The organism is Saccharopolyspora hattusasensis, from assembly GCF_050972075.1.
Lineage (GTDB): Bacteria > Actinomycetota > Actinomycetes > Mycobacteriales > Pseudonocardiaceae > Saccharopolyspora > Saccharopolyspora hattusasensis.
On the sequence record NZ_JBPCDC010000001.1, the window covers coordinates 1,075,990 to 1,133,660 of the forward strand.

45 protein-coding genes (2 of these 45 only partly in view) are annotated in these 57,671 nt (G+C 64.8%); 13 read left to right on the forward strand and 32 right to left on the reverse strand.

The features are described 5' to 3' along the window. Positions 1–622, reverse strand: partial view of a tyrosine-type recombinase/integrase gene (locus ACRXBZ_RS05050; RefSeq protein WP_433877550.1) — the beginning only. 623 nt of this gene lie to the left of the window's left edge; only the first 622 of its 1,245 coding nucleotides appear in the window; the start codon lies at positions 620–622; the stop codon falls past the left edge of the window. A 1,014-nt stretch (positions 623–1,636) separates the two neighbouring features. Here ACRXBZ_RS05050 and ACRXBZ_RS05055 point away from each other — a divergent pair. Further along, positions 1,637–2,164: a transposase gene (locus tag ACRXBZ_RS05055; RefSeq protein ID WP_433878013.1), complete on the forward strand. Its 528-nt coding sequence runs from the start codon at positions 1,637–1,639 to the stop codon at positions 2,162–2,164. A 641-nt stretch (positions 2,165–2,805) separates the two neighbouring features. Here ACRXBZ_RS05055 and ACRXBZ_RS05060 read toward each other — a convergent pair. From ACRXBZ_RS05060 to ACRXBZ_RS05085, 6 genes are all read right to left on the reverse strand, one after another. After that, complete coding sequence (locus ACRXBZ_RS05060; RefSeq protein WP_433878014.1) at positions 2,806–2,955, reverse strand: hypothetical protein; 150 nt, start codon at positions 2,953–2,955, stop codon at positions 2,806–2,808. A 14-nt stretch (positions 2,956–2,969) separates the two neighbouring features. Beyond that, positions 2,970–4,406 (reverse strand): GH1 family beta-glucosidase, encoded by a 1,437-nt coding sequence (locus ACRXBZ_RS05065; RefSeq protein WP_433878015.1) that lies wholly within the window; start codon positions 4,404–4,406, stop codon positions 2,970–2,972. A 7-nt stretch (positions 4,407–4,413) separates the two neighbouring features. Beyond that, complete coding sequence (locus tag ACRXBZ_RS05070) at positions 4,414–5,295, reverse strand: carbohydrate ABC transporter permease (protein ID WP_433878016.1); 882 nt, start codon at positions 5,293–5,295, stop codon at positions 4,414–4,416. A 3-nt stretch (positions 5,296–5,298) separates the two neighbouring features. Continuing rightward, positions 5,299–6,252: a carbohydrate ABC transporter permease gene (locus tag ACRXBZ_RS05075; protein WP_433878017.1), complete on the reverse strand. Its 954-nt coding sequence runs from the start codon at positions 6,250–6,252 to the stop codon at positions 5,299–5,301. 6 nt (positions 6,253–6,258) lie between these two features. Next, positions 6,259–7,536, reverse strand: coding sequence for an ABC transporter substrate-binding protein (locus tag ACRXBZ_RS05080; RefSeq protein ID WP_433878018.1), 1,278 nt, complete (start codon positions 7,534–7,536; stop codon positions 6,259–6,261). A gap of 469 nt (positions 7,537–8,005) precedes the next feature. Continuing rightward, complete coding sequence (locus tag ACRXBZ_RS05085) at positions 8,006–8,626, reverse strand: helix-turn-helix transcriptional regulator (RefSeq protein ID WP_433878019.1); 621 nt, start codon at positions 8,624–8,626, stop codon at positions 8,006–8,008. A 377-nt stretch (positions 8,627–9,003) separates the two neighbouring features. Between ACRXBZ_RS05085 and ACRXBZ_RS05090 the strand changes: the two genes are divergently transcribed. After that, positions 9,004–9,351, forward strand: a complete 348-nt coding sequence (locus ACRXBZ_RS05090; RefSeq protein WP_433878020.1) for a hypothetical protein — start codon at positions 9,004–9,006, stop codon at positions 9,349–9,351. A gap of 318 nt (positions 9,352–9,669) precedes the next feature. Next, a complete protein-coding gene (locus ACRXBZ_RS05095) occupies positions 9,670–10,650 on the forward strand; it encodes an IS66 family transposase (protein ID WP_433878021.1) in 981 nt (326 codons plus the stop codon). Positions 10,651–10,678: 28 nt separating this feature from the next. Here the strand turns inward: ACRXBZ_RS05095 and ACRXBZ_RS05100 are convergent, their stop codons facing one another. Further along, entirely contained in the window at positions 10,679–11,107 is a 429-nt protein-coding gene (locus ACRXBZ_RS05100) for an SsgA family sporulation/cell division regulator (RefSeq protein WP_433878022.1), read from the reverse strand. A gap of 375 nt (positions 11,108–11,482) precedes the next feature. Here ACRXBZ_RS05100 and ACRXBZ_RS05105 point away from each other — a divergent pair, with 375 nt between their 5' ends. Beyond that, entirely contained in the window at positions 11,483–15,202 is a 3,720-nt protein-coding gene (locus ACRXBZ_RS05105; RefSeq protein WP_433878023.1) for a BTAD domain-containing putative transcriptional regulator, read from the forward strand. Here the strand turns inward: ACRXBZ_RS05105 and ACRXBZ_RS05110 are convergent. From ACRXBZ_RS05110 to ACRXBZ_RS05125, 4 genes are all read right to left on the reverse strand, one after another. Then, positions 15,193–15,417, reverse strand: a complete 225-nt coding sequence (locus tag ACRXBZ_RS05110; RefSeq protein WP_168589661.1) for a hypothetical protein — start codon at positions 15,415–15,417, stop codon at positions 15,193–15,195. The two genes, ACRXBZ_RS05105 and ACRXBZ_RS05110, sit on opposite strands and share 10 nt — an antisense overlap. Positions 15,418–15,540: 123 nt before the next feature. Continuing rightward, entirely contained in the window at positions 15,541–16,158 is a 618-nt protein-coding gene (locus ACRXBZ_RS05115; protein WP_168589662.1) for a helix-turn-helix transcriptional regulator, read from the reverse strand. A 95-nt stretch (positions 16,159–16,253) separates the two neighbouring features. Beyond that, complete coding sequence (locus tag ACRXBZ_RS05120; protein ID WP_433878024.1) at positions 16,254–16,388, reverse strand: hypothetical protein; 135 nt, start codon at positions 16,386–16,388, stop codon at positions 16,254–16,256. A 414-nt stretch (positions 16,389–16,802) separates the two neighbouring features. Further along, positions 16,803–18,257 carry an amino acid permease gene (locus ACRXBZ_RS05125; RefSeq protein ID WP_433878025.1) on the reverse strand — a complete coding sequence of 485 codons (1,455 nt, stop codon included), beginning with the start codon at positions 18,255–18,257 and terminating at the stop codon, positions 16,803–16,805. A 425-nt stretch (positions 18,258–18,682) separates the two neighbouring features. Here ACRXBZ_RS05125 and ACRXBZ_RS05130 point away from each other — a divergent pair, with 425 nt between their 5' ends. Then, on the forward strand, positions 18,683–18,910 hold the full coding sequence (locus tag ACRXBZ_RS05130) for an HC3 family zinc finger protein (protein WP_433878026.1): 228 nt from the start codon (positions 18,683–18,685) through the stop codon (positions 18,908–18,910). 486 nt (positions 18,911–19,396) lie between these two features. Here the strand turns inward: ACRXBZ_RS05130 and ACRXBZ_RS05135 are convergent, their stop codons facing one another. Then, positions 19,397–20,668 (reverse strand): ISAs1 family transposase, encoded by a 1,272-nt coding sequence (locus ACRXBZ_RS05135; protein ID WP_433878027.1) that lies wholly within the window; start codon positions 20,666–20,668, stop codon positions 19,397–19,399. Between the two features lie 356 nt (positions 20,669–21,024). Between ACRXBZ_RS05135 and ACRXBZ_RS05140 the strand changes: the two genes are divergently transcribed. Continuing rightward, a complete protein-coding gene (locus ACRXBZ_RS05140; RefSeq protein WP_433878028.1) occupies positions 21,025–24,393 on the forward strand; it encodes an ATP-binding protein in 3,369 nt (1,122 codons plus the stop codon). A 362-nt stretch (positions 24,394–24,755) separates the two neighbouring features. On the opposite strand, the gene ACRXBZ_RS05145 is transcribed toward ACRXBZ_RS05140, so the two are convergent. Next, on the reverse strand, positions 24,756–25,682 hold the full coding sequence (locus tag ACRXBZ_RS05145; protein ID WP_433878029.1) for a helix-turn-helix transcriptional regulator: 927 nt from the start codon (positions 25,680–25,682) through the stop codon (positions 24,756–24,758). Between the two features lie 358 nt (positions 25,683–26,040). Between ACRXBZ_RS05145 and ACRXBZ_RS05150 the strand changes: the two genes are divergently transcribed. Beyond that, entirely contained in the window at positions 26,041–26,445 is a 405-nt protein-coding gene (locus ACRXBZ_RS05150; RefSeq protein WP_433878030.1) for a hypothetical protein, read from the forward strand. Positions 26,446–26,483: 38 nt separating this feature from the next. After that, positions 26,484–27,113: a helix-turn-helix transcriptional regulator gene (locus tag ACRXBZ_RS05155; RefSeq protein WP_433878031.1), complete on the forward strand. Its 630-nt coding sequence runs from the start codon at positions 26,484–26,486 to the stop codon at positions 27,111–27,113. Between the two features lie 116 nt (positions 27,114–27,229). Here ACRXBZ_RS05155 and ACRXBZ_RS05160 read toward each other — a convergent pair whose 3' ends face one another. Continuing rightward, entirely contained in the window at positions 27,230–27,673 is a 444-nt protein-coding gene (locus tag ACRXBZ_RS05160) for a cold-shock protein (RefSeq protein ID WP_433878032.1), read from the reverse strand. A gap of 506 nt (positions 27,674–28,179) precedes the next feature. On the opposite strand from ACRXBZ_RS05160, the gene ACRXBZ_RS05165 reads away from it, so the two are divergent. Beyond that, positions 28,180–29,328, forward strand: a complete 1,149-nt coding sequence (locus tag ACRXBZ_RS05165; protein ID WP_433878033.1) for an IS66 family transposase — start codon at positions 28,180–28,182, stop codon at positions 29,326–29,328. A 1,055-nt stretch (positions 29,329–30,383) separates the two neighbouring features. Then, positions 30,384–32,027 (forward strand): class I SAM-dependent methyltransferase, encoded by a 1,644-nt coding sequence (locus ACRXBZ_RS05170; RefSeq protein ID WP_433878034.1) that lies wholly within the window; start codon positions 30,384–30,386, stop codon positions 32,025–32,027. Between the two features lie 90 nt (positions 32,028–32,117). Here the strand turns inward: ACRXBZ_RS05170 and ACRXBZ_RS05175 are convergent, their stop codons facing one another. The 8 genes from ACRXBZ_RS05175 to ACRXBZ_RS05210 form a co-directional block, all read right to left on the reverse strand. Continuing rightward, positions 32,118–33,362 (reverse strand): 3-deoxy-7-phosphoheptulonate synthase class II, encoded by a 1,245-nt coding sequence (locus tag ACRXBZ_RS05175; protein WP_433878035.1) that lies wholly within the window; start codon positions 33,360–33,362, stop codon positions 32,118–32,120. Between the two features lie 5 nt (positions 33,363–33,367). Further along, positions 33,368–33,640 (reverse strand): chorismate mutase family protein, encoded by a 273-nt coding sequence (locus ACRXBZ_RS05180; protein ID WP_433878036.1) that lies wholly within the window; start codon positions 33,638–33,640, stop codon positions 33,368–33,370. A gap of 13 nt (positions 33,641–33,653) precedes the next feature. After that, on the reverse strand, positions 33,654–34,928 hold the full coding sequence (locus ACRXBZ_RS05185) for a dihydrolipoamide acetyltransferase family protein (protein WP_433883800.1): 1,275 nt from the start codon (positions 34,926–34,928) through the stop codon (positions 33,654–33,656). Position 34,929: 1 nt separating this feature from the next. Next, positions 34,930–35,922, reverse strand: a complete 993-nt coding sequence (locus ACRXBZ_RS05190; RefSeq protein WP_210435822.1) for an alpha-ketoacid dehydrogenase subunit beta — start codon at positions 35,920–35,922, stop codon at positions 34,930–34,932. Between the two features lie 68 nt (positions 35,923–35,990). Then, complete coding sequence (locus tag ACRXBZ_RS05195; RefSeq protein ID WP_433878037.1) at positions 35,991–37,127, reverse strand: thiamine pyrophosphate-dependent dehydrogenase E1 component subunit alpha; 1,137 nt, start codon at positions 37,125–37,127, stop codon at positions 35,991–35,993. After that, positions 37,124–39,343, reverse strand: a complete 2,220-nt coding sequence (gene panC / locus ACRXBZ_RS05200) for a pantoate--beta-alanine ligase (protein WP_433883801.1) — start codon at positions 39,341–39,343, stop codon at positions 37,124–37,126. Before panC ends, ACRXBZ_RS05195 begins: the two co-directional genes overlap by 4 nt. A gap of 293 nt (positions 39,344–39,636) precedes the next feature. Then, positions 39,637–39,834, reverse strand: a complete 198-nt coding sequence (locus tag ACRXBZ_RS05205) for a hypothetical protein (RefSeq protein ID WP_433878038.1) — start codon at positions 39,832–39,834, stop codon at positions 39,637–39,639. Between the two features lie 438 nt (positions 39,835–40,272). Continuing rightward, complete coding sequence (locus tag ACRXBZ_RS05210) at positions 40,273–40,611, reverse strand: hypothetical protein (RefSeq protein ID WP_433878039.1); 339 nt, start codon at positions 40,609–40,611, stop codon at positions 40,273–40,275. Here ACRXBZ_RS05210 and ACRXBZ_RS05215 point away from each other — a divergent pair. Then, entirely contained in the window at positions 40,592–41,365 is a 774-nt protein-coding gene (locus tag ACRXBZ_RS05215; RefSeq protein ID WP_433878040.1) for a cyclase family protein, read from the forward strand. The genes ACRXBZ_RS05210 and ACRXBZ_RS05215 overlap by 20 nt on opposite strands. A 78-nt stretch (positions 41,366–41,443) precedes the next feature. Further along, positions 41,444–41,572, forward strand: a complete 129-nt coding sequence (locus tag ACRXBZ_RS05220; protein ID WP_433878041.1) for a hypothetical protein — start codon at positions 41,444–41,446, stop codon at positions 41,570–41,572. A 433-nt stretch (positions 41,573–42,005) separates the two neighbouring features. Here ACRXBZ_RS05220 and ACRXBZ_RS05225 read toward each other — a convergent pair whose 3' ends face one another. The 4 genes from ACRXBZ_RS05225 to ACRXBZ_RS05240 all read right to left on the reverse strand — a co-directional run bounded on the left by ACRXBZ_RS05225 (position 42,006) and on the right by ACRXBZ_RS05240 (position 48,849). Continuing rightward, positions 42,006–42,464, reverse strand: coding sequence for a lipocalin-like domain-containing protein (locus tag ACRXBZ_RS05225; RefSeq protein ID WP_433878042.1), 459 nt, complete (start codon positions 42,462–42,464; stop codon positions 42,006–42,008). Then, a complete protein-coding gene (locus tag ACRXBZ_RS05230; RefSeq protein ID WP_433878043.1) occupies positions 42,461–42,871 on the reverse strand; it encodes a YybH family protein in 411 nt (136 codons plus the stop codon). The genes ACRXBZ_RS05225 and ACRXBZ_RS05230 overlap by 4 nt, the downstream gene beginning before the upstream one ends. Then, on the reverse strand, positions 42,868–47,997 hold the full coding sequence (locus ACRXBZ_RS05235; RefSeq protein ID WP_433878044.1) for a type I polyketide synthase: 5,130 nt from the start codon (positions 47,995–47,997) through the stop codon (positions 42,868–42,870). The genes ACRXBZ_RS05230 and ACRXBZ_RS05235 overlap by 4 nt, the downstream gene beginning before the upstream one ends. A 540-nt stretch (positions 47,998–48,537) precedes the next feature. Next, the gene (locus ACRXBZ_RS05240) at positions 48,538–48,849 is read right to left on the reverse strand and encodes a hypothetical protein (protein ID WP_433878045.1); all 312 of its coding nucleotides are present in this window, start codon (positions 48,847–48,849) and stop codon (positions 48,538–48,540) included. Positions 48,850–49,540: 691 nt separating this feature from the next. On the opposite strand from ACRXBZ_RS05240, the gene ACRXBZ_RS05245 reads away from it, so the two are divergent. Beyond that, entirely contained in the window at positions 49,541–50,329 is a 789-nt protein-coding gene (locus ACRXBZ_RS05245) for an IclR family transcriptional regulator (protein ID WP_433878046.1), read from the forward strand. A gap of 186 nt (positions 50,330–50,515) precedes the next feature. Here the strand turns inward: ACRXBZ_RS05245 and ACRXBZ_RS05250 are convergent, their stop codons facing one another. The 5 genes from ACRXBZ_RS05250 to ACRXBZ_RS05270 all read right to left on the reverse strand — a co-directional run. Next, on the reverse strand, positions 50,516–51,952 hold the full coding sequence (locus tag ACRXBZ_RS05250; RefSeq protein ID WP_433878047.1) for an acyl-CoA carboxylase subunit beta: 1,437 nt from the start codon (positions 51,950–51,952) through the stop codon (positions 50,516–50,518). Between the two features lie 390 nt (positions 51,953–52,342). Beyond that, positions 52,343–52,582: an acyl carrier protein gene (locus ACRXBZ_RS05255; protein ID WP_433878048.1), complete on the reverse strand. Its 240-nt coding sequence runs from the start codon at positions 52,580–52,582 to the stop codon at positions 52,343–52,345. 32 nt (positions 52,583–52,614) lie between these two features. Then, a complete protein-coding gene (locus ACRXBZ_RS05260; protein WP_433878049.1) occupies positions 52,615–53,637 on the reverse strand; it encodes a beta-ketoacyl-ACP synthase III in 1,023 nt (340 codons plus the stop codon). A 669-nt stretch (positions 53,638–54,306) separates the two neighbouring features. Next, the gene (locus ACRXBZ_RS05265) at positions 54,307–57,012 is read right to left on the reverse strand and encodes a DEAD/DEAH box helicase (RefSeq protein WP_433878050.1); all 2,706 of its coding nucleotides are present in this window, start codon (positions 57,010–57,012) and stop codon (positions 54,307–54,309) included. A gap of 327 nt (positions 57,013–57,339) precedes the next feature. Beyond that, a protein-coding gene (locus ACRXBZ_RS05270) for a type III polyketide synthase (RefSeq protein ID WP_433878051.1) crosses the window boundary here: on the reverse strand, positions 57,340–57,671 show its 3' end. Its footprint extends 814 nt past the window's final position; the window shows 332 of its 1,146 coding nt (coding positions 815–1,146); its start codon lies beyond the right edge, outside the window; it ends in the stop codon at positions 57,340–57,342.

Genomic DNA, 57,671 nt, shown 5'->3' on the forward strand with positions numbered 1-57,671 from the left:
CGTTCCACCGTTCGTCGGGCATCGCCCGAGGTTTCCGTTTGGGAACCCTGGGGTTGTAGCGCAGACGGCCCTCAGCCCGGAACGGCTCCAGAGGGTTGTGATGGGAGTTGGGCCGACGCCCCTTGACCCGCTCCTGCGGCACCGGGTTGATCAGCGGGCCCGCACCTATGTCCTCGATCCAGAACTGGTAGAAGCTCCGCAGCACCGCGTTCGAGTGCCGGATTGTTCGCGGCTCGTACTGGTCTCCCTGATGGCGCTTGCCAGTGATCGGGTTGACACAGCCCGCAGTGCCTGCCGATTTCGTCCGCGGCCTCTGTCCGGGCTTGGCAGCCTGCTTGAGCCACAGCACCAGATCCCGAACCTCAGCCGGGGTGGCCTTGTCCCAGTCCACCCCAACGGCCCGCAGCCACCGCCACCACCGCAGAAGATCATAGGCATAACTGCGCACCGAGCCCGGCCGGTTGTCCCGGGCCACGAACTCAACCAGGAACCGACGCACCGGTTCCACCGGCACACCATCGGGATCGACCACCAGCCACGGCACCGACCCCGCAGCCGACACAACTCGTCCCCACCGCGGAAGCCGGATCGAGCCGACATTACGTTCAACCTCGTCAAACACCCTCGTCCACCTCTCCGATCAAGGTGGACCAGATCTACCGACTACCCAGTGACAAGCAGCCCCATCTAGACGGCGTGTCGCCCAGTAATCCGGTCAACAGAACGGGTTTGCTGCGGTGCGATCCGTCGAGCCTCCTGCAAGGACCGCAAGGCGTTCTTGCGGTCTCCGTGCATGTGGTAGGCCCGTGCGAGGTCAATGAAGTGGTGGCTTTGCCGTTGCTTGGGCATGGCTCGTGACGGACGCCATCGCTGTGCCGCCTCCAATGCCGCTGTGGAGTCCTGGAACTCTACAAAAGCGGCTCTTCGCAGTGGAGCGGATCCTGTATCCGAGTGATCACTTGTGGTGATAGCTGATTGTTGCGTTCTGTAGCCGCGCCCGTGGCTTGTGTAGGGCGGGGACGAGGTGCGCCCACCGAACCTGTGATGATCTTTGTCGACCAAGAGCAAGGATCATCGGTAGAGGCGGGTGGGCGCGTGTCACAGACTACGGTGCCGGCGCAGTTGCTGGGACTGGACGGGGTCGAGATCGATGTGATCGAGCGGGAGGCGGATGGTTCCTGGACGGTGCATGTGACGACCGCGGCCCCGCGGGCGGCGTGCTGTCCGGGCTGTGGGCACGCCGCGGAGCGGGTCAGAGAGTCCACGGTGCATACCGTCAAGCACGTGACGATGGTCGCGATGCGGGTGAGCTGGCACAAGTCTCGATTCTGGTGTGGGAACGCCGAGTGCGGTAACGCGAGCTTCGTCGAGACGGGGCCGCTGGCCGATCGGCGAGCCGGGATCTCGTCGCACGCCAGGACGGTGACGGGGCATCTGGTCGGGGACTGGCTGGTGCCGGTGTCCCGGGTGGCCGCCGGGGTCGGGATGGCCTGGCACACCGTGCATGACGCGTTCGTCGGGGTGGCCGCCCAGGCGGGGATCGTGGTCACCGACACCACCACGACCACCGACCGTGGGGCCGGTGTGGCCTGCGACGCCGGGCCCGATCGTCAGGACGGGGAGACCGCCGGCGGCGGTGACCCGAGGGTGGCCGACGCGGATCCCGGTGCTGTCGGCACCGATCTGCACCAAGGAGAAGCTCTCCGAGCGGGCACGGAACAAGCTGTTGTGTGTCCTGGCCGATCTGGGCGGGTACGGCCGGCAGATCGGTGCGGCGTGGCGGGCCAAGGAACTGCTCCGCGCGGTGATCGGCCTCTCGCCCAACCAGACCGGCGTGGCAACCACCGGCCACCGGCTACGCCGGGCATTCCACGCGTTCTTCACCTTCTGCGGCACGATCGGCGCCAGCGTCCCGGAGATCGTGACCCTGGCCCAGACCATCTCCACCTGGCGTACCGAGATCGCCCGGGGCGTGCTCACCGGCCACAGCAACGCCGCCGCCGAGGGCGTCAACCGTCTGGTCAAGCTCGTCTACCGGGGTGCGTTCGGGTTCACCAACGTCACCCATCAACAACGCCGCTCCCGCTACACCGCGTCCCGGTCCACCCGCCCCGAATGGCTACACACCGTCAACACCTCTGCTGCACCATGCGTAGTCACATGATTACAAGATCCCGCCAGATGCGAAGAGCCGTGAAACATCACTGACACCACGACAGAAATACGCCAGCGACGCATGCCGGAAACGACACCACCGACGCACCCAACACAGCGACGGTCCAGGCTGATCCAGCGGCCCGATACGGCGGCCCCAAAAGCTCTCACAGCCCACACCACCAGGCCGCCGACCCGCCCAGCAGCGGAGCCACCACAACACACCGCCACCACGCCGCCCAGCGGCATCGACCACACAGCGTCACGAATCCGAGCAGGTGACGGCGATTTTTTCTGCGCATGTCCGGGTTGGGGAAATATGATCACCCTCTACGCCCTAACCAATTTCGCGAGAAATTGACCACCACCCGGGTGAACGCGGAAGGGCCCGATGTCGGCAGATCTCCAAGGCGGGCCGGGGGTGGTGGGCTGCGAGCGCATGGTGATCAATAGGACGATCAAGGTTCGTAGCCGCTGCACTGGCTCGCAGGGGTTGAGCTTCTCGAACGTCACCGGGTTCGTGATCGAGGACAGGGTCGTGGGTAATCAGGCTGCAGCTGCTCAGCAACAAATACGGCGACCTGGGCTCGGGAGGCGCCCCGAGCCTGGTGAAAAAAGCGCTGCGCATGGCTTTCGGCCATGCGCAGCATTTCACGAATCGGTCGCGATCTCCTCGTTGGTGCTGAACCGACCCGAGGTAAACATCGCCCTCGGCAACGAGCGGGCCAGCGCACGACCGTGCGCGGTGGTCAGCGTCTCCTTCGTCCCGCTGGAAGGCGGTAGCCGTCCAGCGAGGTGCACGGGTTATCTCGATGTCAGTCCGCAACTCGATCGACCGAGGCACCGTCCAGGATGGCGTTCGAGGCCCCGTCCGGGATGGCGTTGGCGGCCACGACGTGCGAATAGAACCGGGCGCTGTCTTTGATCGTGCGCTGCTGGGTGTCGAAGTCGACGTGAACGAGACCGAACCGCTGCGAATACCCCATCGCCCACTCGAAGTTGTCCAGCAACGACCAGGCGAGGTAGCCGCGAACGTCTGCGCCTTGCTCGATCGCCCGGTGGACGGCGCGGAGGTGCTCGGCGAAGTAGCGGATCCGTTCGCCGTCTCGGATCCGGCCGTCGAAGTCGACCGCGTCAGGGAAAGCAGCGCCGTTCTCCGCCACCACGAGCGGAAGGTCCGGGCAGTGCCGGTGCAGCCACAGCAACAGGTCAGTCAGCGACTCTGGTGTCTGCTCCCAACCGAACGAGGTGAGCGGGCCGCGCGGCGGAAGCACGTTGAAGCCCCGCAAACCTGGAAGGCCGCAGTTGCTCGGTGCGGTTGGATCCGGCAACGGTGCCACGCGGGTCGGCGCGTAATAGTTCACCCCGAGCCAGTCGATCGGGGCGGCAATCGTCGTCAGGTCGCCATCATGGATCGCGGGTTCCAGGGCCTGCAGGTGAGCGACATCGCCGAGCACGTCCTCGGGATAGCCGCGGCCCAGCACCGGATCGAGGAAGATCCTGTTATGCATACCATCGAATTTGCGCGCCGCCTCGCGGTGCGGCTCGTCGTCCACATCGACCAGTACCGGCGAGAAGTTCAGCACGATGGAAAATCGCTGCCCAGGGCTTGCGGCTGTCCGCAATACGTCCATTGCCCATCCGTGAGCCAACAGGAGATGGTGTCCTGCGACTAGCGCCGTGCCGGGATCGACGATTCCGGGCGCATGAACCCCGTTGCCGTAGCCGAGAAAGGCCGAGCAGAACGGCTCGTTGAGCGTCGTCCACTCCTGGACTCGATCGCCGAGAGCGCTGTACACCGTCGCCGCGTAATCGGCGAACCGTGCGGCGGTGTCGCGGACGCGCCATCCCCCGGTGTCTTCGAGTGCCTGCGGCAGATCCCAGTGGTAGAGCGTGACCATCGGATTAATGCCGTGGCTGAGCAGCTCGTCGACAAGCCGATCGTAGAACGCGATTCCCGATGGTTGCAACGTCCGCCCGTCCGGCATGACTCGGGGCCAGGACACCGAGAAGCGGTACGTCGGGAACCCGAGTTCCGCGATCAGTGCGACGTCTTCGGGGTAGCGGTGAAAGTGATCGCAGGCCGTCTCACCCGTGTCGCCGTTGACGACCGTGCCCTCCCGGGCGGTGAACGTGTCCCAGATGGACGCCCCACGACCATCTTCTTTCGCACCACCTTCGATCTGATACGAGGCCGTGGCAACCCCCCAGGCAAAGCCCGGTGGGAATGCAAGTTCCTGCCCGTTGGTCATAACCACCTCATCCGTTGACTGAAGCCCGCGTAATTCCGTTCACGATCTGACGTGCAAGCAAGACAAATACGATGATAACGGGCAAAACGCCGAGAGTCGTACCGGTCAGCATCAACGAGTAGTCCAGGAAGTACCCGCTCGCCAGCCTCGACAGGGCGACCTGAACGGTGGGGCTCTCGTTCGGGTCCAGCACGATCAGCGGCCAGAAGAAATCGTTCCACGCCGCCATGAACGTCACCATGCCCAGCACCGCCGCCTGGGGACGGATCGCAGGGACCGCGACGTGCCAGAACGTTCCCCACAGCGAACAGCCGTCGACCCGGGCCGCATCGACCAGCTCGACGTGCACCGCCTCCTCGCACGCTTGGCGCATCCAGAACACGCTGAACGCGTTGATCAGTCCCGGCACGATCACCGCTTCCAAACGGCCGTACCATCCGAAGTTTCCGACCACCATGTACAGGGGGACCACGCCGAGCTGGGCGGGCACCATCACCGTGCCGAGCACGACCAGGAACAGGGTGTTCCTTCCCGGGAAGCGCAGGCGGGCGAAAGCGAATCCGGCGAAGCTCGACAGCACGACGGTCGAGACCATGACTGTGCCCGACACGATCAACGAGTTCTGGATCGCCAACCAGAAATCCACGGTGTCGAAGACACGTCGGACGTTGTCCAGGAAGTAGCCGCCTGGGATCAGCGGAGGAGTCACCTCACCGATCGCCGATCCGTCACTCGAAGCCACCACGAAGGACCAGTACAGCGGGAAAACCGACGTCGCGACCACCGCGAAGAGGAAGCCGTAGACCAGACCGCCGGGCCGGCGGTCCAGTCGCCGCGCGCCCGCAGATCCGCGAACCCGCGGCGGCCGGCCAACAACACTCGCGCTCATGACTCAACCGCCTCCCCGAATGCGGCGGACCAGCGCGAAGTTCGCCAAGGCGGACAGCAGGCAAACAATGAACAGCACCCACGCGATTGCCGCCGCGTACCCGGCGTCGAACAGGCCGAACCCCTTCTCGTAGAGGTACATGGTCAACGTCTGGAACTGGCGGTCGTTGCCACCAACACCCGCGGTTCCCGACGAGTCGAACAGCTGCGGCTCCGCGAACAGCTGCAGGCCGCCGATCGTCGACACCACCACGGTGAAGATGATGGTCGGCCGGATTCCGGGGACGGTGATCGACCAGAACGACCGCCACCTCGATGCTCCGTCCAGCGCTGCGGCTTCGTAGAGCTCCCTCGAGACGTTGCGCATGGCCGCCAGGTAAAGCAGGGCGTTGTAGCCGGTCCAACGCCACATCACCATGACCGCGATGGCCAGGTGGGAGGACCAGCGCTGCGCCTCCCATTCCACGGGTTCCACGCCGAGCATTCCCAAGATCCAGTTGATCACGCCGAAATCACGCCCGAACAACTGACCGAAGACCAGCGCCACGGCTACCACTGAAACGACGTTCGGCAGCAGGACGCCGGCCCGCCATGCGGTTCCCGCCCGCAGTGGCCGGTTGAGCAAGGCCGCAATGCCGAGAGCGGCCAACAACTGCGGAACGGTGGAAACCAGGAAGATGCTCGCGGTGTTGAACAGGGCGTTGTAGAAGTCGGGGTCGGCGAACAGCGCAGCGTAGTTCGCCAACCCGACGAAACCCTGATCACCGTCGATCAGCTGCCAGTCGTGCAGCGAGACCCACGCGGTGTACAGCAGCGGGAAAAGGCCGAACACCGCGAACAGCACGAAGAAGGGCGCGATGAAGAGGTAGGGCGAGACTCGACCGTCGATCCTGGCGAGCAGTTGGCTCGAGCGTGAACCCGAAACTGTTGACGGCAAGGCCGACGGGCGCGCTGGCATCGGTCTCTACTTGACTGCTTCGCGTGCCTGCTGGACTGCTTCGGCCCACGCCTCGTCGAGGGTTTGCTTCCCGTCTTCGACGCGGCCAAGCGCCAGACCGAACTTCGGGCGCACGAGGCTGTCCTTGGGACCGCGGTAGTTCGGTCGCAGGCTGTCCGCGGCGGACGCGTAGATCTTGCCCACCGGCGCGTTGTTGAAGTACGGATCGGTCTTGCTGACCACCTCGGGGGCCTGGTAGGCGGCTGGTGTGCTGGGCAGGATTCCGCTCTGCAAGAAGATCTTCTTCTGCTGTTCTGGAGCGGTCAGCCACTTCGCGACGTCGTAGGCTTCCTTCTGGTGCGAGCTCTGCTTGGGCACAGCAAGGTAGGAGCCGCCCTGGTTGCCGCTGTTGCCGGGGACCGTCGTGACGTCCCACTTGCCCGTGTTCGCATTGCCGCCCGCATCCTTGACCTGCTCCAGCATCCAGGCCGGGCAGTTCATGACGGCGAACGAACCCTGCTTGACCGCGACGTTCCACGCCTGGGTGTAGGTGGTCACCTTGGCGGTCTGGCCCTTCGCCCCGATGCTCCCGGCGATGTCGAAGGCGCGGCGCAGGTTCGGATTCCGGTCAGCGATGAACGAATCGTCCGTCTTGGAGAAGAAGTTCTCCTCGGACTGGTTGAGGATCGCGGTGTAAAGGCTGCCGGCAGAATCGGCGAACTTCGCATCAGGTACTGCCGCGCTGAACCGATCGGCAACCCGGGCGAACTCTTCCCAGGTCGGCCACAGCTTGGCCACCTCATCGCGGTCGGTTGGCAGGCCGGCCTTCCCGAACATGTCACGGCGGTAGCAGAGCGCGAGACCACCCATGTCCGTCCCGAGGCCGAGGACGAAGCTGCCGTCCTTGCTGGCCCCCTGCTCCCACTTCCAAGGGGACCACTGGCCCTGCAACTCCTTGGCCCCGAAATCGGCAAGGTTGACGAACTTGTCCTTGGACTGCAGGAACTGCGGCATGTACTGCTCTTCGATCGCGATGACGTCGGCGACGCCGCTCCCGCCTGCGAGATGGGTGGCCAGCCCCTTGTGGTGCGCCTCGAAGTCGGAGACCTGGGGCACGAGGTCGATGTTGGGGTGCTGCGCCTCGTACTCCGCGAACAGCGGTTCGTAGCCGAACTCACCGAAGGTCGCGACCTTGATCTCAATCTTCCCGCTGTCGGATCCGCCGGCTCCCCCGCACCCTGCCAGCGCCCCCAGCAGGATTGCGCTCAACGCGAGGGCTGACCAGGATGAACGTCTTATCGTCATCGCACTTCCTCATCTGTCAGTCGCGAACCACCATGGCGCAGACTGATCATGAGTTCACCAAGTGCCCGAGAAGCATGTCCACATCGGGAAGCAAAATCTGCCCATTGGTACATCCGGCCGCGGTCATACGACCGCGGATGAGCGCGCGGAGTCGCGTGGACCACGGGCGTCAACCCCCTCCAAAGGGACTTGCGAAGCATGCTCACTTGCTGACAGAATCTCTTCATTTTCGCTCTACGCCCGTACCGCGCGCCTGTGGTTTGGTCGTTCAGGCTGACGCTGCTACGGCATCGAGCTGCCAGAAGAACGCGTCGCCGAGCGAGCTGCCAGAAGAACGCGTCGCCGAGCGAGCTTCCTCGTTCGGCGACGCAAACAGACTCTCCGGCATCCGCGGGGCGGCGGTCAGCAATTCTCGCCCATCCACCACCCCTGCCGCGGCGCCCGAACGGGGACAGACTATTGAAGCGTGTCAGATCACGCCTGCACGCATTGCGTAGGCGACGACATGTGGCCGGTTGCGCAACTTGAGCCTGTTGGTCATTCCGTAGATGACGTTCTTCACGGTGCGCTCCGAATAGGCCAGCTTTTCAGCGATATCAGCAGTATCCAAGCCCTCGGCCAGCAAGCGGACGACATCGAGCTCGCGCGGTGTCAACCCGGAAGCGCTGATGCCGCGCGGCGCCAGGACCTCCCGCTGCAGACGAGCAATCTCGCGGAGCAGCTCTCCCATCAGGTCCGGCGGCAGCACGCCACCTCCGGTCGCGGCGACCTGGATGACTCTTATCAAATGATCCTCGGTGGCCGCAGTGCGTGGAATCACCGCCGCCACACCACATTCGACCGCCGCGAGCAAACCAGCCGGATCCAACTGGTCAATCACCAGGACCGCACTGCGCTCCAAGTCGGCCCCCAAGGCGCGCAAGGCGGTCACCCCGTCAGTCAGTCGCTCGGCTGCCAGGACGACGACGTCCACCTCGACGAGGTTTCGATTCGGCACCACCAACACCTCGGCGCGAGAGTCGAGGCAGCTTTCAAGCCCAGCATGCGTAATGGCATCGGAGGAAAGCACAGCCACGCGAACTCGTTCCATCGCACCTCCCGTGGTTCTCTACTCTGCACCGAACAACCTGCCGGAGCCGACTCCACAAGGTCTCTACGTCTTCTCCAGATCGGCTGGAAACATGTGAAGTCCCGCCGGAATCACGCCATCGCACATCCGCACATGTGCTTAGCCGAACCCGTCCACCACGTGCGGGTCCGTGCAACCTCGCAGGGACGCGAGGGCAACGTGCTAGCCGGTACCTCAGCGGGGCGCTAACGTTGCAATGCAGGATCGGGATCGAATACTCCTACCTGAGGCCTGCGATCGCGTCAATTGCCAGCCAAAGGCGGTCCGCATCCCCGCGGCAGAAGGATCAGCCGCGCGCATACGTACCTTTTGCTCTGACCGCCCCAGGGGAGGATGAGATGTCCGTCACGGACCGGGACACAGCCCTGCCGGGCGCCCAGCAACAGGATTTCACAGACGCCCTCGACCAGGTGCTCTTCCACATGGGCTCGGCCCTTGACGAGGAGCAAACGGCCGTGGTGGCAGCCCACCTGGAGCGCGGGAACGTGCTGCCCGCGGCGGAGGCGATGGCGTCCATCGGGGCGGCGAGACGGCGGCGGATGTCGCGTGAAGACCGCGTCCTTCTCCGGTTGGTCATCGAAACGTACGACGGCAACCTCACGGACATCGATCGCTTGGACACGCAAGCCGTCCTTGACGCCCCGACCGTCAGAATCAAAGCACCTCGATTCCTCGGTCTGGCTTGATTCTCCCGGAAGCACCCGAAAACCAGGCTACGCGGAACTACCGGAGGCTGCCCCGCACGAAGGGCATGGCGCCTGCGCCGTCCAAGGCACCTCCCCTGGAAACCCACGCGAGGGGGTAGGAATTCCTACCCCCTATTTTGCTGCCAGAAAACGCGGCGAGACCGAAGAACACCCGTGAGTAAAACATTCACCGGGTGCGCGGAGAGTGTGGGTTCTAGTGTTGAGCTGACAGTCGGTGATCAAGTGGGGGCCGGTGATCACGGCGTTGATCGGATGCGGTGTGATCGTGAAGTGCCGGTGCCGGATGAGTGCGGCCGGGTGCATACGGCCACTCGCCCGGTGGGCGCTCGTGGTGGCGCGGTGGGCTACGGCCCGAACCTGCAAAGTTTCGCGGTGCATCTGATGGTCGTGCACTTCATCCCCGCGCACCGCTGCGTGCAACTGCTCCAGTCGCTGACTGGCGCCGCCCCGTCGGTGGGGTTCGTGCACGGCATGCTGCATCGTGCCGCCGGGCTGCTGGCCGAGGTCGACAAGCGCATCCGCACGCTGATCACCCAGGCCTACGCCGTCTGCTGCGATGAAACCCCACTGCGGGTCGGGTCACGTACACCCAAGCCGGGCAGGAAGAAAGCCGAGAAGTACCTGCTGGTCGCGTGCACCGAGCTCTACACCCACTACCTGCTCGGCGACCGGGACCTGGCCACCTTCAAGGCGTTCGTGCTGGCCGATCCGGCCGGCTCGGTGATCGTGCACGACCGCTACCAAAACTACGACTCCGCCGAGCTCGGTGAGCTGACCCACCAGTTGTGCTGCCAGCATTTGCTTCGTGATCTTGATGGTGCCGCCGAGATCTATCCCGATGCGCACTGGCCCACCCAGATCGCCGATGCGCTGCGCGGGCTGATCCACCACGCCAACCTCACCCGCGACGCCGGTCGTGATGCCATCGACGAACAGACGAAGAATGCGCTGATCAAGCGGCTTCGAGATGGTGTACTGGTTGGGCTGTCCGACACAACCAGCCATGGCAACCGTCCCGGTGAACGTAAAGCCCGGCTGTTGCTGGAAGTCCTGCGCGACCGCGAGCCCGACGTGCTGCGCTTCGCCCACGATCTGAAGGTGCCGCCCACCTCCAACCAGGCCGAACGCGACCTACGGCCCAGCACAGTGCAACAAAACATCTCCGGGCGACTGACCAGCGAGAAACGCACCACCGACCGCTACCGAATCCGCGGATACCTCTCCACCGCGGTCAAACACGGTCACAACCGCACCCGTGAGTGTTTGTGGGTGCCCTAGCACCCAAAAGCGCTCACGGCCACCCGACTCAATGCAGGTCAGTCTGCAGTAATCGACTGAGTTCCTCGTCGATGCTCATCCACTGGCCCTCGTCACCGGGGGCGACGACGCCGTAGGTCTCGTCGAGGAACTCCGCAAGTTTGGCAGCGGGCGCTTCGAAGGCCGCCTGCCCGGACGGCGAGCTCAATGCGATGATGACGACCTCGTGGTTGTCGAGTTGGGGGATGATCTGCACGTCACCTTCGCCACTCGCAACGACCAGTCCGTCCGCCAGCAGGTCCCGGGCGATCAACCAGTCGATCTGACCACTCATCCCCGCGTGGAAGCTCATGTTCACGGCGTACGGCTCACTGCTCTCGTACCGCATTTCCACCCTAACCGGCGTCTTCACGCCCGCCGGGGCCGTCAGGCCGAAAACCGCGGTAGAGCGGATCGTCTTGTGGTTCTGGCTCACCATGGCTGCACTCCTAAGCGTCGAATCCTGCACGTCACACAGCATGGCCGTCCTCGATCCACAACTTCTTCACGCCGTCTTCAGCTCGTCGCAAACCGCCGGCGACCACCCGCCGCAAGCGGTGGAACAGCTCGGGAGGTCCAGCCGACGAGCAGAAACGACACCGACCGCGAGACGCCGCCAAAGACGCAGCGGTGTCAAAGCACTCCTCCTGACGGCGCACGTGCGCGAAGGGGCAATCCTTCGGGCAAACAGCACGCGTGTACAAACGGGCAATCCTTCGAGCAAACAAGATCAAGGACACAAACGGATGCCCGAAGGTGCACTATCTTACAGGAGACCCAACCATCGGTGGCTTCTGTGTAACTAGGGGTGGCAATGCCTGTGAGCGTGAGCGGCCCGCTCAAGGTCGAATTGCTGGGGCCTTCGCGCGCTTGGCTCGGACAAGAGGAGATCACGCTGGGCCCACCACGCCAGCGAGCGGTGTTCGCGGCGGTAGCGCTGCACGCCAATCACGCCGTCTCCCGGCATGAACTCATCGATGCACTGTGGGGAGAACGCCCTCCCACCAGCGCCGAAGGCAGCGTCTACACCTACATTTCAGGCCTGCGCCGCAGCCTGGAACCGCAGCGCTCCCGACGGTCCAACGACGGCATCCTGGTCTCACAACCAGCCGGTTACACGCTTCGGCTCGCTCCGGAAGACCTGGACGTCGCCGTCTTCGAGCGGCTGCGCGACCAGGGTCGGCAACAGCTTTCCTCCGGTGACACTGAGGCCGCGGTCGAATCCCTGAACGCTGCGTTGGGTCTGTGGCGCGGGGAAGCGCTGTCCGGCGTCCCGGGGCCATTCGCCGAGCGCCAACGCGAACGCCTGGCGGAATTGCGCCTAGCGACCATCGAGCACCGTTCGAAGGCTGTCCTCGCACTGGGCGGTCACGTGGATCTGGCTGCGGAGCTCGCCGGGCTGGTCCGCGACTTCCCGTTACGGGAGTCCCTGCGCGTGTTGTTGATGACCACCCTGTACCGCAGCGGACGGCCGGCGGAGGCATTGGAGGTCTACCGGGACGCCCGCCGAATGCTGGTTGAGGAGCTCGGCGTCGAACCAGGGCCCGAGCTGAGTCGAGTGCACGAACAGATCCTGGCCAACGATCCTGCGTTGGACGCAGAGCCGGCGAGGCCACCGGCGGCTGGCAAAGTACCACGGTCGGCCAGCTGCCCACCGCTGTCGGTCGTTCCGGCCCACGTCACCCGTGCACTGCAGCGAAGCGAGGAAAGCCGCTTCGTCGGACGCACTTCGGAGGTCACCCGCCTGCGGGACTTGGTTACCGAGGTGCTCGCGGGCCGTGGCCGGCCGGTATGGATCGAGGGCGATCCGGGGATCGGGAAATCCGAGCTGCTCACAGTTGCTCTCGCCGATGCCGGCCGCCGCGGCTGCCAACTCGCATGGGCGGTGGCTGACGAACTGAGTCAGCGATTCCCGCTCCAGGTCATGACGGAGTGTCTCGGGATCGATGCGACGGCATCCGACCCGCGGCGGGCACAGCTTGCCGCCACCCTGCACGGCGAGCATTCCGCCGACCCGGTCCACCGGCTGCTCGAACTCGTCGATGAGATCTGCGTGATCTCGCCGCTGATTCTGGTCATCGACGATCTGCAGTGGGCGGACGAGGCCAGCGTTCTGGTGTGGCACCGGCTCTGCGCGGCGACGCGCCAATTGCCGCTGCTGCTGGTCGCGGCATCACGCCCGGCACCAGACCGGGCGGAGGTGGGACAGCTGCGCCGCGCCGTCGAATCGCGGGATGGCGAGGTTTTCCTGATGGCTCCGCTGTCCGAGACCGAGACCGACCAGCTGCTCGGCGAATTGGTCGGCGCCAAACCAGGTCCGGTGCTGCGGGAAATAGCCGGACGCGCCGCGGGAAATCCGATGTACGTGCAGGAAATGACCGACGCCTTGCTGCGGGCCGATGCCGTGGCCATCGGCGACGGCACTGCCGACGTCCCCGCGTCATCGATCTCGGATGCTCCTCAATCCCTCGTTGCCGCTGTCGGTAGGCGACTCGACTTCCTTTCCCCGCGCGCCCGGGAAGTGCTCCGCTGGGGTGCGCTGTTCGGTCTGGAATTCTCCGTCACCGACGTCGCCGCGGCCACTGGCCAACAAGCGTTCGAGCTTCTGTCGGCCTTCGAGGAAGCTGTCGCTGCCGATGTCGTCGTCGATGCCGAGACCCAACTGGCGTTCCGGCACCCGCTACTGCGGCAGGCGCTCTACGACGGAATCCCGAAGGCGGTGCGGGGTGCGCTGCACCGGCAGGCGGCGGAGGCATTCGCCCGCGGCGGTGCCCCGGTGCGGCAGGTCGCCGAACAGCTCCTGGCCGCACCGGCTGCCGACGACCGCTGGGTGCTGGAGTGGCTGGCGGACAACCACGTCGCCGTGTCCAACCGGGCACCGCTGATCGCCATCGAGCTGTTCGAGCGTGCGCTCGAAACCTGCCCGGCCAGTGACGCCAACCGAGAGGTGCTGCTCGCCGCGCTCGCGAAGGTGCTGTTCCGGGCGGGCCGCGACGCGGAGCCGAAAGTGCGGCAAGCCCTCGCCGTCGCGACCGACCCGTACCGGTCGGCGGAGATGCGGCAGCTGCTGGCAGCGATGTTGTTCCGAAGAGGCGAAACAGCCGTGGCGATCGACACTCTGGGGGGCTCGGCCGACAATCCCTCGGTACCAGAGATCTGGCGAGCCAGGCACAGATCGCTGCAGGCGAACTTCCGCCGCGGCGACCTCAGCGACCTCGACGCGACCGAGGAAAGCGCCGTTGACGCCTATGCGGAGGCGGTGACGGCGGGTGAGCCCTACCCGATCGCGCACGCGTTGCAGACCAGGTGGCTGGTGGACACGGTGCGCCGGGATCACCTGCGAGCGCTGGAGTACGTCGACAAGGCGCTCGAGGTGATCGGCGATGATCCCGACCTCTCCGAATTCCGCTTCGATCTGCTCGACAACCGGACGTTCACCTTGCAGAACCTGGATCGCCTGGACGAGGCGGAAGAGACGATGCGCTCGGCCCGCAAGGTCGCGGCACAGGACCTCTCGTCCAGCGGTCTTCAGGTGACCGAGGCGGTGCACTACTACTGGGTGGGCCGCTGGGACGAAGCCATGCTCGAGTTGCAGACCCTGACCGAGGATGGACCTGCGATCTCGTTCTACGGGTTGCGCGAGCCCGGTCCGGCCGCGTTGCTCTCACACGGAGTCGGCGCGTTGATCGCCGGGCGGCGGGAAGACGCCAAGACGATCGCGCGTCATCTCGACGCTGCCGAGGAGTACTCGCCGTCGAGCGGCGCGGAGCGGGAAAACGTCGACTTCTTGCTGGTCGCGCAGGCACTGGCGGCCGAGCAACGCGGGGAACCGGAAAAGGCCCTGTCCATCATGGATCCGATCCTAAGTCCGGGGTTCGCGCCCCTGATGCTGCGGCACCAATGGCTGCCGGACCTCGTCCGGCTGGCGGTTGAGCTCGGCGATCTCAACCGGGCACACCAGGCGTTGGACGTGTGCCGAGAGGAAGCGGTCGAGGAAAGCCAGCCGGCTCGGGCGTTCACCGCGGCTGCCCGCTGCGAAGGGCTCATCTCCGGCGACCCCGAACCGATCATGGCCGCGGTGCAGCACTACCGGGAGGTGGGGCGCGGGATCGAACTCGCCGCGGCTCTAGAAGATGTCGCGCTGCTCCTGGCCCAACGGGATCTGCGGGACGACGCCCAGCGCACACTCGACGAGGCCGTCCAGCAATTCGGCCTGCTGTCTGCCCGCTGGGACATCCGCCGAGCCGAGTCCAGGCTACGCGCACATGGGATTCTCCCGAGTCCGCACACCCGGGTCACGCGCCCCGCCGACGGCTGGGCTGCCCTGTCCCTGGAAGAGGTCAGGATCGCAATCCTGGTCTCGGAAGGACGTTCCAACCCGGACATCGCTGCCGAGCTGGCCGTACCACGACGAATTGTGCAAAGTCATGTAACCAGCATCCTGGGCAAGCTGAACGTGCACTCTCGATTCGCCGTCGTCGACGAAGTTCGCAGACACGTCCCAGACCACGCGCTGGCCGAGGTTCACAGGTAATCGCCTGGGTCGACATCCAGCAACAGGTCTCGCAACGCCGCGCGCAACCGTTCGACCTGCAACGGCGTGAGCACCACATCAAGACCATCTGGAGTGGTCAGAACCATCCTCCGTCCAGCGAACACAAGCGTCAGTTCGCGATCGCTGCCCTGTTCGTCGGAGCATGGAAGCACGCATCCCGCTGTATTCGCGGGGATCTCATCCGTGGCGAGCATCGAGGTCCTCCTTCGCGCCGCGACCTTCCGGCATACGCCGGATTCGGTCGCCAGCGCCGGGAAGTTAGCCGAGGGCCACCTGTTTCGCGCAGTCGCTCACCCACGTGGCCCGTCTCCTTCTGATCAGATCGCTCCGACTCTCATCGCATAGGCCACCGCGTGTGGCCGGTTGCGCAGGTTGAGTCGATTGGTCACCCCATAGACGACGTTCTTGACCGTCCGCTCGGAGTAGCACAACTGTTGTGCGATCTCCGCGGTGTCCAGTCCGTCAGCCATCAACCGCAGTACGTCTACTTCCCGGGAGGTCAACCCGGATGCGTTCAAGCCTTTCGGGGTCAACACTTCCCGCTGCAGGTAATCGACCTGCTTGAGTAACTCGCCCAGCAGGTTGGGTGGCATCATGGCGCCACCCTTGGCCGCGGCGATCACGCTGTTGATCAGTCTCGATCCGGTAGCCGCGGTGCGCGGCAGCACGGCCACGACGCGGGATTCGACCGCACCGAGCACATCAGCCGGGTTGAGTTCGTTGGTGACCAGCACTCTGGGCATCGACCACTGCTGTGCGGAATGCCGCATATCGGTCAGAATCTTGGCATTGACGCGGTCTGCGGCGAACACGATCACATCGGCTTCAGCGGGGTTGGCGACCACGAAGAGCTCGGTCCGCGTCTTGAGGAAACTCGTCAAGCCCGCCAGGGTGATCGGATCCTCGGCCTGCACACCCACGCGCACTCGGTTCATCGGGGCCTCCCACACGCTCTGTGATGTCTTGATCTCAGTGTGCGAAGACCGTCTTCACAATTTCTCTACACTTTCTCTACGTTTGTTGTCCCTGATCAGAACTGCTGCACGGTCAGGCTGCACCGGCTCCACTCGTCGAGCAGGAGGTCGATCCAGACGACATGCAGTTGGGCGGCCTGTTCGTTACCCGCCGCACGGCACCACAGGACGTACTGGCGGGCGTCCGACATCTCAGTCTCCAATTGCCGCAACACAAGCCCGCCATCCTCCGGCCGTCCTTCCGTTCCCAACACGTTTCCTCCCCGTCATGTCTGGACAACCAGGCCGAGTCGCGCTGCACGGAGCAGCCGTTGGGGGAACGTACGCGCAAATGCGACCGGCCTCTCCCCCACAAGCCAGTTGCGGTCACGCCAACCGGACGCCGCACGAACGGGCAATCGGCGTTCGGGACTGCGTCGGAATACTGGCGAATAGTTTAGCGCCCGCGACGCGGAAAACAGAACGGATCTGGACAATGGTTCCGCTCCGCGCACGGAAATACGAGAACGCGGTCACGGGCTACCCCGAATCGCCCGTGACCACGTCCCGTGCCGGCGTTCCCTAGGCGCGGACAAAGGGCGCACCGACGTTCTGGAGGAGCCCGGCTAATGATCCTCGCCGGTTCCCTCCAGAGCCTTCGCCGCGGCCACTCGCTTGCGGACGCAGAACCAGCCGATCACCAGCGCGATTACAAGCACCGGCACGCACAGCAGGGTCATCCGTCCCGCCGGGACGTCGAACCACATCAGGACCGCGACGGACAGCAAGAACGCGATCGTGACGATCTGGGTGACCGGCGAGCCTGGCAAGCGGTAGGTCGGCCGCGTGACTGCTCCGGTCCGCGCCTTGCGCACGAACAGGAGGTGGCACAGCATGATCATGCCCCAGGTGGTGATGATCGCGATCGCGGTGAAGTTCAGGACGATCTCGAACGCATCAGCGGGCACCACGTAGTTCAGCCCCACACCGAGCACGCAGACCGCGCCGGTGAGCATGATCCCGCCGTAGGGAACCTGGCTGCGGTTCATCAAGCCGGTGAACTTCGGAGCCGAACCGGCTGCCGCCATCGAGCGCAGGATGCGGCCGGTGGAGTAAAGCCCCGAGTTGAGGCTGGACATCGCCGCGGTCAGCACCACGAGGTTCATCACGTCACCCACGGCCGGAACTCCGACCTGCGACAGGACAGTCACGAACGGGCTCTCGCCCTTCTCGTACGCGTTCCACGGCAGCAGCATCGACAGCAACACCACCGAGCCGACGTAGAAGATGCCGATCCGCCACATGATCGAGTTGATCGCCTTCGGCATGATCTTCGCGGGGTTCTCCGTCTCCCCCGCGGCGACGCCGACCAGCTCCACGGCGGCATAGGCGAACACGATCCCCTGGACCACGAGGACCAGCGGCACCAGACCGTTGGGAAGGATACCTCCGTGGTCCGCGATCAACTGCGGCCCCGGCACCGTGCCACCGATCGGTTGCGCCACAACCAGCAGAACGATACCGACGGCCATGAAGGCGACCAGTGCGCCGACCTTGACGATCGCGAACCAGAACTCCATCTCACCGAAAAGCCGCACAGAGACGAGGTTCAGCGAAAGCACCACCACCAGCGCCGCCAGCGCCAGCACCCACTGCGGCACGGGCGTGAACATGCTCCAGTAGTGCGCATACAGCGAGATCGCAGTGATGTCGGCAATACCCGTGGTCGCCCAGTTCAGGAAATACATCCACCCGGCAACGAAGGCACCCTTCTCACCCATGAACTCCCGCGCATAGGACACGAAGGCACCCGACGACGGCCGATGCAGAATCAGCTCGCCCAGCGCACGCACAACGAGGAACGCGAACACACCGCAGACGGCGTACGCGATCGCAAGCGCCGGACCAGCCTGCGCCAACCGCCCACCCGCCCCGAGGAAAAGTCCGGTTCCGATCGCACCCCCAATCGCTATCATGTTGATGTGCCGGGGTTTCAGGGACTTGCGGTATCCCCTGTCTCCTGGGTCAACATGTATTTCCCGTTCCGGCTGACTAGGATCCTGCAATGTTTGCTTAGTCACAGAGTTCTCTCGTTTCCGGTGTCGTCTCCTGAACAACACGCCAATGCGACCCACGGGAGATCGCCAGACCCGTCGTGCTCGTGACACTTGGAGAGGAATGCTGGGGCCAAGTTTGCGAATGGTCAAGGTCTCCACACGAGAACGGGTTTTCCGGGCAGCCCCCATGTCCCACTGAGGCAACGATTCCGGTTTTGCTCCGAAAATCCGGCGCGAACGAACAGCGTCCGTAGCGCTGCATTTTGCCGACGAAGCACCGAATTGTGATTTAGGCCATCTCGGGCAACCAAAGGTGCACGTGGGTGCCGACCAATCGTGAATTACCCGCTTACTTTCGTAACATCGACGTTACGAGTCGGCTGATGCAGCGACATCGAGAACCGGCGGCGCAAGTCCCGCCACGACAACGACATGTGGAGGCGATCAACGTGAGCACCGTTCGGTGGCGGCCGGTCGACGGCGCCAGACATGCCATGCGCAAGGAGCAACTTCACTGCGAACTCGGCACCGAATTCGCCGCACTTTGCGGTAAGACCATCAAACTGGTCCGACCAAAGGAAACCGACTGGTTCTGGGACAGCTGCCCAGACTGCTGGGCTGCGGCGAAGATCATTAACAGCGCCGCGGCCCGCGAGAGGACGCTGCACCGAGGGTGATTCCGGCGAGGGGTCGGGCACCGTGCCCGTGGTGGGCCAGGACGAGTGCGACTCGGACGATGATGCCGATTCACGAGCCCATGGTGCCGATTCGCGAGCCCGGTGGTGAAATTCCGGGTTCGACATCGCAAGCCCCGGGACGAGATCCCGCCGGGCCGAGTCAAGGCTTGGACGTTGCCGCCCTGCCGTCGGGTCTTGCCGGAATACCAGCACCGGTCGATCTGGGCGCCTTTGGCAGTTGTGGTTCGCGCCGACATGGCCGGCGGAGAAGAAACCTTTCCGTCCACGATCGCAAAATCGTGAGCGTGGATTTTGGTTCGCTGGAGGGCTTCGTGCCGATCCGGTCCTGGGCTGCCACCCATGATGACCTGTCGAGCTACCGGTAGCCGGTCGCGTTATCACGGGTCGACGTGGGACCGCACGACGGTCCCCAAAACGCCGCAGCCCCAGCAAAGCCTCCGGGCACGGGTCAGGGCAAAGGCAAGATCACTGTGTGTTGCGCCCCGCAACTTGGAGTGACAGGACGGGGAGTGTTCGTGTGCGGTCCCTGCTGATCCATTCGGTTGTCCGGCGGATGTCGTTGTGTCCAGTTATGCGAAGCATCGATATTGCGGTATTCCGTAATGTTGCCAGTATATGGGCGCCGGTGCCGGTATAGATTTGTTGTGCGTCTTCGTGGTATGTTGTGTCACGGATATGATGGCTTTTGTTTTCTATTCCCCAGTGGTCGCGGACTTGGTCGTGCAGGTCTTCGGCGGTGACTGTGGTGGTGTTCTGGCTGGTGATGATCCAGGCGTGCTCTTTGCTGACGAGTTCTCCGGAGAGGGTTGTTTCTTCTCGTTTGACGCAGGCTACGGAGCGCGCGTGTGGGAAATCGATTCCGTCGGCGTCGGTAATCCAGGTAGTCCAGCGGCGTATCCGGCCGTGGGTGTCATCGACGACGACATGATGCGGGGTTTTCCGCAAGAACGGAAGAGTGCGGTCGTATATCTTTTTCTTAAGCGCCGCTTGATTTCCCTTTACTGTCATAACGTAGTCGAATCCGCGTTCGCCGGCGATGTATTCGGCGGTCTCTCGCTGGGTGTGCACGGCGTCCATGGTGACCACCACACGGCCGTCCACACCGCGGGAGACACCGTCGAGCAGGGTCTTGACCTGGGTGATCTCGTTGGTGCCCGAGGGAACGGCCACTTGGGCGACGGTGACACCATCGCAGTGGATCATCGCGGAGAACAGCGTGAACGACTCGTGATCCCCGATCCACGAACCGCGCAGCACTTTGCCGTCGATAGCCAGTCGCAACGTGCCGCCCGGGATAGGCCGGGCATGACGCAGCAGCCACGGCCCGATCAGTCCTTCCAGCTTCGCTACATCGACATTTTCCAGTGCGCGCCGGATCGTGGACGTATCCGGGACACGGAAAAACCCGCGGAACCAGCACCATCGTCCACCTATTTTCCGCAGTAACGACGCCGGCAGATCGGCGACCTGGTCGGCGATCTGCCGGAAATTCGACGCGCCCGCCAGCACCGCGATCAACGACGCCGCGAGAAGGAACGCCAAACTGTACACACGGCCCTTCCGCTTACGGCGATCCGGCACCTTGCCGAGCAACTTCATCAGTTCCGCCAGATCGGCATCATCACCGTCGGCGCTACCCGGAAACGACGCCCATGACGAGCTATGAGAAAATGACAACGGATGGCCTTCTTCTGGAGTTTGGTTTTCGCAATTTCCATGATCCCAGAAGGAGGCCATCCTCCATCTCCCGGCCCAGCACGCCAACCCGGCCGGCTACCCTACGAGCCGAGTTGATCACTCCGCGCGATCTTGCCTTAGCCCTGGGGCACGGGTGCAGCGGCCAGCGTGCCTCGCGTGTGCCGATGCGGCAGGTGACCAGGAGTATCCTGCCTTTTGTGGTCTTTGATCAACTCTTGGACCAGGCTTTACTTAAACCACCCCGCTGAATCGACTTTGCACCCGAAAGTGTGTAATTAGGAGCGACTCTTGGCGGCATGGGCTCGGGTATTGTCACCGCGCGCACTCGAGCGGCTGACTCCGGTTGATGCGCCTTGCGCCTCGCTGGGGAATGTACTGAGGACTGGAGTGACCCGATGACAGCCGAACTCCGCATCGAGTTGCTCGGCCCGGTGCGGGCCTGGCGCGGAACCGACGAGCTCGCGCTCGGTTCGGCCCATCGGCGGGCCGTCCTGGCCATCCTGGCGACCTACGCCAACCGTGCCGTCTCGCGGCAGGAACTCATCGACGCAGTGTGGGGCGAGACTCCCCCGACCAGCGCGGAAGGCAGCATCTACACGTATGTTTCCGGCATCCGCCACGCCCTGGAGCCCGGGCGCCCACGGCGCTATGCCGAGGAGCTCCTGACCTCGGTGAGCGCTGGCTACTGCCTGCGGATTCCGGCCGAGGCGTGCGATGCGCACCGCTTCCAGGAGCACCGTGATCGCGCCCAGCGCTGCTGGGCCGCACGGGACGCGGCCGGGGCCATTGAAGCTTTGGATTCCGCCCTGCGGCTTTGGAAGGGCGAGGCGCTCTCAGGCATTCCCGGACCGTTCGCCACGAACCAACGAGCGCGCCTCGCCGAATTGCACCTCGCGACATTGGAACGGCGCGCCGAGCTCATGCTCGCCGCGGGGGGACATGCCGAGATCGTCGCGGAGCTGTCGATTCTGGCACGTGAGCACCCGCTGCGAGAAGGGTTGCGCGAGCTGTTGATACTCGCGCTCTACAGATGTGGCCGACAGGCTGACGCGCTGGCGGTCTTCCACGAAACCCGCCGAACGCTGATCGAAGAGTTGGGCACCGAACCGAGGCCGAGGCTGCAAGACCTGCACGAGCAAATACTCGCCAATGCTCCCGGACTGGCGCACACCGACGTTCAGGTATCAGTCCCGCCGAAACCGGCGCCACCCAAGGTTGCGTGGGCGGGATCTCCGCAACCCATCCGTCCCGCCAACTTCGTCGGCCGTGCGGACGAGGTGGCCTTCCTACGCACGGCGGTGTCCGAGGTCGCTGCGGGGAATGGGCAGTCGGTGTGGCTGGAAGGCGTGGCCGGCATCGGGAAATCCTGGTTGCTGGCCGAAGGACTCGCCGAGGCGACGGCGTCGGGCTGCCAACTCGCGTGGGGGGTGTGCGACGAACTCGACCAGCCTTTCACGCTGCACGCCCTGCTGGACTGCCTCGGTATCGAGGCGGATTCGGCGGATCCGCGGCGTGCCGCACTGGCTTGCGCTCTGGGCGGCGGTCCCCGCGCATCGGTTCCCGCAGACTGCCTACCGAAGGCCGTGCACCGCCTGCTCGGACTGGTCAGCGAGCTGTGCGCGGAAGCTCCGCTGATCTTGGTGCTCGACGACCTCCAGTGGGCCGACGAAACGAGCCTGCTGGTATGGCAGCGCTTGCGCCAGGTCAGCAGGCAGCAGCCGCTGCTGCTCATCGGGGCGTGCAGACCCATGTCGTCTCGGCCTGGACTGCAGCGACTGCGCGCCCACGCAGAAGCCGAGAGCGAGGCTCTCGTGCTCGCGCCGTTATCGGATTCCGAGGTGGGCGATCTCGTCAGGAAGATCGTTGGACTGCCGGTCAACGCCGAGGTGCGGAACCTGGTCCACAGCGCGGGTGGAAACCCCCTGTACGTCCGGGAGATCGTCAACGGTCTGCTGCGCACGGGCTCGATCATCTTCACCGACGACAAAGCCGAGACCGACCCCTCGTTGCGAGGGGTGGTTCCGGACGTCGTGCTCTCGGCGATCGGGAGCCAGCTGGCGTTCTTGTCCGGCCCGGCCGCGGATTTCCTGCGTTGGGCCGCACTGCTCGGCGAACGCTTCTCGCCGGCCGACGTGGCGACCGCGCTGGGCAAGCCGGCGTCGGAACTGAGCGAGGTGATCGACGAGGCGTGTGCCACCGGGCAGCTGAAGGAATGCGGTGAAATGCTCGCCTTTCGTTATCCGGTGGTGCACCAAGCCTTCTACAGCCGGATTCCCAAGGCCGTCCGGCTGGCGTTGCACAGGCAGTTGGCAACAGCCCTGGCTCAGGCCGGGGCGCCAGCCGAGCGGATCGCTGGCCAGTTGATCGCAGCACCGGAGCCGGTGGATTCGTGGGTGGTCGACTGGCTGCTAGCCAACGTCGCCGTCCTGGCCAGCAACGCGCCGCGCACCGCGACGGCGTTGTTGCGCGCCGCACTCAACCGCGTATCGATTTCCGGTCCGGCGCGCGAGGAGCTGGCGGCGGCCTTCGCCCGACTGCTGTTCTCGCTGGGCCGAGTACCGGCGAACACAGCTCAGTACGTGTTGGCCAGGACCACCGACAGTTTGCTCGCCGCGGAGGCGCGTCTGATCCTCGCTTACAGCCACTACCGCAAAGACCAGCTCGATGCCGCCCTCAGCACGCTTCGTCCGGCGATGTGTGACGAGCATGTTGCCGATAGCTGGAAGAGGCGGGTTCAGCCCCTGCTCGCCAGCTTGGACTCCGCCGACCCGGCCGTGGTGCCGAAGCAACGCGTGGCGCACGGCTCGCTCGACCGACCGGATGCCTTCTGCGCGGTGCCCGAACTGGCCGACCTGTGGCTGCTCGCCCTGCAGGACACGACACTCGCGCTTCAGAGTCTGGACCACCTCAACGATCCCTTGGCGGCTTTGCGAGCTGCCGAGCATTTCGCGATCTCACACACCCTGCCTGGCGAGGTCGCGCTTGCCGGCGCAGTGCACTACTACTGGCTGGGGATGTGGGACGACGCGCTCGCCAGGATCACCGCGGTGACCGAGTGTGCACCGGAGACGGAGTCGTACTTGCTGGCGCGGCCAGGTGCGTCCACGATCGTGCACGGAGTCGCAGCGTTGGTCGCCGCGCACCGCGACGATCAGGAGACGGCGTTGGCACACCTGCACTGCGCAGGACAGTGGTCGCGAACCGAGTTCCAGCCCGGCGTCGATTTCGTGCTCGCGACACGGTCGCTGCTCGCCGAGCAGCAGGGCCGGCTGTCTGAGGCGCTGGGCTGGCTCACCCCCGTCATCGAATCGGACTTCGCGCCGATGGTGCATCGTTACCGATGGCTTCCCAGAGTGGTCCGGTTGGCGACGCACCTGGGCAAATTTGATCAGGCACGAGCCGCGCTGCGGGTGTGCGAGTCCGATTTCATCCGAACCCCGTCACCGTCACGTGAGGCCGCAGTCGCACATTGCCGAGGACTCGTCACCCGCGGTCCCGGGGAGGTCGTCGCGGCGGCAGACCACTACCGGTGCATTGGCCGCAGGATTGAACGCGCCGCCGCCGACGAGGACGCCGCAGCCCTGCTCACCGAGCGTGGTCTTGTCGAGGAAGCCAGGGCCGCACTGATGTCTGCCCTTTCGGCATTCACCGATGTGGGGGCGTGCTGGAACATTCGACGCGTCGAGTCTCGGATCCGAGAGCTCGGAAACCACCGAATCGCAGCCGCACCAGCGGCACATCAGACGTCCTCGCCGCCACAGTAATAGCTGAAGCACGTCAATGATCTTGGACGGGTTCTCGGTGGGTTTCCTCAGGCTGCGGTGGGCGCTGGGCACTCCGGTGGCTTGTGTGGACACTACGTTGCGTCGATTCGGTTGCGCGCCAACGTATCTACTGAGGACGGTGACGATCGACCGGGTGGCTGGGCCCCCGGTGCGGCATCCGGATATCGTTGCGGCGGGCGAAACGTGAGTACCGGCAGGCCCGGCAGGGCCGGCACTACGGCTGCAAGGCAGTGACCGCTGGCCGGCCGCTGAAACTACTAACCGAACACGCCGGGAACGCCGTTCCCGTTACAGACCCCGACAGTACCCCGACAGACCCCCGGAAGCGAAACAGCCGGACACTAGTGGTCGCGATGGTCTTTTGGAGTGTGGCCGAAGTGCTGGCGGAATGCCTTGGTGAAGGTGTGGGCCGAGTTGAATCCGGATTCGTAGGCGATTTGGGCGATTGTTTTGTGAACATTGGCGGGGTTCTCGAGTTGTTGTTGCGCGTAGTGGAGGCGTTCTTGGCGAATTAGTTCGCTTGGGGTGGTTCCGGCTTGGCGGAGAACGGTTTGGATCTGTCGTTGCGACCAGCCGAGCGCTTGTGCGATGGATTCCGTGTTGAGTCTAGGGTCTCGCGCGTTGCCGCGAATGTGTTGGCGTATTTGGAGTTCGATCTCGCGCGCGTGGCTTGTCGGCGGTTGGGTATCGCCGAGGGCGAGCAGGCAAACCAGGTCGGTGAGGTGTTGGCTTGCTCGGTCGAATTGGGTTGCAGTGAGGGTGTGGCGTTCGGTTTTGAGGGTGACGAGGCTGGTGTGGATTAGTCGCCCGAGACCGCGGGTGAGGTCCATTTCGGTGTTGAGTAGTGCGCCGCGACCGAGACGGTGGTCAATCTCGCGTCTGGGCATGGTGAGGATCATGCCCTTGTGACGGGATCCGACGCCGAGGTCGAACGGAGTGTTCGTGGTGAACAGCGCGCCGGTGCCGACGGTGACCATACGCTGGTTGCCGGCGTGGCGTAACGCGAGCGTGCCGCGGGTGGTGACGACGAATCTGTACCGCTCGTCGGGGACGGTATGAATATGGCGCTTGGTGCGCTGGACCCATTGCGGGGTTGAGACGCCCCAGGTCACGAGTTGGTAGGACCGGGTGCGTTGGCAGGTTGCGCGGCCTTGGAAGTCGTCCGGCCGGAGGACTCGGGAGTTGGCGGTGCAATGGAACGAGCTGATCCGCTCGCACCAGTATTCGAGCTGGTCGGCGCGTGGCCGGTCCACGCTGGTGGTATCCACGCTGATGGTATCCACGTGGTAAGTCGGTGGCATCGCGGCCTCGGGCTGTATCAGGGACGGATACCGGGGAGTCTAGGCCGTGTGCCTTGGCGCCACTAGACCGTTCAGTGGCAGGAGAACGCCCGTGAGTGTTTGCGGGTGCCATAGCACCCACAAACACTCACGGATCCGGGCGGCCCGCCCGCCGCCGGCTAACCGCGCCGGAGACCTTTCCCGATCAAGTAAACCGCCAACCGGCCCCGACAGCGCAGTCGTGCGCGTGTGGGCCGTTGTCGTGCGTTTCTAGGCGTAACAACGCCCCACACGCCCTCTTACAGTCGCCTTACCCGCACCAACAGGGACTCACAGAGAGGTAGGCATGGCCACACACGCCTTGCTGTATCGATTAACGGACAAAGAGTCGGATCGGTTACCGTCGTATAACGAGCTGCGGAAAACCGGGAGCGGGCGGGAAAATCAGACTTTCGGCTCGGAGCATTCGTGGCATGGCGCGTCGAGTCACCACGAACCCGACGATCCCGAGCATCGCCGGTTCGTGCGCCCGGTGGCGGTTATCGCGGATATCATCGGCGCAGATCCAACCGAGCAAGCAGATTTCAGACCTTGGTCGCAGGCGTTTGCCGCGACTTTCGCTCCCGGTATCCACGGCGAGGCACCGGACACAACGATCCGCACTGCGAGCGAACTGATTGAAGAAAGCGCTGCGCGCCGTGCTCGACAATCCTGGGAAGATCCCGGCTGTCCTACCTACCGAAAAGACTGACCAAGCTTAGGTAGCGAAGCGCCAGAACGAGCACCACTATGCAGGAAAAAACAATGGAAAAAATCCGCGTGGTCATTCACTCGCCGGATCACTTGACGCACTTGGGACTGGCCAACTGCCTGGACGGAGACAAGCAGATCGTCGAGACCGGGGACGACAAAGCTGATGTGGCCGTGATCGTCATCGAAAACGCCGACATATCCACGATGAAAGAGCTGCAGCTACTCAGGCCCGAGGCTGCCACTCCCCTGCTCCTCATCGTGGGCGGCCGGTGGCACGCCGACATCTCCGCTGCGGTAGAACAGGGTGTTCGCGGAGTCCTGTGGCGCCGACATTTCTCCTCTACGTCGTTCATCCAGGCCGTTCGTGCCGTCGGCAGCGGTGGCGGATACTTCCCCACCTCACTACAAGGCGCACTCATCGAGCAAATCGTGCACACCTACCGCGAAGTACTCGCACCGCAAGACTTGACCGCTTCCGGGTTCACCAACCGCGAAATAGATGCGCTCCTCCTCGTCTCCGAAGGATTCGATCTCCAACAAATAGCCGAGAAACTGCACTACTCAGAACGCACTGTCAAGAATATCCTCTACCAGTTCATGAAGCGGTTCAACCTCCACAACCGCGCTCACGCCGTCGCCTACGCAATCCGCTCAGGTCTCATCTAGCCGGATACCGCGGCCAGCGGCCCGGAAAGCGGAGCATCAGGGCTCATGCCCGGCGTGGAGCCCCGCAGGACCCAACTCGTGCGCCCTCTGCCCCGCTCATCCGGTTACGCAGCCACCTACTCGACAATCCAGCCGTGCTTCGCCGCAAGTGCAACGAAGTCCTCGCGAACTAGCTGAATCTGCTCAGCGGTCAGACCGGGAAGTCGCTGGAGAAGCTGTTCAGTTACCTCGCTCCGCAGCTCATCCTCGGTTAGGACGTCGCACATTTCCTCCGCCTCCGCCGACTTCACGGTCGGCGGGGCGGCAGGTTTTGCGGCAGGCTTTGCGGCAGGCTTTGCCTCATTGCCACCATTGCCTTCCACGACATGGACGTTATATGCCTTGAGCCCCCGTTGGCCCTCCATCACCTCGAACGTCACCCTGGTACCGATCGCGAGCGAACTCCAGCCACGCCCGAGCGAGTCGATGTGGAAGAACACGTCTTCCTGAGACCCGCCATCCTGAGCGATGAACCCAAACCCGCGCTCTTCCTCGAACCGAACAATGCGACCAGTCAACACCGGAAAACCTCAACCTCCCGAAACACCGTTGCGCTAGAACCTGCCAAAGACACGTCCACAACTCGAGAACCGACACAGAAGCCTGCCCGAATGGCTTCGCAACGGTGCCCAGATTTCCCTTTCCTGGTCATCGCCCCAGCCAGATCAGGTCTGCCTGAACGAGGATAGATCTTGGAACAGCTCCAACGAGGCTGCGACGTCGATCGCGACGTCGATAGGGTGCCCGCTCAACAAAGTTGACCACGTGGAGCGTTATTCAGGCAGCGGGTGATCACCTCAAAATAGAGCAACGACCCCAAACCGGGTAAGATCGTTTTCTCCCAAAGAAGACGATTTAAAAGTAGGGCCTTGCGTTATCAGTCTACTACAGGGCTTGCTACTGACCAGATCGAGGAGCTTGTCGTGCGTATCTGGCAGATCGTCCAGTGTCGCGGCAAGCAACCGTGGCCTCTGACGGTGGGACTGTATCGGGCTGTCGTGATCACTTTGGTGAGCGGATCGCTGCGTTGTCGACACAGGTGGCGGACCTGTTGGAAGCCAACGAGGAGTTGGCGGCGAAGCTGGCCCGGCTGGAGCACCTGCTGACCCGTAACTCGAGCAATTCCTCGATACCGCCGTCGAAGGATGACGACCCTGGCCGGACGCCGCCGGCGGCGAAGCCGCAACGGCGGGTTGGCGGGCCGAAGCGTGCGCGGGGTAAGCAGCCGGGGGCGCCGGGTGCGAACCTGGCCTGGGCCGACAACCCGACCAAGCAGATAGACCGGTTCCCGACCGGGCCTTGCGAGTGCGGCCATGACCTGGCTGGGGCCACCGATCTGGGGATCGTGGATCGCTATCAGCAGCACGAGCTCCCGCTGATCAGCGTCACGGTGACGCAGTACGACCAGCATCAGGTGCGCTGCGGCTGCGGCCGGCTGCACACCGCCACCCGCCCCGAGGGCGCCCGCACCGGGTTGGTCGGGTACGGGCCGAACCTGCAAAGTTTCGCTGTCTATCTGATGGTGGTGCACTTCATCCCCGCCACGCGAGTGGTCGAGGTGCTCCAGTCGCTGACCGGCGCCACCCCAGCGTCGGGTTCGTGCACGGCATGCTCGACCGCACCGCAACACTGCTACCACCAACTGTGCTGCCAGCATCTCCTGCGTGATCTTGCTGGTGCCGCCGAAACCTACTCCGACGCGCACTGGCCCACCCAGATCACCGACGCGCTGCGCGGCCTGATCCACCACGCCAACCTCGCCCGCGACGCCGGCCGCCGCGCCCTCAACGACGCCGTCCGCGACAAGCTCATCAACAATTTCCGGGACGGGGTGAAGGTCGGGCTGTCCGACACCACCAGCCACGGCACCAAGCCCGGTGAGCGCAAGGCCAGGCTGCTACTGGAGGTCGTGGGCGACCGCGAGGACGACGTGCTGCGATTCGCCCACGACCTGCGCGTACCACCCACCTCCAACCAGGCCGAACGCGACCTGAGACCGGCCAAGATCCAACAGAAGATCTCCGGGCGGCTCACCAGCGAAGCCCGCACCAAGGACCGCTACCTGATCCGCGGCTACCTCTCCACCGCCGCCAAGCACGGCCGCAACACGATAGACGCCCTGCGCGAAGCGATCCTCGGTCACCCGTGGATGCCGCCAGACCCCGCCCCAACCTAACCCCGCACCCCCGCACCCCTCCGGCAACCCCGCGGCACCGCGAGCAATTCGGCATGCCCTCACGACCAGAAACCGCACCTCAAACCCGCCCCTGAATGTTTACCTTTCAGGGGCGGGCCCTGGCACGTCCGTGCCCGCCCACGATTTCCATTGAAATTGCGGAGGTTGTCCACAGGCATCGGCGTGTCGGGGTGCGACACGCCGACGGTCCGCAAGTTCCATTGAAATCGAAGGTTCGATTTCAATGGAACTTGCGGGTTCTCTCCGCCGAGGCGGACTCGATGAACGTCTTCGCACCGGCGTTCACCGCCAGGGCCGGCAGAGTCGGCAGCAACGGCAACACATACAGGATTCCCCGCCCACCGCCTCCAGAGCCCGCCAGAGACCGTCCACACGACCCCGCAAGGACTCGACTGTGACGGTGGGCCGGTCAAGCACAACCCGAATCAGGGAAGCCAAGAACACAAGAGCACGGCTCCTGGATAGACCGTCACGGCTTGGACAACCCGATGATCTCCCACCGGAAACCGCGCCCTCGTCTCGCATCCCACCTGGACAGAAACCCGCCGCAACCCTCAGATCAACCTTGCACACACCCTGACCTCCGCCGGTACGGGTTGGGCAGGCCGCAAGTTCGCTGCCGCGGTGGTGAAGGCGGCGCGCACCACCGGCCAGGAAACTCCTGGACTGGCGGCGATTTCGCAGTCCACCCGCTTGGCCATGGTCACCGCCGTGCTGCGGCGAGCCTTCTAACTACGCGAGCGGGGCTGGACGTCACCAAACCGGTGCTGGCGGTCATCGACGGCCCAAGGCAGTACAAACGGGCAGCGAAAGCCGTGTAAAGGGCAACGGCACGCCGCTCGCTGTCAGCTTACGGCAATATTGATCTCACGTTGGGCTATACCAGTAAAACTGTTATACGACTCCGCTGCCGGCGAAATTGTCGTGGGGTGTAGGGGGTATGCCCGCTGACTCATTAGCCGGACACAGCTTGGGCTAATTAGACCACAGTCGTGACCGCGCCGGGCACCCGGCGTGTTTGTTAGGAGATCCTGGTGCGAAACATCGATTCAGTTCCACCTTCGGTGGGCCGCTTCGGTCCCGCTACCAACTTCTTTCAGGCCGCACGCCTGATCGCCGAATCGGGCCAGCTTGCCTACCGCCCCGCGTTGTTCGATCAGCTTCTTTCGGATGTCTGGTTCGAGGGAAGGGTGTATCCGGCCACCGTCGACGCCGCTGAGCACTTGAGTACCATGTTGCCGGCCGTCGCCCCGGCGTGGCGCCCGTGGTTGGCTCTGGCGCTCGGAGTGTTCGCCGAAGGGCACGCGCCGGACCCGGCCCTTCCCGATGCGGTGTACGCCGCGGTCGCGAAGGGTTATGACGGATACCGAGAGCTCCTCAGCCGGCTGGGGTCGACGGAAAACGCGGCCAGGACGTCACTGCTGTACCTACTGGCCCACTTCCCAGCCCAGGGCGACCTGATCGAGGGGTTGACGCGGTCTCCGCACGTGTCCGCACCGGATGCGGCACGGGTGGCCCGGTGCACCGAGGACCCGGCTGCCGAATCCCGCTTCCCACTCGGCCGGTGCTGGCCCTCACCGACGCACTGGGTGCTGGACACCCACGAGAAGCAGATCGACCAGGAGTGGCGGGCGAGCCTCGCCCTGCCCGACGAGGACCATCGTGAAATCCGGGATCTGGAAACGATGGCGATCCTGGCGCTCCTCGGCGCGCAGGCGGAGGACGCGGCGGATCGCGAATCGGCAGATCTCCCGGGTGCAAGACAGACACCAGCGGAACTACTCCAGGACACCCGCGAACGTCTCGACGTCCGTGAACCCGCACCCGGCACCCAGAACACGGCCACGAGCGCGGCGGTGCCGCACCACCAACACGATGTCTTCTGCTGCCCCGACTGTCTTAACCCACTGGACCTGGCTGTCCCGTCTGAATGTCCGCGGTGCGGCAAACGGTACGACATCGCCGACACGGTCGTCGACTTCTTACCCGGCACGGAATTCAGCCAGGCAGGACTGGGCCTGATGTTCCTCAAGGACCCCCTGCACGTGGCCAGATACGAGTCTCTCCGGCCGAATTTCGTCGCGCTCATGGCTGCGGACTGGGCGGGCGAGATCACCTTCGAGGACGAGTACGCGTACCTCCGGGACCATGTCCGCCCGGTGGATGGCCCGGTTCTCGACGTCGCGTGCGGATCGGGCAGGTGGACCCGGCCATTGGCCGACATCGTGGGCGCCGACCGGGTCGTCGGTGTGGACGTCAGCAGGGCGATGGTCGATCAGTTCCACGCCGCGCTTCCCGGAATCCCGATTGGTCGCGCGAGCGTGACCAGCCTGCCCATCGCCGGTGGGTCGGTGGGTGCGGTCAACTGCTGGAACGCGCTCCAACTGTTCGCGAACCCCTGGGCCGCGCTCAGTGAGATGGCCCGTGTCCTGCGGCCGGGCGGTTCGCTGACCCTGCTCACCTTTCGGACCACGGCCCGGCCCCTGCAGAGACATTTCCAACGGCGTCACGAAACGGCGTTCAACGTGTCCTCCTTCGATCGAGACGTGCTCACGAGCCGGATCCGTGAAATGGGGTTCGAGATCATCGACAGTTGGTCCCCGAACAATTACCTGTTCGTCACGGCCCGCCGCCTGACCTCCGGTGCGAGCGACAGCCCAGCGAAGGCGGAGATCTGAAGTGCCAGTGTCATGCCGACCCGCAGTGTGCCGTTGACCTGGACGCCGGTACCGGTACCCGCAGGTGGCCTAACACCGTTGGTGCCGGCATCATCGCGGCCGAGCGAGATTACCCACCGCGGCGGCGAGCTCGAGCGCTTGATCTGCGTTCAAGCGCGGATCGCAGGCTGTCTCGTACCGCCGCCCTAAATCGTCTACGTGCACCGGCGGCGTTCCGCCGACGCATTCGGTGACGGCCTCGCCGGTGAGCTCCAGGTGCACGCCGCCCGGATGTGTACCCAGCTCGTGGTGCACCTCGAAGAAGCCCGTCACCTCGTCGAGCACATCGTCGAGGAGCCGGGTCTTGTAACCACCGGGCGAGGCGAACGTGTTGCCGTGCATGGGATCGCACACCCATGTCACGAATGCGCTCTCAGCGGTCACCTTCTCCACAAGTGGCGGTAGCATGTCACGGATCTTCTTCGCGCCCATTCGAGTGATCAGTACGAGCCGACCCGGCTGACGGTCTGGATCCAACCTGTCGATCAAGGCCAGCACGTCGTCGGAGTTCGCCGTTGGACCCAGCTTGACGCCGATCGGATTGCCGATACCGCTGGCGAACTGCACATGCGCACCATCGAGATTCCTTGTTCTCTCGCCGATCCACAGGAAGTGGCCCGATGTGCCGTAGCGCCGCCCAGTCAACGGGTCCGTGCGGCAAAGCGCTTCTTCGTAGGGAAGCAGCAAGGCCTCATGACCGGTGAAGATCTCGCTGCCGCTCAGGCCGGACTTGCTTGTTCGCGGAGATGGCAGTCCCAGCTCACCGCTCGGTGTGCGCTCATCCAACTTGCGAAGCTCGGCCAAGGTGTCGGCAGCCGTCCCATACGCCTGGAGGAGCCTGCGCGGGTCCGGAGTCCGTGCTTCGGCTGTGAACGCCTGCCCGTTCACAGCGTCGCCGCGGTAACTCGGCAGTGTTGCTCCAGCGCGGGTTTCAGTGGGCGACGACCGGGGCTTCGCGTACTGCCCTGCGATGCGGCCCACCGTCACCACCGGTAGGTTCGCGCTACCGGCCAGGATCTCGGCCATCTGGCGCAGCAAACGCACCTTGCGGCCGATGGTTTCCGGGGAGGTCGCTGCGAAGGTCTCCGCGCAGTCCCCTCCTTGGAGCAAGAAAGCTTCGCCTCGCGCGACCGCGGCAAGCCGGTCCAGCAACCGGTCGCACTCCCGGGGCGAAACGAGCTGTGGCTGTTCGGCCAGCCTCGCCACCACGGCCCGCAAAGCTTCGGGGTCCGGCCAGATCGGCTGTTGCGCGGCTGACGGGGAAAGGATCGAGTTCGGTTCTCTCACTTGACGCATTCTTATCATCCTCGGTAAATCCGAAGTAACGCCGCAGCGAAGGCGCTGCCGCCATCGCCGAAACTCGGCTGGTAGGTCTCGGTGATCTCCGCTTCCCGAACCGGCTCAATCCGCGGTCCTCCCACATCCTTGCGGGTGCGCTGAACCTGCCGGGACAGGTCTCGGCGAGCAGGCAGCAATTCGATGCCGCGCTGGTCGAAATCATCAATCCTTCGGCCAAACACCGACACGTCGACCTTGCCGTGGACGTACTCGTCCGGCATGGACATGAGAGACATGGCTACCTCCTGGCTACAGCGATGAGATGAGTTTGAGCGGCTGCTCGATATGATCGGCGACGTAGCGGAGGAACCCGGACGCGACGTCTCCATCACAGACTCGGTGGTCGAATGTCAAGCCGAGTTGCACGACCTGGCGCACAGCCAACTCACCTTCGTGGACCCAGGGCTTGGCCACGATGCGGCCCACGCCGAGCATCGCTGCCTCCGGGTGATTGATGATCGGTGTGGCACCGTCGATTCCATAACGGCCGTAGTTGTTCAGTGTGATGGTCGCACCGGTCAGTTCGGACGGAGTCAGCGTGCCGGCCCGAGCGGATTCGGCGAGCCGCCCGATCTCACTGGACAGTTGCGAGAGGGTCATCCGGTTGGCTTTGTGCACCACCGGAACCAGCAGCCCCTTGTCAGTCTGTGCCGCGAAGCCGAGATTGACGTTGGAGAAGCGGATGATCTCCTGGCCACCAGGATCTACTGTGGAATTCAATTCGGGGTACCGGAGCGAGGCGGCGACGCAGATGCGTGCTAGCAGCGCAAGCAGACCAGTCCGCTCGGTAGCGGAGCTGAGTACGTCCCTGGCCGCGAGCAGGTCGGTCGCATCGGCATCGACCCAACACGTAACGTCTGGTATCTCACGTCGGCTGCGGGAAAGCTTGTCGGCGATTTTCTTGCGCACCGAGCGAATCGGAATGCGCTCGGCTTCCGTACCCTCGACCGCATCGGCTCGGCGGGCTGCGGCTACCGCTCTTTCGACGTCCGCGCGCAGGACAAGGCCACCCGCGCCCGTGCCCACGACGGTCCGCAGGTCAATCCCGTTCACCCTGGCGAGGCGGCGAACCAGTGGTGAGACCACAGCGACCGAAGCGCCGGCCAGATCCGGCGGGGAGGTATGCGGGACGGATGTGGGACGCACGACGGTGTTCGCGGTGTGCTGAACAGGCACCGGGCGAACACGGCGGCGGTTCCGAGGGGGAACGGCACGGACGCCAGAGCCGACAAGCACCTTGCCCACATCCTGCACCCTGCCCACATCCTGCGACCGCTCGGGCGTGACCTCGACTGTTACCAGAGTGCTGCCAACAGCGCGGACCTCTCCCACCGCTCCCACCCGACTGGTGACTGTTCCCTCGTACGGGCAAGGCAGTTCGACTGTGGCCTTTGCGGTCTCCACCTCGACCACCGGCTGGTCGACCCGCACGTGATCGCCAATGTCCACGAGCCATCGAACGATTTCCGCATCGACGAGGCCTTCACCGATGTCAGGCAGCCGGAACTCACGGATCGGCGACATGTCAGCAGCTCTCCCCATCGGATGGGCTCGACTCCCATTGCAGGCGAGCCACGGCATCGAGAATCCGGTCCACGGAAGGCAGGTGGTGGCTCTCCAGCATCGGTGGCGGGTACGGAATGTCCAGCCCCGCGACCCGCAGAATCGGCGCTTCCAAGTGGTGGAAGCACCGCTCGGTGATGCGCGCCGCGATCTCCGCGCCCGGACCCGCGAAACCGGCAGACTCATGCACCACGACCGCGCGTCCGGTCCGCCGCACCGCGGCGGACACCGTTTCGTCGTCGAACGGCACCAACGTGCGTAGGTCCAGGACTTCGAGCTGCCAGCCTTCCTTGATGGCTTCGTCCGCCGCCTCCATGCACACCGGCAGGCTTGGACCATACGTGATCAGCGTCGCCGAAGTCCCGTGCCGACGGACCGCCGCGGTGCCGATAGGATCCACTTCCGGAATGGACTGCGGCGACCACTGAGCTTTGGACCAGTACAGCCTCTTGGGTTCCAGGAAGATCACCGGGTCATCGGAAGAGATCGATGCCCGCAGCAGGCCGTAGGCGTCGGCATGGGTGGCCGGGCAGACGACGTGCAGCCCCGGCGTGTGCATGTAGTAGCCCTCAGATGAGTCGCTATGGTGCTCGACCGCACCGATTCCGCCGCCGTAGGGAATGCGGATGGTGATCGGTAGCTGGATGCGGCCCTGCGTCCGGTTGCGCATGCGGGCGACGTGGCTGACCAGTTGCTCGAAGGCCGGGTATGCGAAGGAATCGAACTGCATCTCCACGACCGGGCGCAGCCCGTTCATCGCCATTCCCACGGCGGTTCCCAAGATCCCCGCCTCCGCCAAGGGAGTATCCGCGCACCGGTCACTGCCGAATTCGGCGGCCAATCCGTCGGTGATCCGGAATACTCCGCCCAGCGTACCCACATCCTCGCCCATGATGTGCACGGCTGGATCCTCGCGCAAAGCGTCCCGCAGGGCTGCGTTGAGTACCTGCGCCATCGTCATCGAGCGCTGGTTCGGAGTCCTTGCTTCGGGGACTGATCCCGCAACAACGGCCGAAGCTTTAGTCACAGTTGGCCGTCCCCTTCTGCTTGCGCCTGCAGTTCGGCCCGCACCATTGCTTCCTGCTCGCTCAACTGGGTCGTCTTCTCGGCGAAGACGTGCGAGAACAATGTCATCGGGTCCGGGCTAGGCGGGTGGTCGTGGCGCTCGCGCAGGTCTGCCGCGAAGTCGTCGGCCGAGCGCGCCGCTGCCTCGACGTCGGCGTCGTCGAGAACGCCCATGTCTCGCAAGGATCGTTCCAGCACCAGGACCGGGTCGTGCCCGCGCCACCGGTCGACCTCCGAAGGATCGCGATACCGGCTGTCATCGTCGGAGTTGGTGTGCGGATCGATGCGGTAGGTCATCGCCTCCACCAGGGTAGGTCCGCCGCCGTGCCGAGCGCGTTCCACGGCTTCGGCTAGAACCTGGTGTACGGCGACCACGTCGTTGCCGTCGACAAGACGTCCCGGCAGCCCGAAGCCGACCGCTTTGTCGGCCAGCGCCAGTGCGGCGCTCTGCTTGGCCAGCGGGACGGAGATGGCGAACCTGTTGTTCTGCACCAGGAAGACCACCGGCGCCCGCAAAACCGCAGCGAAGTTGACCGCCTCGTAGAAGTCACCTTCGCTTGTGCCGCCGTCCCCCACCATCGCGAGGGCAACGGTGTCCTCGCCTTTCAACCGAGCGGCCCGCGCGAGCCCGACAGCGTGCGGAAGCTGGGTAGCAAGCGGTGTGGTCAGCGGGGCAACCCGATGCGCGTAGGGATCGTATCCGTGGTGCCAGTCCCCACGCATCACTGCCAACGCCTCAACGGGGTCAACGCCTCGGACAATTGCGGCGAGCGTGTCGCGGTAGGTGGGGAAAAGCCAGTCCTGCGGTGACAAGGCGCGGGCGGCCGCGACCTCACACGCCTCTTGCCCGGTGGTTGATGGGTAAACGGCGAGTCTTCCCTGCTTCGCCAACGCCGTTGCCTGCAGGTTGTAGCGTCGACCCCGCACAACATCCCGGTACAGGGTCCGCAAGAGCTCGTCGTCGATGTCAGCGGCCTTGGCCGTTCCAAGGACCTGGAACGGCTCCCGTTCAGGAAGTAGTGCGGCAGGGTCGATCTGTGGCGACTGCACCGGCGTTGAGACGGTGACATCGACTTTCTCAACAGTAGTGGTCATGCTGGACTCATCACCGTGTCATCGATGAACTCGCCGACCGGAAGCCGTGGTCGCACCAACTGCGGGACGGCCTCGATTGGCCGGTTCTTCCCCAGCGACTCATGTGCCGCGACGAACTCGTTGCTGCATTGCGCCGCAGCGCAGCCGATTTCGCCGCCGAGTATCACGGCGGCCATGATCTCTGCGAGCTTCTTGGCCTTTCCCGCACCATAGCAGTCCACTATGGAAAGCGTTGAGCGGAAAGCGGGAAGCCCAGTTCCGCCACCAACAGTCCCCACGATGAGGGTCGGCAGGGTTATGGACACCTCGAGATCACCGGACGGCAGGAACTGGCAGTCCACCACTCCTTGTGAACATTCACCAAGGTAAGCCATGTCCTGCCCGAAGGCCTGGAACAGCGCGGCCATGCCGTTGACCGCATGGATATTGAGGGAAGGACTTCCGTGCAGGGCCAGTGCATTCTTGTAGTTCCGGATGTACCTGGCCAGTTGATCCAGACCAACTCGGGTCATCGTCCGCACCACTTCCTCTTTCAGGACGGTGCGGGCAATGACCTTCTTCCCCTTCTTGCGGGCAGGGATGTTCTTCTTGTCCTCCGGGTACGGCACGAATTCCTCGCGCACCAGACCGCTGTTTTTCTTGACATAATTGGACACTAGGCTCACGGCCTTGCTGACCATGTTGCTACCCATCGCGTCACCCGTGGTGCACCGCAGCGACAAGATGACGGAAGTACCCGCACAATCATAGGAAATTTCCGCCACCCCGAGATGACGACTGCTGCCGGCCGCTATCTCGCGAATAACGTCCTCGCGTTCCCGGCACCACTCGATGAGCCGCGCCGAGGCATCGAGGGAATCCGTGGTGAGCTGGGTGGCACGCAAGAAATAGTCGTCATACACCAGGGTCTCGCAACCTCCCGACCGGTTCATCACCTTAGCTCCGCGCGAATACGATGCGAGCAGGGTGCCCTCGAGGGTGGCCATTGGGACCGCGAAGGTTCCTCGCGCTTCCCTACCCCGGATTTCGAGGGGACCGCACAGTCCGAGTGGAATGGGAACCGCACCTACGAAGTTTTCGATGTTGCCCCGAACATCCGATTCCGCAAGGTCACTTCTCAACGGCTCGTAGGATTCGCCGGTCCCTTCGAGCAATTGCTTGATCAAACCAATGCGCTCATCGGAGCTGTGGCGCGAAATTACGATGTCCACAGCCGACTCTCCGGACGGATGGACGTGGTCGGCCGCCTGGCGCTCTTCGCATCGTTGCATTTCGGTGCCGGCGTCGATGCGCGTCTGGGTCTCGAAGTCTGGACGGATGATATCGAACAAGGTGACCGCTCCCACTCGTGCACCTATGGCCAACAACAACGGATTCGCCACCGTCTCGACGGGCTCGAGGGTTTCGGCGTCGAGCGCCTCGAAGTAGTCGAGTTCAACGTCACCTGATAGGACTTCCACCGCTATCGCTGCCAGTGCGCGCTCACGCAGAACGGCAGCATCGGTTGCTCCGTTGCTCAGCGAGTCGGCAGCGGCGCGCAGCGCGCGGTACAGCGCAACAGCCTGCGGCCGATGGTCACCCAGGCGCAGGTTGCGGCTCGACATCGCCAAACCGTCGGACTCTCGTGCTGTCGGCAACACCTTGACCGACGCCGCAAGGTTCAGGTCTCGAACCATGCGCTCCGCCGCAACCCACTCCGGCAGGTCCTTCTCCTCGAAGAACACGACGTCCGGTTCAACGATGTCGAACAGCTTCGTGGCGATCGTGCACTTCCCCGGAAACTGGCAGTCCTTGGTCAGCCCCGTGCGCCGAATCACCTCGACCAGCGGCACGCCCAGGCCAACGGCCGTGGCCAACTTGTCCGGGGAGATCTCCGCCGCTTCCGGAGCGAACAACACATCCACACCTAGTCGGGCCGCGATCTCGGCATCACGCTGCTCGTCGCGGGGATAGTCCTCGAAGCCGCCTTCGTCGCTGAACTGAGCCGGGTCGGCGAAAGCGGACACCACCACGACGTCACACTCTCGTCGCGCCGCGTTCATTAAGGATTCATGACCCCCGTGTAATGCGCCCTTCGTAGGGACGAGACCAATGTTTCGTCCGCGCAGGCGCATTTCCCTTGCGTAGTCGCGAATCTCGGCTACCGTTCGGACTATCTTCATGACCAAGGCTCGTCTCCGTATCGCCCGATGCCGGCTAAAATCCGTCGCCGCCATCCAGCTAGAGGGCGTCGACCAAAGTTCAGAAACCAAGGCACAGTCAGCGTTGGCTGCTTGCCCAGCGAGATGGGAGGTGCGAAAGATCAGCACTGTCCCTTCTGGTTGCGAGGGTTCCCTTTGTGAGGTTCCTCGCGAAGGAGGATGCCCCAACCGCCGCCCATTTGTCAGCGTCCCGGGATCCGAAAGTGGCCCACTCTGCCCGTAAATCCTGTAACGGTTGCCTGACCAGGCAGCCGGCAATGCTCCGATTACGTGCACGTAACGGCTCAGACAGCCCAGTGCGGAGAGCTTCAGGGCAACGGACGCCCAGCGTCGGTGATCCCGTACTCGGCCAGCACCTGCCGCTGGCCCTCCGCGGTGCCGCCGCCGTGGCTGCCCATCGCGGGCACCACGAACGGTTTCGCGCCGCAGCCGGTCAGGGCGTCGACGAGGGTGGCACCGAGGCGTTCGTCCTCGTTCAGATAGCGGGACGAACAAGACCGGGGCACCGCCCTGGTACTCGGCGGTGCCCCAACGTGCCCACGTCGGATTGCGGCTATTGCGGGGTTGCGACCATTGCGCCACCTCTTACCGATGACGTAGTTGATCCCCACAACCCGGCACGCTTCCCGGCTGCTCACACCGTTCACGCAAGATCAAAATAAGCGGGCCGCTCCCGGCCCAGCTTTTTGCGCCCCCGCGGCGGACGGTCGCGACGAATCTCTAAACCCATCGCTTCCCCGAAGTCCAGGCGTTGCGACACCCTGGAACCCAAGGACGTCCTGGCCCTTTACGGCCGAACGTTCGCCGTGTGCCCACCAACCGATCAGAGTAACGAAAACCTCCTACATATGTGCGCTTTCGTCACACCTAGTTGCCTAAATGGTACATATTTCACCGTCCTAACGGGCGCGCCACGTGACCTTGCTCCCTGACTTGCACGGAAGTCAATGGCTAAGTGGAAGTGACGACAAATGGAACTCTTCGCGCAAGGGCTTTTCGCCCCGGAATGCCCGGTGATCTTGGACAAACGGTGACGTCTTGGTGGTGGAGATGCGGCGGGACGGCAGCGCCGTCACTCGGGAAGATGCGGAAACGCGGGAACTGCACGCTATCAAAAGGGATGTCTCGTCCTCTCGCCAGGAGGCGGCGAGTACGGCATGATCGGTGCTGGTGGTCCCGGGAAACTGTCCGGTATCGATCAGCTCCTGACGGCGACAGTTGTCGATCGTCTGAACGCTGAATTCGCGAGCGCGGAGGTACAGAATGCGCAGGTTCGTTGACATCTCGGTGCCTCTGCGGGCGGGGATCGCCTCGGACCCTCCCGGAAACTGCCCGGAGATCGACTACCTGAACCACCAAGACACCGCGGCGGACATGGTCACCTACTTCCCCGGAGCACAGGTGGAAGACCTGCCGGATGGTGAGGGGTGGGCGGTAGAGCGCGTGCGGTTGTCCACGCACAACGGGACCCATTTGGACGCTCCGTACCACTACTCGGCGGTGATGAACGGCGGCGAACGCGCGATCACCGTTGACGAGGTGCCGCTGGAATGGTGTTTCCAGCCCGGGGTGAAGCTGGACTTCAGGAAGTTTCCAGACGGGTACGTCGTCTCCGCACTTGACGTCGAGGAGGAGCTCGAGCGCATTGGGCACGAGCTGGCACCCCTGGAGATCGTGGTGGTCAACACTTCCGCGGGGATGAAGTACGGCGCGAACGACTACGTGTCCTCCGGCTGCGGTATGGGCCGGGAGGCCACGTTGTACCTGCTGGAACGAGGCGTGCGACTGACCGGGACTGACGCGTGGAGCTGGGACGTGCCGTTCGTGCACACGGCCGCCAGGTACGCTGCCGAAGGCGATCCTTCAGTGATCTGGGAGGGACATCGGGTGGGGCGCCAGATCGGGTACTGCCACCTGGAGAAGCTGCACAACCTCGAGTCGTTGCCGTCCACCGGCTTCCTGGTCTCCTGCTTCCCGGTGAAGGTTCACGCCGCGTCGGCAGGGTGGACCCGGGCGGTCGCCATCTTCGAGCATTGATCACAAGCGACACGAGGAAGTCCAAGGGCCGCCGGTCGGCGACGAACCGTGCCCGGAAGGCATTGGAGGCCTCCGGGCATGGCTGATCTCCGGTCCATCGCCCCGGTTTTCGTCGCCCCGGGCTCGTCCGGTGTGGCGATACGCGAGCGGCTCAAAGACCTCCTCGTGCAGGACGAGAAGGTGCTACCGGTTCTTCCCAAGTGGTGATCGGTGTCATTACGAACGCCGATCACCTTGCTGCTTGGCATCTGGATACCCGTGGAAATCCGATCGGCAATCCGCGCCGCTTCTCCTTCGAATCATCCGGGCCGGCGGATCACCGCAAGCAGAGCACCCAAGACCGTTCGGGGTGTTAGCCTGAGCGGGAGTGAGTCCTGGCACCAGGACTCACTCCCGCTCAACGTTTAGGGAACGGTGTCGATGTCGGGTGTCACAACCCGTACATCGACACCCCAGCGGCGGGCCGACAGCGTCGATGACCCAGTGCGCCGCGGAGTGCGAGACCCCGAACACGGGACGATCTGACGCATGGTCGGATTCGTCCGCCAGTTGCATCGCGGAAGGCAGTTTATCCGCGCAGAGCCCGATGACCGCTCCGCATTGCAACGCCGGCTTCCTCACGACCGGCAGCGCTCGAACGCTACCCCGACCGCCGGAAGTCGAGTTGGACCGTGATGTCCATTCCTCCGATGTGGACACTAGGAGTGAGCAGTTCGAGGTGCTCCCCATCTCGGGAGAACCTGCAGTGGCGCACCAGGTCCCGTCCCGTCCAATTGGGGAAGGTGGAGAACTCGACGTGGTGGGTGATCACCATCTCGGATTCATCCACTGTGTACTTTCCGCTGTAGGAGATGTAGGAACCGTACGCCCTGGCCCATTCGTCCTGGGTGCCACCGTCGAGCGCCTCGGTGCCGAACGCCGGCCGGTCCACCGCGCTGAAAACCGCGTACATGGCGCCGTCCGCCTGGTAACACAACATCCCATGCCAGCCGTAGCACGGCGAGAACCACAGCTTCTTGCGCGAGATCGCGTCCACCTGGAACACGGCGAGATGATCCCATCTGCCAAGTAATGACTCGCGCACGCCGATCGTGCTCATGCGGACCCGACGGTGAGGCTGTCGGAGTGCTGGTGCACGATGTGCCAGCCCGTGCCGTCGTGCCGGGCAGTGAGCGTCAGCCTCCGGGTGGACTCCGGTCCGCCGTCTCTGGGTTGGAAGCGTTCCAGCCGCACCGAGCACATCACTCCCGCGCTGCCGAACTCCGCGACGACGTCCTGGTGCAGCACCGCGGGGCCGGCGCTGACCATCGCCGAAACGGCGTTCATCCGTTCCTGAACGGCGGACCATCCCACCAGCGTTCCGCCGAACGCTCCCATGAGACACACGTCGTCGTCCTTTGCCCAGAGTTCCTGGTACGGCGCGGGATCACCGGATGCGAACGCCTCGGCCGCGGCCGAGATCCGCTGGCTGAACCGTGTCCAGTCGTTTTCTGGCCGTGGGGTCACACCAGGCTCCTTTGGGGGGTTTGCGCCGGGTCGCGCGGCGTGGGCAGCTCGTGCTCCTCACCCGAGGACAACAGGTACTCGATGACATCGTTGATCGTCGGACAGGTGATGAGCAGAGACGGAGGCAGCCTGCGCTCCAGCGCGGTGCCGAGCCTCCTCGCGAGAGCCGTCGACATGACCGAGTCCATTCCGTAGTCGCCGAAGGGCGTGTCGGGGGCAATCTCCTCCGCGGCCATGCCGAGCTCGGTCCCGACCTGCTTGCGCACGAACGCGAGTACCGCCCGCCTGCGTTCCTCCGGGCTCACCGTGGCCATCAGCAGCTGCTCGTCCGATCTCGTCGGCGCAGCGCCATCTGCCTCGGTGGAAAGCTCGCTCAGCACGGCACGCCGAATGCTCGGATCACCTGTCGGCACCACCGGCAACACCGCCACGTACGCACCCGCACGTCGAGCGCTGCCCTGCCAAGCCGCGAACGCCTCGTCGGTAGTGAGGGTGCCGATGCCCTGTGCGGCGAGCTCCGCGTCGACATAGCGGTTGTCCCCCATTCCCATTCCCTGCCAGGACGTCCACGCCCAGCTGGTCGTTCCCTGGCAGCCCTTTGCCCGGCGCAGCTGGGCGAGCCCGTCGAGGAATGAGTTGGCCGCGGCGTAGGTGGCCTGTCCCGGCAGGCCCAGCAGTTGCCCGCAGGACGAGAACAGCGCGAAGAAGTCGAGAGTTCCCGGCGGGAAGAGTTCGTGCAACACCCACGCCCCGCGGGCCTTGGGGCTCAGCACGGTGCGCACCGATTCCCCGTCGACGTCGACCGCCATACGACTGTCCAGAACTCCGGCGGCGTGCACGACACCATGGATCTCCGGGAAACCCAGAGCGTCCACCGACAGCGCCGAGGACACCGCGGCGACGTCGGCGATATCGCAGGCCACCACGCGCACGACGGCCCCGAGAGCCTCCAGCGCCCGCACGGCACGCACCCTCTCCTCGGTGGTCTTGTCCCATGCCTCGTCCCACCGCGACCGCGGCGGCAGCGGGGTTCGCGTGATGAGCACCAGCCTGCGTGCTCCCCGGCCGACGAGCCAGCGCGCGGTCGCCACGCCGAGCGCGCCGAGCCCACCGGTCACGAGGTAGCTCGCGTCCGGACGGCACACCAGGTCGTCGTCGCGTCGGGACTCCGGCTCGAACGGCACCAGCCTCGGCACGGTCCAGGATTTCGCGTGGTGCGCGAGCACGCTCTCGCCCGGCTTCGCGCTCAGCGCCAGCGCGACATCCGGAGCGGCAGCGCCGCCATGCTGCTGCCGCACGTCTAGAACTCCACCCCACAGCTCCGGGTGCTCACCCTCGAGCACCCGGCCCAGCCCCCACAGGGGCAGCTGTGCGGGCGCGGACTCAGCGCCGCTGTCGCGAACTCCATCGGTGAGGAACCACAGCCGCGCACCGGGCACGTTCGCCGTCTTCAGCCCACTGAGCACCTTCAGCGCGGTGGTGATCGACTGCTGGGCGGCTTCGACCGGTCCGTTGCCCGCGGTCGAAGCAGGCACAATCACGGCAGGACGCGGCCCCGCTGCGGGCAACGCGCGGTCGAGTTCCACAACGTCGTGCACCCGGGCGCAGCGCACGCGCAGCACCGCTGCGACCTCCTCCACCAGTGCCACGGCCTCGGCGGAGCCACCGATCAGCACCACGCCGGTGGGCGGAGTTCCCTCGGTGAGCGCCGCAGGCCGCCACACGACCTGGTGCACGGGCTCCACGTCCTGTGCGCCTGCCGAAGCGGGCGCGGAGCGAAACCGCACGTCCTCCAGTTCTGCGATGATCCTGCCGCCCGCGGTGGCGATGTGGATGGTCGTGGTTGCGTCCTCGGTACCTGGCCAGGTCAGCACCACAATCGAGGCGAGCGGGTTGCCGACTACGGCTACTCGCCCGATGTCCGTGCACGTACTACCTGGCGGGCAAGCGAGACTGAGCGCCGCATCGAGTGCTGCCGCCCACGTCGGCCTGGTGTCCTGCGCGACGGTCACCAACGCCACGGCCGTGTCGCCGGTCCTTTCGACGTGGTGGGCGGTCCATGGGAAGTTCTCGCCTCGCACCGTGGGTTCGCCCTGGTCTGGCAGGAGATCCGATGGCACGAAAGCGTTGCGCGGCGTCAACGGCCGCCGGCACAACGTCGCCTCCAAGTGCGGTGCACCCGACTCGTGACCGGCGTCGTCGCTCCACGACGACAACCTGAGCTGGCCCTCCTGCACGGTGACCTGGACCGTGCGACCCGACACCGGCAGCGCCAGGCCGAACCTCATGTCTTCGGCGGCCGCGGTGCCCCCCGCGGCCAGCGCGGTCGCCACGAGCACCGAAACCGGAATGTCCGATGTCGACGGCATGCAGGGCGTCGTCGAGTCGTCGAGGTAGGTCGTCCACATGTCGACCGAGGTGCGCGCGTGCACCCGCACCGATGCTCCGAGCAGATGTCCTGCCGCCGGATCATGCAACGCGGCGTGCGGAACCTGATGACCTGTCCGCGGCCGGTACGCGCGGTGCTGCCACGCCGTCGCCGGCAACGTCAGGGCTCGGCCCGCCGCGAGCGTGCGCCAGTCGACCTCGGCGCCGTCGCAGTGCATCGCCGCGAGTCCGAACAGCAGCGATCGCTCGCCGTCCCGGTGCCTGCGCAGAGTTCCAGTGGCGAAGGCGACATGGCCGCCGAGCGAGGACACCTCGTCCACGGAGTGCGTCACGACGGGGTGCGGAGAAATCTCCAGGAACCGGGTGTGCCCGTCCTCCAGCGCTGCCGTCACCGCCTCGCTGAAGTGGACCGCGTTGCGGAGGTTCGCCGCCCAGTAGCTCGCGGACCTCTCCCTCGGTGTCCTCGTGTCCGGGAACGCCGTGCTGTACAAAGGGATCGCCGGTTCGCTCACCCGCAGCCCGGTGAGCGCGGCGACCAGCGGCTCGACCAGCGAGTCCATGTGCGCGCTGTGGAACGCGACGTCCGAGGACACCTCGCGCACCGTCAGCCCTTCCGCTCGCCAGCGCTCAGCCAGCTCTACGACGGCGTCTAGGCCCCCGGACACGACCGTCGACGCGGGCGAGGTGTGCACCGCGACTTCCACGCCGGCAGGCAGCATCGGCGCGACCTCGTCGGCGGGCAGCGCGACCATGAGCATCCTGCCCTTGCCCGCCACCTCGCCGAGCAATCGCGATCGCCTGCACGCGAGTCTCGCCGCCTCGTCCAGGTCGAGCACCCGCGCGGCAACAGCGGCCGCGATTTCACCGACGGAATGCCCGATCACGGCAGCCGGCCGCTGCCCCCACGACTCCAGCACGGCCGCGAGACCCACCTGAACGGCGAAGATCATCGGCTGGATGACGTCGGTCCGGCTGAACTGCCCCGCTGCCAGCACCTCGGCAGGCGTCCAGCCCAGCTCATCGGAATACACCGGCGCAAGCCTGTCCAGAACTGCGGCGAACACAGGTTGCGAGTCGAGCAAGTCGCGGGCCATGCCGTCCCACTGGGAACCATGCCCGGAGAACACCCATACAGGCGCGGATTCGGGGCGGGCATCCGCGCGCACGACGTTCGTCGCGCTGTCGCCTTCGGACAGTGCGCGCAAGGCGCTGACGACGTCCTCCCGGCTCCGTGCGACCACTGCGGCCCGGCACCGCTGCCGCGCCCGCCGCAGCGCCAGGGTGTGCGCAACGTCGGCGAGACCGGTCGATGACTCGGCGGCCAGGTGGTCCGCCAGCGCGCGCGCCTGGTCTCGCAGCGCCTGCTCCGACGCAGCGGAGAGCACGAACGCGCGTTCGGCGTCGGGTTCGGAGTCTCCTCGCGGAGCGGGATCGCCCTCCTGCAACACGACGTGGGCGATCGTGCCCCCGTAGCCGAAACTGGACACCCCGGCGCGCCGCACCCGATGGGGCTCGGCGGGCCACGGCGTCGGCTCGGTAACCACCCGGAGACCGTTGTCGTCCCAGTCGATGGCGGGACTCAACTTCGACAACCGGGTGGGGGGCAGCACGCCGTCGCGGAGCGCCCGCACCGTCTTGATCAGACCGACGATGCCGGAGGCGGCTTCGAGGTGTCCCACATTCGACTTGACCGAGCCGATCAGGCACTCGGCTCCCGGCTGCCTGCCTCGGCCGTACACCTCGGCGAGGGCGGCGGCTTCGACCTTGTCCCCCAGCCTGGTGCCGGTCCCGTGCGCCTCCACGTAGTCGACAGTTCCGGGATCGACACCCGCCGACGCGCAGGCCTTCCGGATCATGTCAGCCTGTGCATCCGCGCTGGGTTCCATGATCCCGTTAGTACGCCCGTCCTGCACCACCGCGCTGCCCAATAGCACGGCTCGCACGGGGTTTCCGGCCCTCCGGGCGTCGCTCACGCGTTGGAGCACCACCACCCCGCACCCCTCGCTGCGTCCGTACCCGTCGGCGTCGGCGTCGAAGGGCTTCGAACGCCCATCCGCCGCGATCGCACCGGCAAGCTGCAGCGACCTGGTCGGGCCCGGCGTCAAAGACAGACCGATCCCGCCGACGACAGCAAGATCACATTCACCGCGGCGCAAGCTCTCACAAGCGAGGTGCACCGCGACGAGAGACGCCGAGCACGCGGTGTCGACCGCGATACTCGAACCACGAAGGTCCAACGCATAGGACACCCGGTTCGCCGCACCGCATTGCGCGGCACCGATGCCGCTCCACGCCTCTACCCTGGGCAGGTCCTCGAGCACGCGCCTGCCGTGATCGGAGGGACCGATCCCCACGAAGACGCCGCCGTCGCCGCCGGCCAGGGAGGTGGGATCGATTCCGGCGTTCTCCAACGCCTCCCAGGCGACTTCCAGCATGATCCGGTGCTGTGGATCCATCTGAGCGGCTTCTCGCGGGGAGACTCCGAAGAACGCGGCATCGAAACCGAACGGATCGTCCAGGTAACCACCCATCCGCCAGGTGTCACGGACTGCACCGGTCCATTCGGGCGCGACTCTTTCATATTCAGACCACCGCGCCCGGGGAACTTCGGAAGAAACGTTGCCAAACGCATTCAACAATTCACGCAACGCGACCGAATCATTTATACCCGCCGGCAATCGACACGCCGTACCCACAACAGCCACAGCAGCGTCGCGCCGCACATCATTGCGCGTCATTAGAGCCCCTCGGTGATTCGATTTCGGAAATTCGAACGCGCCCCAGCATCGGCGACGGTAACGGGCTGGATAGTTGCACTGGCGGTAGAATGCGTGCGGCTATCTGCAAATCGTCTTTCATGACACTTTCTCCAAAGTGAACCACCGGTTGCCTGGGTGTCCGGTCAGCTATCTGAAGCCCGCGTTGCTCATGTGCGCGCCTGTGGGGATGGGAATCGTTCGGTGTGCTCGCGGGGCTTTTGACGGCAAACTGGACCGGATCGGACAAGGTCATCCGGCTGGCCAGGTCATCCAATGACCGCGGCCGACTCCCGCGAGTCAGCAGTGCGCTACAGCTTGAGACCGAGCCAGGCGGGGCGGGGTTCGTGCCCATGATGTTAGTGCACAGCTGAAGAATTCGGCGGGTGTCTGCCATCGTAGAATCTTGCGTGAAGACGTCGTCACAGTCAGCGGTCCACCACACCGCCGGCAGTGAATCCTCAGCTTGTTGTCCGGAAACCAGTGCTCGTGATCAAAACAAATTTCCTTTGAGTCCAACTCTCAGTAGAACTTCAGCAGAAATCCGTCTTGATCGCCGCCCGAATCTACCACCAGATATCCTGGTGATGTGTCAAGACCGGCGGCAACCTTGCCGTTTTCCGCGGTGGACCATGTTGTCATTCCTTCATGAAATAAATCTGCAGTCGCTGCCTTGCGAGCAAGTTGGTCAAGAAATGAAGAGCGAAACCCCCGCCGAACGAAGATGCCGCATCCTTCATGCTCAGTTCGCCGACCGGTCGCCACAGGGCGGCGCCCGGCATGGTCATCGCCCTCGAGACCGCTGGCGTGAAAGAGCTCTTCAGAGAGGTTCAACCGGCGCAGTGTGCGCTGACATCAGCCCCAGGCAGCAACGGTGCTGATCTGGGCCGCATGTCGTCCACGGACAGAGGTTTCGGCACGGGGCCTCCATGTGTTCAGTTCTTCTCGCCAGGCACCTGTCATTGATTCACTTGGACTATTCCAGCGCAATAGAACGTTCCGCTCGGCGGAACGGTGCCGCCGAGGTTCGCGCTGGCCCCGATGCCCTAGCAGGCGATGGACATCACGAGACCTCGGTCGCGGACCTAGCCCGCACCTCCGCCTGGCGTACTGACCTGGGAAGTCGGGGACGCGGCGAGCGGGTGGGCCGTCGAGGTTGATGTGGTACTGGAAGCGTTCGACCTTGCCGTTGGTCTGCGGCCGGTAGGCGCGGGAGCGCAGGTATGTGATCCCGGCGGCCTGATCCGGGAGGCCACGGCTACTACGAGGCCTCCCATCGTTCAAACGTGCACCTGGTTGACGCCAGCACCCGTCCTCGCAACCGGGTTCGACGCGATGACCAACGACCTCGACATACAGTATGCTGTAGCCGAATTGCCCAAAAGGGCAAGATTTGCCGAGAAACCGTGAAGAATCACCAGAGTCGTGGTTCGCCAGCTGCCGGTTGCCTGAAATGCTCCTATCGCTTCGCGGGCCTACGCGCGAATTGAGAGGCACCAAAGCGATGGATCAAGGTCGGAGCTCGGTGATCGACAAGGCATTCGTTCTGATTTCCGTGTTGCAAGGTGATGCTACCGCGATGCGGCTTTCCGACCTGAGCAGACGCACTAGATTACCGAAATCAACGACACACCGCATGCTGCATGCGCTTATCGACGCAGGCGTCGTCGAACGCAACGGAACACTTTACCAGATCGCCGTAAAGGATACTAAGCGGGAGCCCTCGAGCAACATCCCTGGTGAACTGATCCGTGGAGTGGCCCCGTACCTCGGGGATTTGCTGATGCATACTCGGTTGACCACGAGCCTTGCGACCCTGAATGGAAGGGATGTCGAGTTCCTTCAGCGGGTATACGGCCATCAGGATCTGTGGCTGCCGAGTGACGAATCGGGTCGCGGCCCCGCCCTTGACACTGCTGCGGGGCGCGCGCTTCTTGCCTATGACAGGGCCGCTGCGCTGCGGGCGGCTCAACTGGCCGGCTTGGGCCCTGATGACGTCGCGCAGCTCGATGGCAAACTGATGGGCATTCGGCAGAACGGTTATTCAGTCGGGCATCATTCGTGTGGCGCGACTTGCCTTGCGGTGCCGTTGCTGTTGCCCGGTTGCCCGGCTCTGGCGTTGACGGTGCGAGGCAGTACCAAGTCTGTCGACCACGATCGAACGTTATACTGGCTACGGCGAGTGGCTGACATTATCATGCGAGAATTGCGACGCGACGTCATTCTCGCCGCTACCACGAACAAACCTTCCTCTAACTTGCGTGTACCACGACAGCGACGTGCCCAGTTTTCCGGACATGTGGCAATCCCCTGAAACCGTAAAGGGTTGATTTGTAGGGATGTTGTTGGTTGTGGTCAGCGCCGCGCTGCTGGGGCGGGCGGGGCCGTGGGGCCTGCCTGTGCTGCTGCGCGTTAGGGGCCGTAGAGGCTCCGGGGTCAAGGGCGGGCCGCGGGCCCGTCGCGTAGCGATGCCGACAGCATGCTTTGCTGCTGAGCCGGGTCACAGCGGGATGTTGCCGTGCCAACCGCGGCCTGCGGGGGCAGCGGCCAGTGCTTCGGCGACCCGGCGGCGGGTGGTCTTCGGGTCGATTACCTCGTCGACCACACCGATCGACATCGCCCGGACCACCCCACCGGCGACCCGCTCGTGCTCCTCGGTGAGCTTGGCCTGCAACGCCTCGCGCTCCCCCTCGGGCGCGGCGGCCAGCGTCTTGCGGTGCAGGATGCCGACCGCGGCCTTGGCCCCCATCACCGCGACCTCCGCCTCCGGCCAGGCGAACACGGTGGTCGCGCCCAGCGAGCGGGCGTTCATCGCGATGTACGCGCCACCGTAAGACTTGCGGGTCACCAGCGTCACCCGCGGCACCACGGCCTCACCGAAAGCGTGCAACAGCTTCGCGCCACGCCGCACCACACCGCCCCATTCCTGGCCGACCCCGGGCAGATAACCGGGCACATCGACGAGCACCAGCAGCGGCACGCCGAACGAGTCGCACATCCGCACGAACCGGGCGGCCTTCTCCGCCGACAGCGAGTCCAGGCAACCACCCTTGCGCAGCGGATTGTTCGCGATCACACCGATGCTGCGGCCGCCGAGCCGACCGAGACCGACCACGATGTTCGCAGCCCACTTGGCCTGCAACTCCTCGAAGTCCGCACCGCCGTCGGCGCGGGCGTCGAGGATGCCGCGGATCACCGGCTTCACGTCATAGGCACGCTGCGGGCGGTCCGGCAGCAGCGCACGCAGATCGCCGGCGCCCTGCACGGAATGCAGGTCGAACACGCCCGGCCTCGCGAACAACCCCGTCAGCCGCCGCGCCCGCACGTACGCGTCGGTCTCGTCGTCGGCGACCACGTGCACCACGCCGGACTTCCCGCCATGCGCGGAGATACCGCCCAGACCCTCCTGGTCGATCTGCTCGCCGGTCACGCTGCGGACCACATCCGGTCCGGTGACGAACACGCGCCCGGCCGGGGACATGATGACCACATCCGTCAGCGCCGGGCCGTACGCGGCGCCACCGGCGGCCGGGCCCACCACCACCGAGATCTGCGGCACCCGACCGGACGCGCGGATCATCGCCGCGAACATCCGGCCCATGCCATCCAGCGACTCCACCCCCTCGGGGATGCGGGCGCCGCCGGAATGCCACACGCCGATCACCGGGCAGCGCTCCCGCACCGCCACGTCGATGGCGTCCACGATGTGCCCGCAACCCTCGGCACCCAGCGCGCCACCCATCTTGGTGGCATCGCTGCAGTAGACGACCACCTTCGTGCCATCGACACGGCCGCGCACCGCGAACATCCCGCTGCTGTCACGCGGGTGCAGCGGCTCGATCGACTCCGGATCGAGCAGCTGATCCAGCCGCACCTCGGGATCACGCGGATCCCGCTGCTGCTGCACGCTCTCCGGCCGGCTGGCCACTGCGGTCATCGGATCCTCCGGGAAGTCGGTGTCAGGCGGTCTTTCGAGGTTCTCGGGTTCCTGCGGGTCAGTGGCTCTTGAGGGGCACCGGCGCTAGCGCTCGCGAAGGGGCACCTCCGACCAGGTTCACCACCCGATGAGGTGGGTTCTTCCGCAATTTCCATTGAAATCGAACCTTCGATTTCAATGGAAATTGCGGGTTTCGCGACGCGCACCGAGACTCGCGGCGGGATCGAAACCCGGTACGCGGCCGGAAAAGTCGACCTGGAGCCCGGCCGGCTCAGGCGTCGGTGGCCGCCGTCGGACCACCTTCGGCGATCTGCTTCCAGTTCTCGTCCACGTCGATCCCCGCGGGCATGATGAGCCCGCTGCCGGTGACCGCCACCGCGAATCCGGACATCAGACGGCCACTCCCTTTTTCTCCAACGCTTCGAGGATGTCAGTCAACGTGGCCATTTTCTCCATCTCGGCATCGGTGACCTCAACCCCGAAATTCTGCTCGAGCAATTGACCTAGTTCTACCTGCGCCAATGAGTCGAGGCCCAGGTCGTCGAGCGAGGCGTCGGGCTTCAGAGCCGAGTTTTCGACATCGAACCAGCTCGTCAGTAATTCGCCGAGTCGGGTGTACAAATCGCTCATCACGGTCTCCTTCTGGATTCAAGGCGAAAAATTCACAGTGGACTGTCTACCGGAATGTTCGGCCACACCAAGACTGTGGAACCCCAGGACAATCCCGCCCCGAATGCGGTGATCAGCACCCTGTCCCCCGGGCGCAGTTCGCCACCAGCGGCGGCGCTGGCCAGGACGAGCGGGATGGACGCCGATAGGGCGTTTCCGACTCGATCGATGTTGATCAGAACCCGCTCCGGCGCGATACCCAACCGGTTGGCGACGGAGGTCAGGATGCGGATGTTGGCCTGGTGTCCGACGAAGCGATCCACCTCCGTCAACGACCAGCCGGCACGATCGAGCACGGCAAGTGACGATTCCGTCATCCGGGCAATCGCCTGCTGATAGATCGCCCGTCCGGCCATCGATAGATACCAGTCCTCGGTCGGCGCCTCGCCGTGACCGAGCCCGGTCGCGGACCGCTGCCGTGAGCCACCACCTTGGATGGCCAGCAGATCCGCTTGCGCGCCGTCGCTTCCCAGGTCGAACGGTCCGATCGCGCCCGGCTCATCTGGGTTTCCGCGACGCAGGACCACCGCCCCGGCTCCATCGCCGAAGATCGGCGCGGTGGTGCGATCCCCCGGGTCGACGAACGTCGAGAACGCTTCGGCACCAATGAAAAGGACACTTTCTGCGACGCCGGCGCTAATGAGCCCGGCGCACGTGGCAAGGCCATAGACGAAGCCACTGCACGCAGAGGTCAGGTCGTAAGCTGCGACAGTGCCCAGCCCGAGCCTCGACGCCACCTCCGGCGCTCCGGCCGGACAGATCCGGTCTGGTGAGGTCGTCGCGACAACGACCGCATCGACCCCGGGCACCCCGGCTGCTTTCAGCGCCCGACCGCCGGCCTCCACCGCCAAGTCCACCGTCGCCACACCGTTCGAGACGGCCCGACGCTGCACGATGCCCGTGCGGCGCTCGATCCACTCCTCGGACGTGTCCAGCCTCGAGCACAAATCATTATTCGTGACAACCGCGGGAGGCAACCACGCAGCCAATCCCGCGATAACAGCGCTGACTGCCATCCCGACCAACTCCGTTGCTAAATGAATTGATGGTTCGCACCTGAAACGTTTGAGCTTTTTCACGCTTTTGACGTGCGGCGGAGGGGAGGGTGGATATCGTGCCACTCCAAATACATTCCGGGGGCCGGCCCTCGACTCCACACGGCGCCTGAAGTTTATCCATATCGGCGCGTTCACTGCGCCATATAGAGGCACTTTCGGTCAGCTATGCTGCACGAAAGTACCGCCCGGCATGCAAACCTGTGAGTGCGGCGTCTCGGCAACTCTGGACCATTGCAACCGACGACCAATGTGGACCTCTGGAAACCGCACGAGACCAACCCCAGATTGAAGACTTTGCGGACTCCTCCGACGTCGCACGCGTTGACGGTCTTGACCGAATCCGTCAAGTGGCTGCCCGAAATGGCCGACGATGGTGCCTGGACAACTCTTGTTGCCAGTGCTGCGGCTCGGCCAGTATGGCTCCGGTCAGATCGTGGCCCGGCTGTCTCCTCCTGTCACACCTCCCCCCGGCAGGAGGAGACCCTGCGGGGGCCGGTCAACGGTAGCGTAACCGGCCCCCGCGGGAGCCCCAACGGCAAACGCATCGGGCGGCCCCATCGCTGCAGTGTCGGGTGGCGGGCTATTCCGCGCGGTCACACCTGGCCCGGGGCAGGGGCTGCACTGAGGTCACTGATCAGAGCCGTGCTTGATGCCCGAGTAGGCGGCGAGCCAGCCCGTGGCGCAGTAGTCACCGCGCCGTGTGAACAGGGCGATCTCAGCGTGCTCCTCGGAAGTGTCCGGCAAAGCGGGTAAGGCTGCTTGGCCAGTGTGCAGCATCGCGGTTGCGCGCTTCGTCCCCTCCCAGGTGATGGCGATCGATCCGACTGGGCCTTTCGCTCTGCCCCTGCCACTTTCCGAGCCGAGGACGGCTCCGGTAGCGCGCTCGCGCAGCAGCGCTACGTAGTCGTCCTGTTCGAGGCGGCAGCCTTGCGGTCGAGTGGTGGATTCCCAGTCCGGCCTTGTGATTCCGCGTGCGGTGGCGGCTTCCCACAGCTTCGGGACCGCGTTTTCGGCGTGCAGCGGTGTTGCGATCTGTTCGCACATCCACAGCAATCTGCCGGCTCCTCGTGGCGGTTGGCAGCGCCGCCAGCGGATGCGCCTGCTCAGATCGGCAGCGACGATCGCACACCACGGATGGAGGGTGCGGAGATACCCTTGGGTGCCCAGCCAGTGCAGGTATCGCGGTGCTTCTTCGAGCACCGGGTACATGGTCGGGTATGGGATGCCACCGATCTGCCGAGCGCGCGCGTGAAACGCGGAAGGCGTGTTCGCGGCGGTGAGCAGCGTCGCTTTCGCCAGATCGCCGGGCGCGTAACGTCCCTGCCCGGTTCCCGCTGGGCGAACGTCGTCGTGGAGCCGTCCGTTCGACTCGATCAGTCGCAGGACCGTGGTTTTCAGGTCTTCGCTGATCGAGGCCTGGGCGAGTTTCGGAACAATTGTGGACAACGCGCCGATGAGAACTTGCTCGGCAACTTCGGCGTCGGCGGGCACCGGCTGGCCCGCGAGCGCTTTGCGGAGTTCGTGTCCGACCGTAGTCGATACCATGATGCGCGCGGTGACCGTGCCGAGTTCGGTTGGTGCGAGCGCGATGTCGTCGTCGGGGGTGCAGGTGGCGCTCAGATAGCCGCCTTCCACCAGGAAGTCGACGGCATGCCGGAGTGGGGCGAGACTGTGGCTGCCCTGGTGGTGGGCGAGCGTCTGCACCCACCACCGCTCGGCCTCCCGGAGCGAGTGGATGCGTTGTTGCACCGCTTCGGCGAGGATGTGGTCGGGAAGGTTCGACTGGATCTGCGAATCCACCTTGTGGCCTCGGCTCAGCCGGGCCTGCCAGTGCGGCCGTTCGGTTTCGTTGACGATCAGGAAGGCCCAGCCTTGGTTTTCGCCGGTGCCCACGCGTCCCGCTCGCCCGAACATCTGCTGCACGGTGGCGACATCGATGTTGTTCAAGCCGACCTGTGTATCGCGCACGACCACCGCGCGGGCCGGCAGGTTCACCCCGGCCGCGACCGTCGAGGTCGCCACGAGCACGTCGAGGTCGCGTTGCCGGAAGCCTCGTTCGTCGTCTTGTCGGTGATCCCAACCCTTGTAATGCAAGCCGACCCGCGCCTGCCGGCATGCGGTGTGGAGCCGATCGAGGTCGTCCGGGTGAACGCCATCGATGTTCGCTCCGCGGCTGCCTGCGATGATCAGCGCGGTTTGGCGGACACCTCGCTTGCTGCCGCAGAACACGAGCACGCTCCCGCCGTCCGAGGTGATGAGACCGGTCAGGGAACTGGCCAATCGGGTGCGGGCGGCCTCGCTCTGACTCCAGTCCGAATGCGCCGAGATGGTGGGAAGCTGCCAGGTCAACCGGCTTGGCCGCCACACCGTGCGCACCAGCTCGGCGTGCAGCCAGTCTGCGATTTCTCCCGCGTTGGATACGGTCGCCGACAAGCCCACGATCCGCGTCCGCGCATCGCCGTCTCTGACGCGGGCGAGCAGAGCTTCGAGGACCGAGCCCCGGGTTGGGTCCCCGAGTAGGTGGATCTCGTCGACGATAAGACAGCCCACCGTCCCCAACGCTTCCCGGAACGACGAGGCGCGGCAGATCGCTTCGAACTTCTCAGTGGTGGCGACCCAGAGATCGGCATCGCGCACGCGTTGGATATCGACGCTGTACTCACCGGAGAGCCGCTCCACCCGTAGCCCGCCCTGGCGCCACGCGTCGAGTTCCTGGTTCAGCTCGTCGGTGAGGGATCGTTGCGGCACCAACCATGCTGCTTTGCGCCCGTGCTCCTTGATCGCGCGCAGGGCCGCCATCATCCCGATCACTGTCTTTCCGGTGCCGGTAGGCGCGACGACGACCACGTTCTCCTCGCCGTGCAGAATGTGCGGCGCTGCCTCGGATTGCGCTGGGTTGAGCATCCGGTGGGGCAGGAAACCAAGCCAGTCCGATGGCACGAGTTCACTCGCGGGCTTGGACGTGACCGGCCCGGAATCGATCGGCGCGTGGATGTTCCAAAGTAGATCGAAGGTATCGCGGGCCGCCGACGCCGCCGGGCCGAGCGCGCTCGGGAAAGTCCTCGGTGTAGCACGTATCAAGTGGCATTCACCGCTGGTGACAGCCAACCGGCCATTGTGCGCGAGGGTGCTGATGGTGTCCTGTTCGACGAGGTACCGCGCTGTCCGAACCGGAATACCATCGACGAGCAACTTTTCCTGAAGTGTTGCAAATTCGGCATGATCGGGGAGCATGACCCGGACGTCTACTCCCGGCGGATGATCCGGAATCGACGCATCCGGGTCGGTGATCTTCATCCAATGCAGCGGCGCGGAGTCGGCGGCTAAGGACATTGCCGAACATGTCCTCCCCGGCTAGCAGCGACTCCTTGATCGCCAGCCACGTTACCGCATGCCGAGTGGGGCCGAGCCATGTCTCGGTAGTCCGGATGCCAGCGAGCGTGCGGGCGCTGGTGCGCCACCACGCGTGGATCGTCTTCTTCGACGAGTCCGGACTGTCGCTGACACCGACCGTGCGCCGCAGCCAGGCACCCATCGGGTAAACGCCGGTGCTCCAGAACCGGTTCAACTGGAAACGTGCCTCGATGGCCGCTGCCCTGTGCAACGACTGCGCGTTGTTCTCGATCGCTACCAGGAGGTACCGAGTGGTGGTGGGGCTTCTCAATTCCACGAAGCGCGGATGGCGACGGTAGTGACGCCCGGTCCGAAGCCGACAAGCAGCCCAGTTGCCCCTGGGTGCGAGCTCGCTTGGTGCCAAGTTCGGGCGAGGACGTCCAGGACGGCGACACTGGCGGTATTGCCGAGTTCCCGAAGACTGGCACGGGAAAAGGCGAACAGTTCCTCGGAACAGCCGAGTCCGTCCCTGAGCGCGTCCATAATCTTGGGGCCGCCGGTGTGGGAGACGAGGAACTGCGGGGCCCATTGCGGCTCGGGGCTGTTCGTTCGGAGCCACGCCGCCAGATGCGGCACGGTTTTGATTATGCAGTCAGTGA

Excerpts from the sequence above, each read along its gene's own strand:
- ACRXBZ_RS05135 (WP_433878027.1), bottom strand. The coding sequence starts at position 20,668 with ATGGCCTCCTTCTGGGATCATGGAAATTGCGAAAACCAAACTCCAGAA.
- ACRXBZ_RS05215 (WP_433878040.1), top strand. The coding sequence starts at position 40,592 with ATGCGCAGGTTCGTTGACATCTCGGTGCCTCTGCGGGCGGGGATCGCC.
- ACRXBZ_RS05210 (WP_433878039.1), bottom strand. The coding sequence starts at position 40,611 with ATGTCAACGAACCTGCGCATTCTGTACCTCCGCGCTCGCGAATTCAGC.
- ACRXBZ_RS05080 (WP_433878018.1), bottom strand. The coding sequence starts at position 7,536 with ATGACGATAAGACGTTCATCCTGGTCAGCCCTCGCGTTGAGCGCAATC.
- ACRXBZ_RS05110 (WP_168589661.1), bottom strand. The coding sequence starts at position 15,417 with ATGCTCGCCACGGATGAGATCCCCGCGAATACAGCGGGATGCGTGCTT.
- ACRXBZ_RS05185 (WP_433883800.1), bottom strand. The coding sequence starts at position 34,928 with ATGTCGCCGATCCGTGAGTTCCGGCTGCCTGACATCGGTGAAGGCCTC.
- ACRXBZ_RS05220 (WP_433878041.1), top strand. The coding sequence starts at position 41,444 with ATGGCTGATCTCCGGTCCATCGCCCCGGTTTTCGTCGCCCCGGGCTCG.
- ACRXBZ_RS05155 (WP_433878031.1), top strand. The coding sequence starts at position 26,484 with ATGCAGGAAAAAACAATGGAAAAAATCCGCGTGGTCATTCACTCGCCG.
- ACRXBZ_RS05100 (WP_433878022.1), bottom strand. The coding sequence starts at position 11,107 with ATGGTGAGCCAGAACCACAAGACGATCCGCTCTACCGCGGTTTTCGGC.
- ACRXBZ_RS05235 (WP_433878044.1), bottom strand. The coding sequence starts at position 47,997 with ATGACGCGCAATGATGTGCGGCGCGACGCTGCTGTGGCTGTTGTGGGT.
- ACRXBZ_RS05260 (WP_433878049.1), bottom strand. The coding sequence starts at position 53,637 with ATGGCAGTCAGCGCTGTTATCGCGGGATTGGCTGCGTGGTTGCCTCCC.
- ACRXBZ_RS05180 (WP_433878036.1), bottom strand. The coding sequence starts at position 33,640 with ATGTCTCTCATGTCCATGCCGGACGAGTACGTCCACGGCAAGGTCGAC.
- ACRXBZ_RS05115 (WP_168589662.1), bottom strand. The coding sequence starts at position 16,158 with ATGAACCGAGTGCGCGTGGGTGTGCAGGCCGAGGATCCGATCACCCTG.
- panC (WP_433883801.1), bottom strand. The coding sequence starts at position 39,343 with ATGGCGGCGACGGATTTTAGCCGGCATCGGGCGATACGGAGACGAGCC.
- ACRXBZ_RS05265 (WP_433878050.1), bottom strand. The coding sequence starts at position 57,012 with ATGTCCTTAGCCGCCGACTCCGCGCCGCTGCATTGGATGAAGATCACC.
- ACRXBZ_RS05085 (WP_433878019.1), bottom strand. The coding sequence starts at position 8,626 with ATGGAACGAGTTCGCGTGGCTGTGCTTTCCTCCGATGCCATTACGCAT.
- ACRXBZ_RS05195 (WP_433878037.1), bottom strand. The coding sequence starts at position 37,127 with ATGACCACTACTGTTGAGAAAGTCGATGTCACCGTCTCAACGCCGGTG.
- ACRXBZ_RS05225 (WP_433878042.1), bottom strand. The coding sequence starts at position 42,464 with ATGAGCACGATCGGCGTGCGCGAGTCATTACTTGGCAGATGGGATCAT.
- ACRXBZ_RS05120 (WP_433878024.1), bottom strand. The coding sequence starts at position 16,388 with ATGTCGGACGCCCGCCAGTACGTCCTGTGGTGCCGTGCGGCGGGTAAC.
- ACRXBZ_RS05065 (WP_433878015.1), bottom strand. The coding sequence starts at position 4,406 with ATGACCAACGGGCAGGAACTTGCATTCCCACCGGGCTTTGCCTGGGGG.
- ACRXBZ_RS05255 (WP_433878048.1), bottom strand. The coding sequence starts at position 52,582 with ATGAGCGATTTGTACACCCGACTCGGCGAATTACTGACGAGCTGGTTC.
- ACRXBZ_RS05150 (WP_433878030.1), top strand. The coding sequence starts at position 26,041 with ATGGCCACACACGCCTTGCTGTATCGATTAACGGACAAAGAGTCGGAT.
- ACRXBZ_RS05175 (WP_433878035.1), bottom strand. The coding sequence starts at position 33,362 with ATGCGTCAAGTGAGAGAACCGAACTCGATCCTTTCCCCGTCAGCCGCG.
- ACRXBZ_RS05190 (WP_210435822.1), bottom strand. The coding sequence starts at position 35,922 with ATGGCGCAGGTACTCAACGCAGCCCTGCGGGACGCTTTGCGCGAGGAT.
- ACRXBZ_RS05075 (WP_433878017.1), bottom strand. The coding sequence starts at position 6,252 with ATGCCAGCGCGCCCGTCGGCCTTGCCGTCAACAGTTTCGGGTTCACGC.
- ACRXBZ_RS05070 (WP_433878016.1), bottom strand. The coding sequence starts at position 5,295 with ATGAGCGCGAGTGTTGTTGGCCGGCCGCCGCGGGTTCGCGGATCTGCG.
- ACRXBZ_RS05140 (WP_433878028.1), top strand. The coding sequence starts at position 21,025 with ATGACAGCCGAACTCCGCATCGAGTTGCTCGGCCCGGTGCGGGCCTGG.
- ACRXBZ_RS05090 (WP_433878020.1), top strand. The coding sequence starts at position 9,004 with ATGTCCGTCACGGACCGGGACACAGCCCTGCCGGGCGCCCAGCAACAG.
- ACRXBZ_RS05250 (WP_433878047.1), bottom strand. The coding sequence starts at position 51,952 with ATGACCGCAGTGGCCAGCCGGCCGGAGAGCGTGCAGCAGCAGCGGGAT.
- ACRXBZ_RS05105 (WP_433878023.1), top strand. The coding sequence starts at position 11,483 with ATGCCTGTGAGCGTGAGCGGCCCGCTCAAGGTCGAATTGCTGGGGCCT.